This window comes from Thermus sp. FJN-A (assembly GCF_054655095.1).
In genome coordinates this window covers 1-54177 of the sequence record NZ_BAAHSC010000164.1, presented here as the reverse complement: position 1 = coordinate 54177, position 54177 = coordinate 1, and the positions used below count along the sequence as shown (strand labels likewise).

Sequence of the window (54177 nt, the reverse complement as noted above, 5' to 3'; positions counted from 1 at the left end):
TGGGGCGTTTCCAGCGGGCGCTCCTCAAGGACCTGGAGCCGGTTCAGATTTTGCGCAACCTCTTGGAGGTGGCCACCGAGGAGGGGGTGGAGCGGGCGGCCCTCTTCCTCTACCACGCGAAGACGCGGGAGCTGGTGGGCGAGGTGGCCTCGGGGCGGGGGCGGCACTACACGGTTTCCGCCATCGCCTTGCCCCTCTACGCCAAGGGGCCGGTGCAGGAGGCCTTTTTCGCCGAGGGGCCCTTGAAGCTCCAGGGGGAGTGGCTTCTGCCGGTGGTGGGGGAGGAGGCCTTCTTCTGCTGGGCCGACCCCGAGGGGCGGTGCACGGAGCGCCCCCGGGCCACCCGGGAAAGCCGCCCTTTGGTCTGCCCTTCCTGCCCCCGCTTCGCCGCCAAGGGGGTGTTGGCCTTGGAGGGGGTTCCCCCCTCCCTCCAACCCCTCCTTCCCCTTTTGGCCCAGCTCACCGCCTTGGCGCTAAAAAACGGGGAGCTCTTCGCGCAAAGGAACGAGGCCTTGGCCCGGCTTTCCCGGCACGTGGAGGCCCTGGCCCACGTGAGCACCCTCACCCGCGAGGTGGCCCGGGCCCTGGACCCCAACGCCGTGCTGGAGACCCTGGCCCGGGCGCTGGCCGAGCGCTTTGGCTTTTACCGCGTCACCGTGGCCTTGGTGCGGGGGGAGAGGCTTTTGGGCCACCTCACCGTGAAGGGGAAGGAGGTCTTCTGGACCGAAGGGAAAAGCGGGCTCCACCTGGCCTTGGCCTCCTCTCCCGACCCCATGGCCCGGGCGGCGCGGGAGCGGCAGAGCCTCCTGGTGCCCAGGGAGGCCCTTCCCCCCGGGGTAGCCCAGGGGATGGGGCCCAACGTGGCCTTCGTGCCCGTGGTGGCCGAGGAGACCGTCCTCGGGGTGCTGGCGGTGGACCACGGGCCCGGGGGAGGGCCGGTTTCCGAGGAGGAGGTGCGCTACCTGGAGCTTTTGGCGGGAGCGGCGGGGGTGGCCTTCCGCAACGCCGAGCTTTATCGGGAAAAGACCCGCCTTTCCCTGGCCTTGGCCGCCGAGAGAGCCCGGCTTTCCCAGGTCCTGGAGGAGCTTCCCGACGGGGTGGTGGTCCTCTTCGGGGAGCAGGGCTTCGCCAACGGCCGCGCCCGGGAGGCCTTGGGCCTAAGGGTAGAGGTGGCCTTGGAAGACCTTCCCGCCGCCTTGGCCCCCGCATTGGAAGGGGGAAGGCTGGAGCTCACCCTGGACGGGACCACCTACAGCGTGCGGGGGCGGCAGGTGGGGGAGGCCAGGATCCTGGTCCTCCACGACATCACCGAGCGCACCAGCATGGAAAGGGCCCTGCGGGACCAGGTGGCCTTCACCCAAGCCCTGGTGGACGTGGCCCAGGCGGCGCTCCGCCAGCGGGGCCTCCGCGCCTTGGGGCAGGCCATGGTGGAGCGGCTTGTGGCCCTCTTCGCCGCCCAAGAGGGGGTGCTCCTCGCGGAAAGCGGGGGGAGGGGGGAGGTGCTCCACAGCACCTGCGCCCTTCCTGGGGAGCTTCCCCGGCCCAACCTCCTGGAAAGGGCCCTGGAGGAGGAGGCCCCCTTGGGCGTGGAAGCCCTGACGCCTCGAGACTGCGCCCTGGCGGGGGCCTTGGGTTTGGAAAGCGCCCTGGTGGTGCCCTTCCGCGCCGAGGGGTTTAGGGGCGCCCTCCTCCTGGGTTACCGGAAGCGGCGGCGCTTCTCCCAGAGGCTTTTGGCCCGCCTGGGCCAGGTGGCCACCCTCCTGGCCTTGGTCTTGGAGAAGGGGCGGTTTTTGGCCCTTTTGGAGGCGGAGGAGGACCGCCTCAAGGCCCTCATGGAAAACTCCCAGGACGTGGTCTACGTGCTGGACCAGGAGGGAAGGATCCGCTTCGTCAGCTCCAGCGTCCGAAGCCTTCTGGGCTACAATCCCGAAGGGTACAAGGAGGCCCCGGTCCACGCCCTGGACTTCGTCCACCCGGAGGACCGGCCCAAGGCGGAGGCCTTGTTTAGAGAGCTCCTTTCCCAGCCGGGCCACACCCTCACCGGGGAGTTTAGGGTGCTCCACCAAGACGGCACCCCCATCCCCATGGAGGCCTGGGGGCGGAACCTCCTCCAGGACCCCAGGGTAGGGGGGGTGGTGGTGGACCTCCGGGACCTCAGGCCCAGGCTCGAGGCCGAGCGGGTCAAGGGGGAGTTCATCGCCGCCGTCTCCCACGAGCTCCGCACCCCCTTGGCGGTGATCATGGGCCTGGCGGAGCTCCTCAGGGAGGAGCCCCTCTCCCCCTCGGCCCAGGAGTCGGTGGACCTCATCTTGGAAAGCGCCTTCCGCCTGAAGACCATGGTGGACAACCTCCTGGACACGAGCCGCCTCGAGGCCGGCCGCTTTGAGGTGGCCCGCCGGCCGGTGAACCTCAGGCCCCTGCTCCTGGACCTGGCCCGGAGCTTCCAGGGGGTGGCGCGGCTTTCCGGGGTGGACTTCCGGGTGGAGGTGGAGGACCTGCCCCTCCTGGAGGCCGACCCCGACCGCCTGGCCCAGGTGGTGGGGAACCTCCTCAGCAACGCCTTCAAGTTCACCCCGCCCGGAGGGCTGGTGCGCCTGGCCGCCCGGCTTGCGGGGGAGAGGTTGGTGCTGGAGGTGGAGGACACGGGGTCCGGCATCCCCGAGGAGGAGCTTCCCACTCTCTTCCAGCGCTACGCCCGCACCCAGAACGCCCGGGCCCGGGGGGTCTCGGGGACGGGGCTTGGGCTTTACATCTCCAGGCACATCGTGGAGGCCCACGGGGGGCGGGTAGAGGTGGAGAGCCAGGTGGGCAAGGGAAGCCGCTTCCGGGTTATCCTACCCTTGTATGGCCCGCATCCTCCTGGTTGAGGACGAGCCCCTGGTGGCCCACATGGTGCGGCGCATGCTGGAGCGGGCGGGCCACCAGGTGGACTGGGCGCCCTCGGGCCAGGCGGCCTTGGAGCGGGTAGGGCAGGCCTACGACCTGGTGGTCTGCGACCTGGTGATGCCGGGGGTTTCGGGCCTCGAGGTGATCCGCAAGGTGCGGGAGCGGGGAACGACCCCGGTCCTGGCCCTCTCCGCCAGCGTCTCCGCTAAAAGTCAGGAGGAAGCCCTCCAGGCCGGGGCCCAGGCCTTCTTGGGCAAGCCCTTTGAGGGGCAGGCCCTCCTGGCCCAGGTGGAGCGGCTCCTTGGCTATACTGGGGGGGAAGGGGGAAACCTATGAAAAGGAGGAGCTTCCTCAAGCGGTTGGGCGTGGGCGTGGCGGCGAGCCTTTCCTATGGGGCCTTTGCCCAGGCGAGCCCCCAGGTGCGCTGGCGGCTCGTCTCCAGCTACCCGAGGAGCCTGGACACCCTTTACGGCGGGGCCGAGGACCTGGCCAAGAGGGTGGCGGAGCTCACGGGGGGGCGCTTCCAGATCCGCGCCTACCAGGCGGGGGAGATCGTCCCGGGCGGGCAGGTGCTGGACGCGGTGCAGCAGGGCACGGTGGAGGCGGGGCACACCTACGGCCCCTTCTACGTGGGCAAGAACCCGGCCCTGGCCTTTGACGGGGGGGTGCCCTTCGGCATGACCTACCGGCAGCACAACGCCTGGATGCTCTACGGCGGGGGGCTGGAACTCCTCCGGGAGGTCTATGCGGACTTCGGGGTGGTCCAGTTCCCCGGGGGCAACACCGGGGCCCAGATGGGGGGGTGGTTCCGCAAGGAGATCAAGGCCCTTGCCGACCTCCGGGGCCTGCGCATGCGCATCCCCGGCCTGGGGGGGCAGGTGATGGGCCGGCTCGGGGTGGTGCCCCAGACCCTGGCCGCCGGGGACATCTACCCCGCCCTGGAGCGGGGGACCATAGACGCCACGGAGTTCTCCGGCCCCTACGACGACGAGAAGCTGGGCTTCTACAAGGTGGCCAAGTACTACTACTACCCCTCCTTCTGGGAGCCCAGCGCCCAGCTCTCCTTCCTGGTTTCCCAGCGGGAGTGGGCCCGCCTGCCCAGGGAGTTCCAGGAGGCCTTCCAGGTGGCCGCGGCGGAGGTCAACCTCACCATGATGGCCAAGTACGACGCGCAAAACCCCCCTGCCCTCCAGCGCCTCCTCAAGGCGGGGGTGCGCCTCCGGCGCTGGCCCAACGAGATCCTGCGGAAGGCCCTGCAGGAGGCCCAGGCCCTCTACGAGGAGCAGGCGGCCAAGGACGCCACCTACAAGAAGGTCTACTCCGCCTACTGGGCCTTCCGGAACGAGCTCTACCGCTGGTTCGCCGTGGCCGAGCTGGGCTACGAGACCTTCGCCTTCCCCACCGTCTAAACACCCGCTTTGGGGCCCCGCCGAGGCGGAAGCCTCGGCGGGGCGCTTAGTCCACCTTCTCCAGGCGCACGGCGCTCACCTTGTACTCGGGGATGCGGCTTACGGGGTCCAGGGCGTCCAGGGTCAGGCGGTTGGCGGGGGCCTCCGCGAAGTGGAAGGGGGCGTAGACCACCCCCTCGGGGGTGCGCTCCGTGACCCAGGCCCTGGCCCTTATGCGCCCCCTCCGGCTCACCACGTACACAGGCTCCCCGTCGGAGAGGCCGAGCCGCCTGGCGTCTATGGGGTTCACCTCCACCTTGAGCTCGGGGTAGGCCTGGTTCAGCTGGCTGTTGCGGCTCAGGGTCCCCCCGTGCCAGTGGAAGAGGACCCTTCCCGTGGAGAGGGTGAGGGGGTAGTCCGGGGAGGGGGTCTCCGCGGGGGGGGTGTAGGGGGCGGGGAAGAAGCGGGCCTTGCCCGTGGGGGTGTTGAAGCCCTCCCGGAAGAGGACCGCCTCCCCGGGGTGCCCCTCCTCCGGGCAGGGCCAGCGCACCCCCTGGGCCTCGAGGCGGGCGTAGGAGATCCCGCCCATCATCTCGGGGACGGCCCGCCGCACCTCCTCCCAGATGGCCTCGGGACCGGGGTACGTGGCCCAGGGGCGGCCCAGGGCCTGGGCCAGGCGCTTCCCCAGCTCCTGGGTGATCCACCAGTCGGGTCGGGCCTCCCCCGGGGGGTCCAGGAGCTTCCGCACCCGCTGCACCCGGCGGTCGGTGTTGGTGAAGGTGCCCTCCTTTTCCAGGAAGCTCGCCGCGGGCAGGACCACGTGGGCGAAGGGGGTGGTCTCGTTTTCCAGGATGTCCTGGACCACCAGGAAGGGGAGGGCCAGGAGCTTCTCCTTCACGTGGTCCTGGTAGGGTTCGCTGGTGACGGGGTCCTCCCCGATGAGGTAGATGGCCTCCACCTCGGGGATGGCGGCGAAGACCTCGGTCATGCGCAGGCCCGGGGCCTCGGGGAGGGGCACGCCCCAGAGGGCCTCGTACCGGGCCCGGGCCTTGGGGTCGGCCACCTTGAGGTAGCCGGGGTAGACGTCGGGCAGGGCCCCCATGTCCCCGGCCCCCTGGACGTTGTTCTGGCCCCGCAAGGGGTTGAGCCCGGCCCCCTCCTTGCCCACCTTGCCCGTGAGCAGGGTCAGGTTGACCAGGGCCTGGGCGGTGGCCGTGCCCTTGGTGTGCTGGGTCACCCCCATGGCCCAGTAGGCCCCGGCCCGCTCCGTGGTGGCGTAGAGGCGGGCCGCCTCCGCGATCCGCTCCTGGGGCACCCCGGTGACCTCCTGGGCCGCCTCGAGGGTGTACCCCTCCAGGGAGGCCCGCCACTCCGCGAACCCCTCCGTGCGGGCCTCCACGTAGGCCCGGTCCCAAAGGCCCTCCTCCAGGAGGTAGCGGGCCATGGCGTTCAGGAGGAAGACGTCCGTGCCCGGGCGCACCCTGAGCCACAGGGTGGCGGCCTCGGCCATGCCCGTGTACCGGGGGTCCACCACGATCATCCTGGCCCCCTGGCGCACCCGCTTCTTGATCATGGCGGCGATGACCGGGTGGGTCTCGGTGGTGTTGGAGCCCACCACCAGGAAGAGGTCCGTCTTCCACACGTCCTCTATGGGGTTGGTCATGCTGGCCCCGCCCAGGGAGCGGCTCAGGGCGGCGGTGGAGGAGGAGTGGCAGAGCCTAGAGCAGTGGTCCACGTTGTGGGTGGAAAGGAGCGCCCGGGCCAGCTTCTGGGCCAGGTAGACCTCCTCGTTCGTGGTCTTGGCCGAGGGGAAGACGGCAAGGCCCCCCGGGCCCTTCCGCCTGAGGACCTCCAGGAGCCTTTCCGCGGCGAAGTCCAGGGCCTCCTCCCAGGTGGCCCGGCGCAAGGGGGCCCCCTTCCTTTCCCGCACCATGGGGAAGAGGAGCCGCTTCCCCGAGAAGGGGAAGTCCAGGCCGAAGCGGCCCTTCACGCAGAGCGCCCCGTGGTTGGGGGGCAGATCCGGGGCCAGGACCCGGACCACGCGGCCCTCCCTCACCTCGGGCTCCACCTGGCAGCCCACGCCGCAGTAAGGGCACGTGGTGCGCATCAGACCACCTCCAAGGCCAGGGGCCTCAAGGCCCCCGTGGGGCAGACCTGGACGCAGTTGCCGCAGAAGACGCAAGGGGTTTCGGGCAGGGGGAGGTCCAGGGGGGTGGTGGGGTGGGCCAGGAGGCCCCTTCCCTCCAGGGTCAGGGCGTAGACCCCCATGATCCCGTCCCCGCAGGCGTCCACGCAGCGGCGGCAGTTCACGCACTTGGCGTAGTCCCGCAGGAAGAAGGGGTTGTCGCGGATGGGGGGGCGTTCCCGCCGGTCCGGCACCTCCCCCCAGCGCCCGGGTTCGGCCCCGTAGGCCGCCATCAGGTCCAGGAGCCCTGGGGCCTGGGAGAGGTCGGTGGTGAGGGCAAGCCACTCCAGAAGGGTCCGGCGCAGGGCCCGTAGCTCCTCCGTGTCCGTGCGCACCTCCATCCCCTCCCGGGCCTCCGTGGCGCAGGCGGGGGCCAGGCGGCCGTTCGCCTCCACCAGGCAGAGGCGGCAAAGCCCCCGGGTCTCCGTGTGGGGGTGGTGGCAGAGAGTGGGCACCTGGGCCACCTCCAGGAGGAGTTCCCCCGGGGGCACCTCCACTTCAAGGCCGTTCACCTTAAGCCGCACCTTCCACCTCCAACAGGCTTTGGTAAGCCCAGAAGGCCGACTGGCCCAGGCCGCAGAGGCTTCCCCTTAGGGTGGCGGCCAGGTCCCGGAGGAGGGAGGGGTCCCGCTCCCGCCGCCTCACCATCCCCACCTGCACCGCGGTGCCCAGGGGGCAGGGGAAGCACTTGCCGCAGGACTCCTCCTGGAAGAAGTGGGCCAGCCCCTCCAGGACCTCCCAGAGGTCCACCCCCTTCCCGAAGGCCACGATGGCCCCGGCCCCCAGGGGGAGCCTGCCCCCGTAGGCCAGGGGGAAGGCGTAGTCCCGGGTGAAGACCCCGGCGGCCCCGCCCAGGAGCACCGCCTGCAGGGCCTCGGGCTCCCCCCCCGCCCGCCTCAGGGCCTCCCCCAGGGGCGTGCCCAGGGGAAGCTCGTAGAGGCCGGGCCGGGCCACGTCCCCGCTGATGGAGAAGAGCTTGGGCTCCTCCCGGCGCCAGGCCCCGGGGCCTTCCCAGAGGAGGAGGGGGAGGTTGGCCAGGGTCTCCACGTTCTGCACCAGGGTGGGCCTGCCCCAAAGCCCCCGCTCCACGGGAAAGGGGGGCTTCAGGCGGGGCTCGGCCCGCTTGCCCTCCATGGACTCCAAAAGGGCGGTCTCCTCCCCGCAGATGTAGAGGCCGCCGCTGCGGAAGACCTCCGTGGGAATAGGGAGGAGCCCCGCGCCTTCCAGCTCCCGGATGGCCCTTTCCAGGCCCAGGATGGCTGCCTCAAACTCCTCCCGCACGTAGAGGTAGACCCGGCTCGCCCCCACGGCCAGGGCGGCGAGGAGGGCCCCCTCCAGGACCAGGAAGGGGTGGTGCTCCAGGAGGAAGCGGTCCTTGAAGTTGCCGGGCTCGGACTCGTCCCCGTTCACCACCAGGTACCGGGGGGGTGCCCCCTGGGCCACGGCCCGCATCTTCACGTGGGTGGGGAAGGCGGCCCCGCCCCGCCCGCGGAGGCCCGCCTCCTCCACCGCCTTGAGCAGGGCCTCGGGGCTTAGGCGCCCCTGAAGGAGGGCCTCCAGGGCCTCCAGGCCCCCCAGGGCCCGGTACTGGGCGAGCTCCGCCACGGGCTCCGGGGGCAGGAGCCGCTTCCCCCGGCCCAGGGAAAAGGGGAGGCGGAACTCCTTGAAGGGCACCCACCGCCCCTCCCATTCCAGGAAGCGCCCCTCTCCCGTGAAGCGCAGGTAGACGGGGGAGAGGGCCTCGAGGCCCAAGGGGGGATAGGTGCCCTCCGCCTCCCCCCGGAGCCGGGCGAACCCCCGGGCCCGGGCCACGGGGTCGTCCACCAGGAGCCGGCCCTGGGGAAGGCCCCGGTAGCGGGGGTAGTAGGCCACCACGCCCCAGGCCTGGGCCAGGGGCACCCCGGCCAGGCGGGCCGCCTCCGCCACCTTGGCCGCATCCAGGGGCAGGCGCTCGTCCAGGAGGGGGAGGAGGCTTGGTTGTTCCATGGGCTTAGCCTACCTCATTTAGAGGAGTCTGAGCCCGGGGAAGCGGGCGCGGAGGGCCTCCTGGAAGGGCTGGAGCCCGGTTTCGGGGACCAGGGCCACCACCGCCCCCCCAAACCCCGCCCCCGTGAGCTTGGCCCCGTAGGCCCCCGCCCTTAGGGCCTCCTCCACCAGGAGGTCCAGCTCGGGGAGGCTCACCTCGTAGTCCTGGGCGAGGGAGCGGTGGCTCGCTGTCATGAGCTCCCCGAAGGCCCGGGCGTCCCCCCGCCTTAAGGCCTCCACCCCCCGGAGGACCCGCAGGTTCTCGCTCACGATGTGCCGGGCCCTCCGGTCCAGGGGCGGGGGCAGGCTTTCCACCAGGCAGAGGTCGCCCACGTCCCTGAGGGACCGCACCCCAAGCCGCCTTGCCGCTTCTTCCGCCTCTTCCCGCCGCGCGTTGTAGCCCGCCTCCGCCAGGCGGCGCCCGAGCCCCAGGTCCAGGACCACCACCCGGACCCCGGGGGGAAGGGGCAGGTTCTCGTGGGCCAGGGTGCGGGTGTCCAGGAAGAGGGCCTTCCCCACCTCCCCCAGGCTCGCCGCCATCTGGTCCATGATCCCGCACCGCACCCCCACGTACTCCACCTCGGCCCTTTGCGCCAGGCGGGCCACCTCCAGGTCGGAGAGGGGCAGGCGGTGGAGGGCGCGGAGGGCCTTGAGGGCGGCCACCTCCAAGGCGGCGGAGCTGGAAAGCCCGGCCCCCATGGGGAGGTCGCTCCGCACGTGGAAGCGGGCCCCCCTCACCTGGTGCCCCGCCTCCCGGAGGGCCCAGACCACCCCCAGGAGGTAGTCCAGGAAGTCCCCCTGGGGCGGGCTCCCCAGGGGCCTGGCCCGTAGCTCCTTTAAGGCCTCGCTGTAAGCCTCCACCCGCCCCTCGGCGGGGCCCACCTCCACCCGGGTGAAGTAGGGGACGGGGGTGGGGAGGACGTAGCCCTCCTGGTAGTCCGTGTGTTCCCCCAGGAGGTTCACCCGCCCCGGGGCCTGGGCGCTGGCCTCGGGTAGGGCGCCGAAGACCTCTTGAAAGCCCATGCCTCCATTATGGGCAAAGGGCCTTCAGGTTGTGGTCCAAGAGGGCCAGGTAGCTCCTCACCTTGGCGTCCAGGGTGTCGGTGTACATCACCACCACCCGGGCCCCGATGGCCTCGGCCAGGGCCTTTAGGGCCGTGCCCTGGAACTGGGGCTCCCCCAGGACGAGCCGCACCCCTTCCCGCTTGGCCTTGGCCACCAGGTCCAGGAAGCTCCGGCTCCCCACCTCCTGGGCCCCCCCGCGGCTCAAGACCCCCACCACCTCGAGGCCGTACCGCCGGGCGAAGTAGCGGAAGGCGTCGTGCTGGACCACCACCTTCACCCCCTGGAGGCGGCAGGCGCGGAAGGCCTGGTCCCGCCTTTCCACCTCCTTCCGGAAGCGCTCCAGGTTGGCCTGGTACTGGGCCTTGCCCCCGGGGTCCAGGGCGGAAAGCTCCCGGTAAATCCGCTCCGCGTAGCGCAGGGCGTAGGTGGGGTCCAGCCACAGGTGGGGGTCGCAGGGGCCGTGGTCATCGTGCTCCCCGTGCTCTTCCCCCTCGCAGATAAGGTTCGGCTGGCCCTCCCCCAGCTTCACCACCCGGGCCCCTCTAGGCAGGAGGGCCTGCAGCTTGGGGAGGAAGGGCTCGAGGCCCAGGCCGTTGGCGAAGAGGAGGCGGCTTTGGGTCAGGGCCTTGGCCGTGGCCGGGGTGGGCTCAAAGGTGTGGGGGTCGGCCCCGGGGGGGACCACCGCCGCCACCTCCACCCGGCCTCCCCCCACCTGGCGCACCAGGTCCGCCAGGATGGGGGTGGTGGCCGCCACCCGGACCTGGGCCAGGCTGAAGGAAGCAAGGGTGAGCAGGGCAAGGAGGCGTTTCATGGTGGTAATGATAGAGCATTGTCATCTTCTTGGCAAGGCGGGGGGTCCCGGCTCTTGGATAATGGGGCCATGAAGGTGCTCATCCTGACGGTGGGCAGCACCCGCGAACCCCTGGAGGTGGCCCTGGCGGAGCACGCCCCGCAAGGGGTGGTCTTCCTGGCGAGCCAGCAGAGCCACCCCGTGGCCGCTGAGCTGGTGCGGGACTACGGCGCTTCCTTGCGCCACCACACCCTCCTTCTGGCGGACGCGGAAAGCCTCCTCGAGGCCTACCAGGTGGCCCTGAAGGCCCTGAAGAAGGCCCTGGAGTGGGAGGCTGCCAGCATCGTGGCCGACCTCACCGGGGGCACCAAGCCCATGGCGGCGGGGCTTTAGCCGTGGTCCTGGCCGCCTTGGTCCTGGTCCTGGAGGGGGAAGGCCTCCCCGAGCCCGTGGGCCTGCGGGGCTTCTTCTATGGACTCCTCAAGGAGGTGGCCCCGGAGGTGCACGACCAGGGGGAAAACCCCTTCGCCCTGGGCTTCGGGGGGCGGGCGGGGGCGGCCTGGGCCCGGGTGAGCCTCCTCCGGGAGGAGCTTTACGCCAGGCTCGCCCCCCGGCTTTTCGCCCTGGAGGGGAAGGAGGTGCGGCTAGGGCTTCCCTTTCGCGTGCGGGCCGTGCTCCAGGAGGGGCACCCCTGGGCCGGGGTCGCCACCTACCCCCGCCTCTTCCAGGGGCCTCCTTCCCGGGACCTCCCCTTGCGCTTTCACACCCCCACCTTCTTCCGCAGGAAGGGGGCCCACTACCCTCTGCCCGAGCCCAGGCTTGTCCTGGAAAGCCTCCTCCGGCGCCTCGAGGCCTTTGGCCCCCTTAAGGCCTCGCCCGAACTCAGGGAGGCCCTGTTGGAGAGGACCACGGTGCGCTTCCTCTCGGGAAGCACCCAGAAGGCGGCCACCGAGGTGGACACCGTGGGCTTCGTGGGCCGGGTGGTCTACCACCTGCCCCGGGCCACGGAGGAGGAGGCCCTGTGGCTTTCCGCCCTGGGGCGGTTCGCCTTCTTCAGCGGCGTGGGGGCCAAGACGGCCCTGGGCTACGGGCGGGCCAGGGTGTTCGCCGGAGGGGGTTTCCAGGGGGGGTCCTGGCCCCCCTAAAGGGCCAGGGCCCCCCGGGGTAGGGGGGCCCGAGGGGGCTTGGGCCGCTACCTCGAGGCCACGCTCCGGTTGTACCGCTCCAGGGCCGCGTCGGCCTTGGCCTTGGCCTCCTTCAGGGCCGCCTCCGCGGCCTTGCCCTTCAGAACCTCCTCCCACGCCGCCTGCACGTACTGGCGGATCTCGGGGAAGGCCCCCATCACGCAGCCCGCGCTGGCGTTGTTGACCCGGCTGGTGGCCAGCTGCTGGATGGCGGTGGTGTAGTTGGGCTGCCGCACGTGGGCCTGGCGCACCTCGGGCAGGTCCGCCACCCCCTTGACCACGGGGAAGTAGCCGGTGGCCAGGTGCCACTTGGCCTGGGTCTTGGGCTCCAGGAGGAAGCGGACGAAGGCCCAGGCCCCCTGGGTTTCCGCCTCGGGGAAGCCCTTAAGGACGTAGAGGGCGGCCCCGCCGATGGCCACCCCGTTCCGCTCCTTCAGGAAGGGGTAGTAGGCGGTGCGCAGGGGAAAACGCCCCCCCACCTGGCGCAAGACCCCGGTGAGGCTCGCCGTGGAATAGGCGGCGATGGCCGCCTGCCCCTGGGCGAAGAGGCTCTGGGAGTCGGCCCAGGTGCGGCCCGTGTTGGCGGCCACCCCTTCCCGCACCAGGCGGGCGTACATGTCCAGGAAGGCCACGGCCGCGGGGTTGTCGAAGGCCACGGCGGTGGCCCGGGCCTTGCGGCCGTTCTCGTTGTTGCAGAAGTACTCCCCGGAGTTGTAGGAGATCTGCTCCACGAACCAGGAGTCTATGGGGATGGAGAGGCCGTAGCGCACCGTGCGCCCCTGGGCGTCCTTCTTGGTGAGCTTGCGGGCGGCCTCCTCCAGGTCCTTGAGGCTCCAGGTGGGCTTGAAGGGGATGCCTGCTTCCTGGAAGGCGGCCATGTTGAAGTAGAGGATGGGGTTGGAGGAGTTGAAGGGGAGGCCGTAGAGCTTGCCCTCGAGGGTGTAGTAGTTCCTGGGCTGGGGCAGGAAGCGGTCCAGGTCAAACCCCTCCTTGCGGGCCAGGTCCTCCAGGGGCACCACCGCCCCTGAGTCGCTTAGGATGCGCGCCCCGATGTCGTAGACCTGGACCACGTGGGGAAAGCCCCGGCCCGCCCTTAGGGCGGCGAGGAGCTTGTTGATGCCGTCGTCGTAGCTCCCCACGTAGAGGGACCGCACCTGGTAGCGGTTCTGGCTGGCGTTGAACTCCTTGACCAGGGCCTCGGTGGCCTCCCCCAGCACCCCGCCCATGGAGTGCCAGAACTCCACCGTGGTCCGCTGGGCCTGGGCCGTCCCCAGGAGGAGCGCCGCCAGAAGGCCTGCTTTCGCCAAGAAAAGCCCTCGCATTCCCATACCGAACCTCCTTACCCCTTCAGCCCGCCCAGGGCGATGCCCCGCACGAAGGCCCGCTGGGCGAGCAGGAAGGCGACCAGGGTGGGGAGAAGGACCAGGATGGCCCCGGCGGCCACCACGTTCCAGCGGGCCACCTCCTCGTTGAGGATGAGGTTCACCGCGATCTGGGCCGTCTGCATCTCCCGGCTCTTGGTGACCACCAGGGGCCAGAGGTACATGTTCCAGGTCCCGATGAAGGTGAGGGCGGCCAGGGCCCCCAGGGCGGGGGCGGAGAGGGGGAGGACCACGTGGCGGAGGACCTGCCCGTGGCCCGCCCCGTCTATGCGGGCCGCGTCGAAGTAGTCCTGGGGGATGGTCCTCAGGGCCTGGCGGAGGAGGAAGACCCCCAAGGGGCTCGCCAGGAAGGGGACCACCAGGGCCAGGTAGGTGTCCAGCCAGCCCAGGCGGTCCACCAGGAGGTAGAGGGGCAGGAAGGTCACCTCCCCGGGCACCAGGAGGAGGGCCACCGCCAGGCCGAAGAGGGCTTCCCGCCCGGGAAAGCGGAGCCGGGTTAAGGCGTAGGCGGCGAGAAGGCTCGTGAGGAGCACGCCCAAGGTGACGAGCCCCGAGACCAGGAGGCTGTTGAGGAGGAAGCGCATCAGGGGGAAGCGGGAAAGGGCCTCCCGGTAGGCTTCCAGGGTGGGGTGTGGGGGCAGGAGCCCCGGGGCGTAGAGGTCCCCTTCCGCGCGCAGGCTGGCGGAGAGGAGGGTGAGGAGAGGGAGGATGAGCACCAGGGCGTAGGCCCCCGCCAGCGCGTAGGTGAGGAGGAGTCTGCGTGCCCTGCGCCTACGCATAGTGCACCCTCCTGCCCAGGAGCCAGAACTGCAGGGCGGCCAGGACCAAAAGGGCCAGGAAGAGGAGGAGGGCCTGGGCGGCCGCCAGGGGCACCTGGAAGTTGAAGAAGGCGTCCTGGTAGACCCGGTAGATCCAGACCATGGAGCTTTCCGCGGGGCCTCCCCGGGTGAGGAGGTGGATCTGGCCGAAGGCGGTGAGGCTCTTGAGGACCACCAGGAGCCCCACCAGGAAGAGGGTGGGGGAGAGGAGGGGCAGGGTGATGCGGAAGAAGCGGGTGAAGGGCCCCGCCCCGTCCACCTGGGCCGCCTCCAGGACCTCCTCGGGGATGTTCTGCAGGCCCGCGGTGAGGAGGATGGCGGTGAACCCCACCCCGGCCCAGGCGGTGACCACGGCCAGGGTGGGGAGGGCGAGCTCCGGGGAGGTGAGCCAGGGCTGGGGCGGGAGGCCCAGGGCCCCTAGGGCCCGGTTGGCCCAGCCCCCCACCGGGTGGAGGAACCAGCCCCAGGCCACCGCGGCCACCGCGGTGGGCACGGCGGTGGTGAGGAAGAAGAGGGTGCGGAAGAAGCCTACCCCGGGGTAGGGGCGCCAGACCAAGAGGGCCGCCCCGAGCCCCAACAAGAGCTCCAGGGGGGCCACCATGAGGGCGAACTTGAGGGTGAGGAGGACGGTCCTATAGAACTCCGGCCTTGAGAGGACCTCCAGGTAGTTTGCCAGGCCCACCCACACCCGCTGCCGCCCGAAGAGGTCCTCCCGGTGGAGGGAAAGCCAAAGGGCCTCCAGCACGGGCAGGGCCATGAAGAGGAGGAAGAGGCCGTAGGCGGGGAGGAGGAAGGGGATGGCCTCGAGGGCCCAGCGGGCTTCCCTCCGGACCTTGGCCGCCTTGGCGAGCACCATACCGCCTTAGAGGGTAAAGGCGGCTTGTCAGCCCCGGGTCATGCCCTTTCTTCCGGCTGGGCGAGGGCCTCCTCCAGGCCGAGGAGGAGGCCGATGGAGGGCAGGGGGTTTCCCCTGACCTCCAGGACCAGGGGCCGCCCCAGGTGGGGGGGAAGCCAGCGGGGGTGGTCCAGCACCCCCGTGCCCAGGTTCCAGTGGCGGTCGTAGGTGCCGTCGGTGTCGTTCAGGTGCAGGTGCTTGGGGCCCAGGGCCAGCCAGGGCTCGGGGTCGGGGGTCTGGCTGAAGACCCGGGCGTGGGCGGCATCGAAGCAGAAGCCCAGGGCGGGCCCGTGGGCCTCCAGCACGGGGCGCAGGGCCTCCGGGGTGGGCTCGTGGGTGTTCTCCAGGAGGAGGGGAACCCCCAGGGTTTGGGCCCGGCGCACCACGGGGGCGAGGGCCTCCACCAGGCGCTCCGCCCGCTCCTGGGCCTCCTCGGGGGTGCGGCCGTGGGGGATCCCCGAGTGGAGGACCGCCCCGTCCGCCCCGAGCTCTGCCGCCCGGTCCAGGCCGAAGAGGAGGCGCCTCAGGGAGAGGCCCCGCACCTCGGGGTCGGGGGAGAGGAGGTCCAGGTTCCAGAAGGGGAGGTGGACGGAAGGGGCCCGCCCTAGGGCCCGGGAGAGGCGGGAGAAGAGGGCATCGTCCTCCAGGTGCTCGGGCTCCAGGTAGACCTCGAGGCCCAGTTCCAGCTCCTCCAGGTAGGGGAGCTTGGCCTCCACCTGGGAAAGGGCCAGGGAAAGGCGCAGGTCCACGACCCTAGGCTAGCCCCCCTGCGTCAGGTCCCGGTCAGGCCCCCCAGGGGCCCCACGCTGGCGCAAGCCAGCATGGGGTGGCCCTACCTCCCGCTTTGCGCGTCGTGCCGGCCGCCCCAGAGGGGGCGCTAGCTCCCGTCCGGGAGGAGGTGTCCCCGGACGGTTCCGATGAGGCCCGGCCCCTAAGCAAGGAGGGGCGGCGCCGCTTCCGCCGGGCGGTGCGGGGGTTGGGGCGGCTCGGGGTGCGGCTGGACCGGCTCTACCACAGCCCCCTGCTCCGGGCGGTGGAGACCGCGGACCTCCTCGTGGACCTGGTGGGAGGGGAACGGGCGGCCACCCCCCTCCTGGCCCAGCCCCCCGATGAGGCCTTGCTGGCCCTTTTAGAGGGCCCTGGCGAGGGGGAGCGGGTGGGTCTGGTTGGCCACGAGCCCTGGCTTTCCCAGCTTTGCGCCTGGCTGGCGGTGGGCAACCGCAAGAGGGCCTCGGGCTTTGTCCTGAAAAAGGGTGGGGTGGCCTGGCTGGAGGGGGAAGCCCGGCCGGGGAAGATGCGCCTGCGGGCCCTCCTGCCCCCGCGGGTGCTCAGGGCCCTATAGGGGCCTTCCCTGTCCTCGCTGGCTTCAAAAAAATCTACCCCCTAGGGCGTAATCCTGCCGCCCTAGGGGGTATGGGACCTACAGGTTCCGGGCCACCACGTAGAGGCCCAAGGCGAAGTAGAAGAGGAACCACCCCGCGAGGAGGCGCACGCTCAAGTTCCCGAAGCGCTCCACTCCAGGGGCGGGGTTTGGCCCTTCTGGCGGCTTCCGGAGGCGTAGAGCACCTGGGCCAGGTAGACGATGGCCGGAATGGCGGCCACCCCCGTGGCCACAAAGAAGAGGATGGAGCCCCAGTCCCAGACGAAGGGGTAGGCCAGGACGCTGTAGCCCAGCCGCCCCCACACCCCCATGCGCATGGCCTCCCGCACCACCTCCCCAGGAGGCTCGGTATGAGGGCCCCGGAAAAGGGGCCCGGTGCGGGATACCAGGGGCTGGCAGGGCAGACGCGGGGATGACCTTCTTCTGACCTTCCCCCCCTAGCCTGGGGGCGGAGGTGAAGGGATGAAGCGAAGGGATATCCTCAAAGGCGGTCTGGCGGCGGGGGCCTTGGCCCTCTTCCCTGGGGGCCGGGCCCAGGGGGCCCCGCAGAACCAGCCTTCCTTGGGGAGGCGCTACCGCAACCTGATCGTCTTCGTCTATGACGGCTTTTCCTGGGAGGACTACGCCATCGCCCACGCCTACGCCCGCAGGCGCCAGGGGCGGGTCCTGGCCCTGGAGCGGCTTCTCGCCCGCTACCCGAGCGGGCTCATCCACACCGCAAGCCTCACCAGCTACGTGACGGAGTCCAGCGCCGCCGGAAACGCCTTCTCCTGCGGGGTGAAGACGGTGAACGGGGGCCTTGCGGTCCACGCGGACGGCACCCCCTTGAAGCCCTTCTTCGCCGCCGCCAAGGAGGCGGGGAAGGCGGTGGGCCTGGTCACCACCACCACCGTCACCCACGCCACCCCGGCGAGCTTCGTCATATCCAACCCCGACCGGAACGCCGAGGAGCGGATCGCGGAGCAGTACCTGGACTTCGGGGCGGAGGTGTACCTGGGGGGCGGGGACCGCTTCTTCAACCCCGCAAGGCGCAAGGACGGGAAGGACCTCTACGCCGCCTACGCCGGGCGGGGGTACGGGGTGGTGCGGAACCTCGAGGAGCTCTCCCGGGCCAACGCCGGTAAGCTCTTGGGCGTCTTCTCCGACAGCCACGTGCCCTACGAGATCGACCGCCGCTTCCAAGGGGTGAAGGCCCCGAGCCTCAAGGAGATGGTCCAGGCGGCCCTGCCGCGCCTCTCTGCCCACCGCAACGGGTTTGTCCTCCAGGTGGAGGCGGGCCGCATTGACCACGCCAACCACCTGAACGACCCCGCCGCCACCCTTTGGGACGTCCTGGCCGCGGACGAGGCCCTGGAGCTCCTCACCGCCTTCGTGGACAAGAACCCCGACACCCTCCTCCTCCTGGTGTCCGACCACGCCACGGGGACGGGGGCCCTCTACGGGACCGGAAAGAGCTACCTGGAGAGCTCCCTGGGGATAGACCTCCTGGAGGGCCAGCGGGCCAGCTTTGAGCACATGCTCCGGGCCCTGGGCCAGGCTCCCGACGCCGCCCAGGTCAAGGAGGCCTTCCGGGCCATGAAAGGGGTAGCCCTCGCGGACGCGGAGGCGGAGATGGTGGTCCGGGCCATCCGCGAGAAGGCCTACTGGCCCGAGGGGGTGCGCCACGGCATCCAGCCCAGCAACACCCTGGCCTGGGCCATGGTGCAGAAGGACGCTAAGAAGCCCGACCGGCCCAACATCGGCTGGAACTCGGGCCAGCACACCGCAAGCCCCGTGATCCTCCTCCTCTACGGCCAGGGCCTGCGCCTCGTGAACCTGGGCCTCGTGGACAACACCCACGTGTTCCGCCTCATGGGCGAGGCCCTGGGCATCCGCTACCAGAACCCGGTGATGTCCGAGGAAGAGGCCTTGGAGGTCCTGAAGGCGCGGCCCCAGGGCATCCTCCACCCCCAGGACGTCTGGGCCTAGGCCGTAGAGGCTCCTCCTTCCAGACCCCCCTTCCGGGGGGTCAACGCCATTGTGGGTTTGGGGGCTACTCCCCTTAGGGGGGCCTGCGATTGTTTCCTTGTTGACATACCCATGACGGGTATAGGGTACATTCGTCCCTAGGGGAGTGGAAAGACTCCCCGTATGAGGAGGTGAGTGGACGGATGAAGCGCTTTGGCGGGTTCTTGCTCCTGGCCTTCGGCGGGGCCATGGCCCAGGGGCTGACCCTGGGGGAGCACCTGGTCCTCAGGGGGTATACGGGCCAGGCCTTCGGCAAGGTCATGGCGGAGGCCCTTGGCTTCCGGAGCCTCCACGTCCTCACCAACAACACCTCCATCTGCGCCGCCCTGGTAGGGGCCATGGGGGCGGGATACCTGGACGCCAAGGGAGAGCGCCGCATGACCACCACGGTGCTGGCCGGGCCCCAGGAAGTCCCTCCCCTGAGCCCGAAGGAGGAGGCGGTGGCCCTTGTCTTCGGGGGACAGGCCACCCCGGAGGTCAACTACGGCCTGACCCTGGAGGCCCTGCGGGCCCTGGCGGCCGCCAACTACCCCGGGGCCCTCTTTTTCCACCTGCGGGTGTGGGTGCCGGGCTTCGTGGCCAAGGCGGCCCAGGAGGACCCCCAGGTGGCCCGCTATCTGGCCAGCAAGGAAAACCTGTACACCGCCACCGCCGACCTCAACGCCAAGGTGGTCCGGCTCTGGCAGGTGCGGGTGGCGGACGGCAAGCAGACCACGGGGAAGGAGCTGGGCACCATCCCGCTCAACCCCACCTGGGAAGATCTTCTGCGCCGCTCCCTTTAGCCCTTCCTCTGCGGGCCCCGGGGCTTGCCCCCGGGGCTTTTTTTGACCCTCCCCTGACCGGAGGGGGCTAGGGTGGAGGCATGCGGATCCTGGTGACCAACGACGACGGCATCTACAGCCCCGGCCTCTGGGCCTTGGCCGAGGCCGCCAGCCAGTTCGGGGAGGTCTTCGTGGCCGCCCCCGACACGGAGCAAAGCGCCACGGGCCACGCCATCACCATCGCCCACCCCGTGCGGGCCTACCCCCACCCCACGCCCCTCCCGAGCCCCCACTTCCCCGCCTACCGGGTGCGGGGGACCCCCGCGGACTGCGTGGCCCTGGGCCTGCATATTTTTGGCCCCGTGGACCTGGTCCTCTCCGGGGTCAACCTGGGGAGCAACCTGGGGAACGAGATCTGGCACTCGGGGACGGTGGCCGCGGCCAAACAGGGGAGGCTTTTCGGCCTGTCCGCTGCCGCCTTCAGCGTGCCCCTGAACGGGGAGACCCCGGACTTCGCCCACCTCCGTCCCTGGCTCCTCAAGACCCTGGAAACCCTTCTCCGCCTGGAGCGGCCCTTTCTGGTGAACGTGAACCTGCCCCTTAGGCCCAAGGGGCTTCTCTGGACGCGGCAGTCGGTGCGGGCCTACGAGGGGGTGGTGGTGCCGGGGGAGGACCCCATGGGCCGGCCCCTTTACTGGTTTGCCGCGAAGCCCCTGAAGGAGGCCGAGGAGGGCACGGACCGCTGGGCGGTGGAGCGGGGCTTTGTGTCGGCTACCCCCTTGCGCCTGGACCTCACGGACGAGGGGAGGCTGCAGCCCACCTTGGCCCATGATTAGCGTGCTCATCCCCACCAAGGGGAGGCCCGGGTTCTTGCGGGAGGCCCTGGAGAGCCTGAGGCGGCAGACCTTTTCCCGCTTTGAAGCGGTGGTGGTGGAGGACGGGGAAGGGGAGGGGCTGGAGGTGGTGGCGGCCCTGGGGGACCCAAGGCTCCGGGGCTTCCGGAACCGGGGCCGGGGCCAGGTGGAGGCCCGGCAAACCGGTTTGGCGGAGGCCCGGGGGGAGGTGGTCCTCTTCCTGGACGACGACGACCTCCTCCTGGATGCCGCCTACCTGTACCGGGTCTGGCGGGGGCTTTCCCAGGAGGAGGCGGTGGTCTACGGGGAGGGGTGGCTCTTGCTGGAGGCGGAGGCGGTGCCCTTCTCCCCCGGGGAGGTGGGGGCGTGGCTCCTGCGGGACAACCGCCTCCTGGCCTCGGGGACGGCCTTGCGCCGGGCTACCCTCGAGGCCCTGGGGGGCCTGGACCCGGGGATGGGGGACTACTGGGACTGGGACCTGTGGCTGCGGGCCTATAAGGCGGGGCTCCCCTTCCGCTACCTGAAGGGGCGGGGCCTGGGGATCCGGGTCCACGGGGCCAACCAGAGCTACGGGGCGAGGCACAGGGAGCGGGCCTACTACCTGGAGCGGCTACGGCTCAAGCACAACCTTGGTCCCTTGGTCCTCAAAAACCACCTTTCCCTGGCCCTAGGGCAGGTGCCGGTAAGGACCTAAGCCTCCCAAAGCCTCCCCGTGAGGAGGCCGTTACATTAGCCCCCGGTTGTGGTCTGCTTGCCGTTTTTCCCCTCGCCAGCGAGTAGGGCTTCGAAGGGTTCGGGAGTTACCCCGATTTCCCCTAGGATCTTGCTGTACCGGTTATAGGCCCTCAGCGCCAGGTGGATCCGTCCTTCCAGGCCATAGCCCCTGAGAAGGATCCGATAGGCCTCTTCGGCCATGGGGTCCACCTCCAACAGCCGGTGGGCTATGGCGATGGCCTCCCCAGGCTGTTCCCAGCGGAGGAAGTGATCGGCTACCAGAACGACGGCCTCCACGAACTCCAAGAGCAGGCGCTCCCTTTCGGGAATCGCCCACTCGGCGTAGGGTAGGTCGGCGAGAAATTCCCCTTGGTAGAGGGCAAGGGCTTGGCGGAGTTGGCTTACTCCCTTCTGGGGGTCGGTTGGTAGGAGGCTTTTACCCTCCGCCAGGAGGGCTTCGAAAAGGTCCACGTCGGTGTTGACCCGTTCCCGGTTAAGCCAAAGGGTTTCCTTTTCCCGGAGGACGATTCGGGAGGGGAGGTTGCCCGGCTTTTCCGGATCCAGGGCCCGATCCAGCCAGAAGAGGAGGACCCTGAGGAGGGGAGAAGCCTCTTCGGGAGGTTTTCCGGGCCAAAGGGCCTCTAGAACGGCCTCTTTGGGGAGCGCGTGGTTCCGCTGGGCCACCAGGAGCTGCAGGAGCTGGAGCGCTTTGCTCCGGCCGAAGGCCTCCCTGGGGATCTCTTCCATCCCCCTCCAGATGCGGAACCGCCCCAGGGTCTGGATAAAGATCCGGCCGCGGTCGTGGGGAAGGACGGTCGGTGGAAGCAGGCCCACCAGGCAGGGGTGGAGCCTTAGGAGGCGTAGGACATAGGGAGAGGCTTCTTCAAGCCCGTTCCCAAGGGCCAGGCGCAGGAGGCGGAGCCGTCGCTCGGCACGCTTTAGGCCTAAGGAAGGGGCCTCCAGCAGAAGGCACTCCAGGTCTCGCAGAGCCTTGAGGCGTTGCAAAAAGGCACGAATGGATTCGAGAAAAGCCCGATGGTCCCCTCTTTCCTGCGCCAGCCAGGCGAGCCACAAGTTGGCGGCGGCGGAGAGGTAGTGCTCGCCGCAGCTTTCTCCCCCGCAGATGGCCCGGGTGAAGGCTTCCTCTGCTTGTTGGTGGAGGCCGTTTTCGGCCAGGGCGATGCCCCGGGCTAGGGTGAGGAGCGCTTGCATGTACTCGTCCCCCGCCTCCTGAAGGATGGCCAGGGCCTTCCCGAAATGCCCCTCCGCCCTATCCATCCTCCCCGCATACCCCTCAAGCAGGCCCAAGCCCAGATGGGCCTCCACGGCGAACCGGGGTACGGCGATGGCTTGGCTCAGGGTCAGGGACTGCTCGTAGGCCTCACGGGCCCGGGCGGGGTTGGGGTGTTCCCCCGTAAGCCAGGCGTGGCCTAGCCTGGCCCAGGCCACGCACTCCATGATGGGGGAGCGAAGGTCTTGGGCCAACCTTAGCCCGGTGTGTGCGTAGCGGAGGGCCTCCTCCTGGTCTCCGGAAAGGGCTGCGGCCCAGGCCAGGACCAGGGCAGGCTCGCGGTGGACCCCCGGCGTCCGGGGACTAGGGAACCTTTCCCAACCCTCCAGCAGGGACCTGGTTTCGGAAAACCGGCCCTGGCGCAGTCGGAGCCTGGGATCAGGCGGCAGGCCAAGGACCCGGTAAAGGCGTTCTGCCCGGCGGAGCCGGCCGCGGTTGACCTCGTTTTCCGCCAGCATGCGCAAAAACAGGGTCCGAAGGGGGCGCAGCCGAGGGTGGCTGCGGCAGTACCGCAGGGCCTCCTGCAGAAAAGCCTCCGCTTGAGAGGGTTGGACCGTATCTAAATAGATCTGGGCAAGAGCCCTGGCCGCCCATAGGGCTTCCTCGCCCTGGGCCTGGCTGCGGGCCATGTGGCACCACTGCAAGGCGGCCCTGAAATCGGAAAGGAGCCTGGCAGCCTCGCCGCGAAGGCGTAGCAGGCGAGGGTTTTCCCAGAGGAGGGGCGGCGGCAAGGCATCGCACCAGGAGGCGACCTCTGGGTACAGGCCCTGGGCGTTGAGGTTCTCCCCATGGACCTCCAAGAGGCTCTGCACCTCGGGGAACCGCCCTGCCGCCAGCAGGTGGGGGATGGCCTCGGCCACCCTTCCCTGGGCCAGATAGGCGGAGGCCGCCTGGGCGTGCAGGGCGGAAAGATCCCCGAGGCGGGCCGAGGCTTGGGTGCGGAGGAAGCGCTGAAAAAGGGTGTGGAAGCGATAACTGCCCTCCGGGTGAGGGGTGAGGAACAGGGATCGTCCCTCAAGCTCCCGGAGTAGCGCCTGGGCGTCCACCCCCGGCACCAGGGCTTGGCAAACGGGGGGCTCGAGGCGCTCCAGGATCGCGGTGTGCAGAAGGAAGGTCCGCACCTCCTCTGCCTCCTTGGCCAGCACCTCCACCGCCAGGTAGGTGAAAAGGTCCTCGAGGGAGTCCTGGCCCCTTCGCAAAAGCTCGGCAACGGGCCAGCCATCCTTCGCCTTTTCGGCGATCAGCCGCAACGCCGCAGGCCACCCCTCTGTCTCCTGGGCAAGGAGGGCCGCTTCCTCCGGCCGCAGGCGGATGCCCTCGCGGAGGAAAAGCGCCTCCACCTCCTCGGCGGTGAAGGCCAGGTCTTGGCGGGTGACCTCGCGCCACTCCCCGTAGACCCGGAGCCGAGGGCGGTTGGGGAGGCTTGGCGCCCCCCGGCTTATCAGGACCAGGTGGAGGTTGGGGGGAAGGCTTTCGGCCAACCGGGCAAGGGCCAGGGAGGCGGAAGGGGAGGTAACGGTGTGGACGTCGTCCAAAACGAAGAGGAATGTCCCTTCCAGGTGGAGCAGGGCCTCGAGGAGGCTCTCCAGGCTCTCCTCCGGGGCAGAAACGGGGAGGAGGAGGCGTAGGCCACGACGGATCTCCTGCTCCAGCACCACCTCCTCGCCTGTCCGGGTGGACAGGCTGAGCCAGGCGGTTGGGTATCCCCGTGCCCTAACCCAGGCGGCCACGGCCAGGGTTTTGCCGTAACCGGCCTCCGCCCGGACCACCAGCACGGGGGCTCCAAGGCCCCGGTCCAAAAGGGTGTCTACCCGCGGGCGGGGAAGGTAACCCGGAGGCACGGCCGGGACAGCCCAGTCCCGGGGAGGCATGCCCAGCATTTTACCCCGGGGAGCGATGGAGGGCCAAGAGAAACGTTCGGGAAACGCCGGGGAAATGCCCTGCCCCTATGGTGGATCCGGGATGGTGGACTTCTTGCAGGCGGCCTTGGGTGGCTTGGGGGCAGGTAGCCTTTACGCCTTAATGGCCCTGGGCTTGGTGCTTATCTACCGGGCCACCCACGTGGTGAACTTTGGCCAAGCGGATCTGGTCACCATGGTGGCCTTTGTGGCCTTTCTGCTTGCCCAGCTGCTTCCCTTGGGCCTGGCCCTGGCTTTGGCCATCCTGCTTGGGGGATTTCTGGGTATAGCCGTAGACCGGGCGGTGATGGCCCCCGCCCGGCGGCGGGGGGCGAGCCCCCTGGCCCTCCTGGTAGCTTCCCTGGGCGTGGGCATCCTGGTGAACGGGCTAAACGGCCTTTTCTTCGGTCACAGCCCTCGTAGCCTGCCCTCTCCCTGGCCCTCAGGCGCTTGGCTTCTGGGGGCGGTGGTGGTTTCCTGGGATGTGGTCCTCAACGTCCTCACCGCGGCCTTGCTTGCCGCTGCCCTGTTCCTGTGGTTCCGGTATAGCCTTTTGGGCTTAGGGGTAAGGGCGGTGCTGGAGAACCCCTGGCAAGCCCGGTTATGCGGGGTTCCCGCCCCCAGGGTCTACGGGGTCTCCTGGGCCTTGGGCGTGGGGTTGGGAGGGGTGGCCGGGCTTTTGGCAGCCCCCCTCGTCTACCTGGAGCCCAACGCCCTGGTGGAGCTTTTGGTGAAGGGGTTTGCTGCCGCGGTTCTCGGCGGCCTCACGAGCTTACCCGGGGCCGTGGTGGGGGGGCTGGGGCTCGGCCTTGTGGAGAACTGGGTCGCCCTCTACCTGGGGCCTGAGCTCAAGTCAACCGTGGCCTTTCTCGTGATCGTGGGGGTGCTGGCCCTTCGGCCCGCAGGCCTTCTAGGAGAAGCTCCGAGAATCAGGGTGTAAGCCATGCGCCGAAAGATCTGGCCCTTCCTCCCCCTGGCGGCCCTGCTCGGCCTCCTCCCCACGGTGCCCGGCTACGCCCAGTACCTTCTGGCCCTGGCGGGAATCATGGCGGTGGCGGCCCTGGGGCTAAACCTCCTCCTGGGCTATGGGGGGATGGTGTCCATCGGCCATGGGGCCTTCATGGCCCTAGGGGCTTACGTGTTCGCCCTCTTGCGGATCGAGGGGGTCCCGTGGTGGCTCGCCCTTCCCCTGGCCGGTCTTGCCGCCTCCTTGCCCGGCTTTCTCCTAGGGTTCCCGGCCCTTCGCCTCGCCGGTCCTTACTTGGCCATAGCCACCCTGGGCTTCCAGGTTGCGGTCAACCAGCTCGCCCTCCGCCTGCAGGGAATCACGGGGGGCTACCAGGGTTTGCGGGTTCCCGAGGCTTGGTCGGGGGCAGAGGGCCTGTACGCTGTATTGGGTACCCTGGCCTTGTTGCTCCTGTGGAAGCGCCGCCTGGTCCAGAGCCTGGTGGGGAAGGCCCTGGTGGCCGTTAGGGACAACGAGGCCGCGGCGGTGTCCGTGGGCATTCCCCCCGCTTGGGCCAAGACCGGGGTCTTCGCCCTCTCGGCCTTCTACGCGGCGGTGGCAGGGGGCCTCCAGGCCCAGCTGGTGGGCCTGGTCACCCCCTTTGACTTCGGCCTGGCCACCTCCATCCTTCTGCTGGCCATGGTTGTGATCGGGGGCGCGGGGACCCTCTGGGGTCCCCTCCTGGGGGCGGCCATCCTCTTCTGGGGTTTCCAGGCCCTAAGCGGGATCCCGGATCTGAGAAATCTCGTGTTCGGCGCCCTCCTCGTCGTCTTCCCCCTCTTTTGGCCGCGGGGCGTGGCGGGTTTCCTCGGGAGGTTGGGATGAGCTTGAGCCTCGTGGGCGTTTCCGTCCGCTTCGGAGGGCTTCGGGCCCTGGAGGGCGTCTCTCTCAGCGTGGGCAGGGAAGAGGTGGTGGGGCTGGTGGGGCCCAACGGGGCGGGTAAGACCACCCTCCTCAACCTCATCAGCCGCTTTCTGGATCCCAGCGAAGGGGAGATCTGGTGGGAAGGGGAAAACCTCCTGCGAAAGCCTCCGGAAGCTCTGGCCGCTTTGGGGATCGGCAGGACTTTCCAGATCCCGCAGCTCTTTTCTGGGCTCACCGTGCTGGAGCACCTGGCCTTGGGGGCCTATGCCCGCCTAGGCGGGGGCTTTGTGGCCGCCTCCTTGGGACTCCCACGGCTTAGGGCTCGGGAGAGGGACCTGTTGGTCCAGGCGGAAGAGGTGCTGGAGCTACTGGGCCTTTCCGAGGTGGCCCAAACGCCTGCGGCCGCCCTCCCCTACGGCATGAAGAAGCGCGTGGAAATGGGGCGGGCCCTGCTCAGCCGCCCCCGGCTCCTCCTCCTGGACGAGCCGGGGGCGGGGCTCAGCCAGCAGGAGAAGTCCAGTTTTCTCTCCCTTATCGCGCGGATACGCACCCGTTACCGCACGGCCATCCTCCTGGTAGAGCACGATATGGAACTGGTACAGGCGATATGCGAGCGGGTCCTGGTCCTTAACTTCGGACGCGTCCTTGCCCAGGGACGCCCCGAAGAGGTGTTGGCCCTCCCCGAGGTGGTGGAGGCGTACTTGGGAGAACCCTTAGGAGGCAGGGATGGCGCTTCTAGAGGTTAAGGAAGCCGTGACCGGGTACGGCCAGATTCCCGTGCTCCGGGGGATCAGCCTGGCCGTGGAGGCCGGTGAGGCGGTGGGCGTCCTGGGGCCCAACGGTTCCGGGAAGAGTACCCTCCTCCGCCTGATTTCCGGCCTGCTTCCCCTCTGGCGCGGGGATCTACGCCTGTCTGGGCGCCCGCTAAGGGGGCTGGCCCCGGAAGCGGTGGCCCGGAAGGGGGTGGTGCATGTGCCCGAGGGCTCAGGGGTGTTCGCGAGCCTGTCCGTGGCCGAAAACCTCCGCCTGAGCCTCTATGCCCGGCCTAGCCCCGAGGGCTTTGCGGAGGATTTGGACTGGGTCTTGGACCTCTTCCCCCGGCTTAGGGAACGGTACGGCCAGAAGGCAGGGACGCTTTCCGGGGGGGAGCAACGAATGCTGGCCATCGCCAGGGCCCTTTTGGTCCGCCCCCGGCTTCTGCTCCTTGACGAGCCTTCCCTGGGCCTCGCCCCGGCCGTGGCCCGCCAGGTGTTCCAGACCCTGGCGGGTCTGTGCCAGCGCAGGCTGTTTGCCCTCGTTCTGGTGGAGCAGAACGTTAACCTGGCGCTGGGGTTGGTGCGGCGCGCTTACGTCCTCCGGGGGGGAGAGGTGGCCCTGGAGGGCGAGGCGGAAACCTTGTGGCATGACCCCGAGGTGCGGCGGCTCTACCTCGGGGTGACTTGAGGAGGTGGGTGTGGATGAAGCGGCTTATGGGCATTTTCGGGGTCTTCCTTCTGGTTCTCCCCTGGGCCATGGCCCAGGAGCGGGGGGTAGGTCCGGACACCATCCGCCTGGGCATGATCGCGGCCATGACCGGGCCGGTAGCCACCATCGGCGTGCCCCTCTTCCGGGGGATGGACGCCTACTTCCGCTGGCTGAACGCCCAGGGGGGCATCCATGGCAGGCGGGTGGAGCTCCTCATTGAGGACGACCAGTACCTGCCGGCCAACACGGTGGCTGTGGCCCGGAAGTTGGTGGAGCGGGATCAGGTGTTCGCCTTGGTGCGTACCCTGGGCACACCCACCACCGCCGCCATCATGGACTACGTCACCCAGCAGCGGGTGCCCCTTGTGGGCATCGCCTCCGGCGCTTCCCTTTGGCTACGCCCCTTCCGTGAGTACATCTTCGGAATCCAGCCCACCTACACCACGGAGGGAAAGCTCATGGCCCGCTATGCCGTGGAGGAGCTCGGGGCACGGCGGATAGCCGTCTTCTACCAAAACGATGCCTTCGGCAAGGAGGGGATGGAGGCCTTTACCAGGGTTCTTAGGGAACGGTACCGGCTCGAGCCGGTGGCCCTTGTGCCCTACGAAGCCGCGGACCGGGACTTCAGCGCCCATGCCCTGGCCCTGCGGAGGGCTAACCCCGACCTGGTCTTCGTGTACGCCATCGTGGTTCCCGCCAGCTCCCTTCTCCGGGAGGCGCAACGCATCGGGCTGAGGCCCAAGTGGCTCATGACCTACGTCCTTGCTGACCCTGTGTTGCTCCAGCTGGCGGGGCCCGCGGCCGAGGGGATTTACGCCGGAGCCTGGCTGGTGGATCCGGCTACGGCCCCCGAGGCGGAAACGTATCGTCAGGCCTTGCGCCGCTACTACCCGGGGGAGGAGCCCGGAGGGTATTCCCTTTCTTCCTGGGCCACGGGGGAGGTGGTGGCGGAGGCCTTGCGGCGGGCCGGCCGGAACCTTCAGCGGCGCGGTTTCCTCCTCGCCTTGGAAACCCTAAAGGGGTTTACCACGGGCCTTACCCCAGCGCTAGAGTATTCGCCCACCGACCACGAGGGGATCAAGCAGATCGCCATCGTTCGGGCGGAGCGGGGGCGTTGGGTTACGGTAAAGCCCTTCTTCGGAGAGGGGAGGTGAGGCGGAATGCCTTTTGTGGAACTTTCCACGGGGATCAGGATGCATTACAGGGATTGTGGCAAGGGTAGGCCCATCCTCTTTGTCCCGGGTTACAGCGCCACCGTGGATACCTGGAATTACCAGGTCCTGGCGTTGGCCGACCGGTTTCGTTGCGTGGCCGTGGACCTGCGTGGCCACGGGGACTCGGACAAGCCCCTCTCGGCCTACACCTACGAGGAGATGTGCCAGGACCTTAAGGCCTTCGTGGAGGCCCTGGATTTGCGGGACGTGGTGTTCGTGGGGTGGTCCATGGGTAGCGGCGTGGGCCTTAAGTATGTGGCGGAGTTCAACGGGGACAAGCGGGTGGCCAAGCTGGTCATGGTCGCCCCGGCCACGCCGCGGTTTTTGGCCACGGACACCGAGCCCTACGGGATGACCCTCGAGGAGGCCCAGGCGGCCTTGGAGGGCATACGGGTGGCCCTGCCCGAGGTGATGGCCGCCTTCGCCGGGAGAAACTTTAAGCGCCAGGACATGGAGGCCACCAAGACCTGGATGCTCTATGGGCACTGGCTTCGCATGCCCGCCTACGTGGGTTACCGCTACTTCCGCACCCTCATCACCGAGGATTTAAGGGACCTGCTCCCCAAGGTGGACCTTCCCGTCCTCATTTGCCACAGCCGCGAGGACCAGGTCTGCCACTACGGCTGGGTGGAGTACATGGCGGCCCGCTTGAAGGACTGCCGGGTGGTTTGGTTCGAAGGGAGCGGCCATGCGCTGATGCTGGAGGAGCCGGACCGATTCTCCCAGGTCCTGGCGGAATTTGCGGGGGGATGAGGGCACCCCTGGCCCGGGCCAGGGGAGGCCCGTACCGGGCCTAGGTCTGGGCGGAGGAAACGGGCATGGTGAAGGCTGATTTTGCCCTGGTTCGCGCACGCATCTACACCCTGGACCCCAGGATGCCGAGGGCGGAGGGGTTGGCCGCCTGGCGCGGGAGGATCCTGGCTCTCGGCTCCGAGGACCAGCTCAAAGACCTCATCGGGCCGGGGACGGAGGTATTGGAGGCCGGAGGAAGGCCGGTCTTCCCCGGTTTCCACGATGCCCATTGCCATATCCTGCTCTTTGGCCTCAGCCTTTTGGAGGTGAACCTCAAGGGTGTGGTCTCCCTCGAACAGGTGCGGGCGGCCGTGGCCGACCGGGCCCGGTCCCTGCCTGCAGGCCGGTGGATTAGGGGGGGAGGGTACAACGAAAACCTTTTGGCGGAGCGTCGGCATCCGACCCGGTGGGAGCTAGACGCGGCCGCCCCCGAGCACCCGGTGTGGCTGAGCCACGTCTCCGGCCACATGGGGGTGGCCAACTCCCACGCCTTGGCCCTGGCCGGCATTGGGCGGGATACCCCCGATCCTCCCGGGGGGAGGATCGTGCGGGACGAGCTCGGGGAGCCCACGGGGCTCCTGTTGGAAACGGCCCAGGAGCTCATCAAGCGCGTTCTGCCCCCCTATTCCCCGCAAGAGCTGAAGGAGGCGCTTAGCCTGGCCGGCAGCCGCATGGCGGCTGAGGGGATCACCGCCGCACAGGACGCCTGGGCTGGTTGGATCGCACCCCAGGAGTTCCGGGCCTACCAGGAGGCGGTGGAGGAGGGTGGGCTGCCCCAGCGCGTGTGGTTGCTGGTGGACGCCCGGAGCCTCCAAGGCGATTACCGGGGGGCCTTTTTTGGGTTGCGCACCCGCTTCGGCGGGGAGCGGCTCCGGCTCGGGGCGGTGAAGTTCTTTGCGGACGGTTCCCTCATCGGCAGGACGGCGGCCCTGTCCCAGCCCTACGCCGACCCACCGGGGGCTCTGGGGCTTCTCACCTACGAGCCTGCGGTTCTGAAGGAGGAGGTGCGAAAGGCCCACGAGGCGGGTTGGCAGGTGGCGGTGCACGCCATCGGGGACCGGGCTATCGAGATCACCCTGGAGGCCTTTGCCGAGGCCCTGGGCCCTCAAGCCCCCCGGTACCGGCCTCGAGTGGAGCACGCGGGGCTTTTGCGGCCCGACCTCATGGAGAAGGTCCGGCGGGTGGGGGCGGTGGTGGTTACGCAGCCCCGCTTCGTCTACGAGTTGGGCGATGGCTTCAGGGAGGCGCTGGGGGAGGAACGGCTCCGATGGGTATATCCGCTGCGTAGCCTGGAGGGAGTCGCCCTTGCCTTTAGCTCGGACCGGCCCGTGGTAGAGGGGGCCCCGCTCTTGGGCCTGGAGGCGGCCCTCAACCGGAGAACGGCCCTAGGGATCCCTTTGGCCCCGGAGGAGGCCATGGGCTTGGAGCCGGCCTTGCAGGCCTACACCCTTGGGGGGGCCTATGCGGCCTTCAGCGAGGGGGAGCTGGGTAGCCTCACGGTGGGCAAGTGGTGCGATTTCGTGGTCCTCGAGGAGGATCCCTTTCTCGTATCCCCTGCCGAAATCGGCGGCATCGGGGTGTGGGCGACGGTGGTGGGTGGAAGGACGGTCTTCGGCCCCCGGGATCTTGGGTCTTGACACCCGCTTGTCGCGCTATAAGAGGTGCAGAAGGAAGGAGAAGGGAGGTTAAGGTTAAGGTTATGGCACGGCTAAGCTTGCTCCTTTTTTCGTGGCTCTTCTTCGTCTTCGCCTTGGCCCAGAGGCCCTCGGAGATCAAGGTGGGAATCGTCACCTTCCTCTCGGGTCCGGCCTCGGTTTTCGGTATCCCCGCCAAAAACGCCGCGGACCTCCTGATCGACCAGTGGAACCGGGCGGGCGGCATCGCGGGCGTGCGCGTCCGCCCTGTGGTGGTGGACGAGGCCGGGGGGGCGGAGAAGCAGGTGGCGGAGCTGCGCCGGCTGGTGCTGGAGGAGCGGGTGGACCTGGTGATCGGGTACATCTCCAGCGCGGACTGCCTGGCGGTGGCTCCCGTGGCGGAGGAACTGAAGGTTCCCCTCATCCTCTTTGACTGTGGGACGCCCCAGATCTTTGAGGAGCGGCGCTATGCCTATGTGTTCCGCACCGCCGCCCACGCCGCCTTGGACAGCGTGGCCGCCGCCCTTTACGTCCTCAAGACCAACCCGAACCTGCGCACGATCGCCGGGATAAATCAGGACTACGCCTGGGGGCGGGACTCTTGGGAGCTTTTCAAGGGGACCATCCTGGCCTTGAAGCCGGACGTCCGGGTGGTGGCGGAGCTTTGGCCTAGGCTTTACGCGGGCGAGTACTCCACGGAGATTTCCCGCCTTCTTTCCTTGCGTCCCGAGGTGATCCACTCCAGCTTCTGGGGCGGTGACCTGGTGAGCTTTGTCCGGCAGGGCCTGGGCCGCGGGCTCTTCGGGCGGAGCCGCGTGGTCCTGACCGCGGGCGAACACATGCTCCAGGAATTGGGGCGCAGCTTGCCCAGCGGGGTTATCATCGGGGCCAGGGGAGACCACTGGTTCCTGCACCCCACGGCCAAGGACGATCCCGCCCATAGGGCCTTTGTGGAGGAGTACTGGCGCCGCTTTAACCGCTACCCGGTGTACCCCTCCTACCACATGACGCAGGCCTTGCTCGCCATGCGGGCCGGTTATGAGCGGGCCTTGCGGGGCACGGGAGGGCGCTGGCCCACGCGGGAAGAGTTCGCCCAGGCCCTGGTGGGGCTGGAGGTCAAGACCTTCACGGGGAGCATCCGCATCCGGGAGGACCACCAGGCGGTGGAGGACGCCCTCTACGGGGTCACCGCGCACACGCCCCAGTATCCCTTTGCCGTCCTGGAGAGGATGATTCTCTTCCCCAAGGAGCTGGTGAACCCTCCCGTGGGGCTTAGGTCGGCAGACTGGGTCAAGACCCTGCGGCCCGAGGTCCTCCGCCAGGTTCCGGATCCGCGATGATCCTCCTTGGCCTTTTGGACGGGCTGGTCTACGGGAGCCTCCTCTTCCTCGTGGCCGTGGGGCTCACCTTGGTCTTCGGGGTCTTGCGCATCCTCAACATCGCCCACGGGAGCTTTTATGCTCTGGGAGCCTATTTGGCCGTGGTCTTAGGGCTTTGGGCGGGGCAAGGGAACCCGTGGTGGAGCTACCCTGCCCTTTTCCTGGCCGCCGTGGTGGTGGGGGGGGTACTGGGGCCCTTGGTGGAACGCTTCCTTCTGCGCTGGGCATACCCGCGCCCAGAGGTTCTCCAGCTCCTCATCACCTTCTCCCTCTTCCTCATTCTAGAGGACTTGCAGAAGCTTGCCTTTGGGGTCCAGCCCTACTTCCTGGACAGCCCCTTGCAGCTCTTGGGGACGTTGGAGGTGGGGGGGGTTCCCTACGCCCGGTACCAGCTCCTCTTGATCCTCCTGGCGGTAGGGGTCTTCCTGGGCCTGCGCTTCCTCCTGCGGGGAACCCCCTTGGGCAAGCTCCTCCTGGCGGTGGTGGCCGACCGGGAGATGGCCCAGGCCCTGGGGGTGGACGTGAGCCGGGTGTACCTCTTGGCCTTCAGCCTGGGTACCGGTCTGGCCGCCTTGGGCGGAGCCCTGGCCTCCCCCACGGTCACCATCGCCCCGGGGCTGGGGGCGGAGGTCATCGTGCTCTCCTTCGCCGTGGTGGCCGTGGGGGGGCTGGGGCAGGTGGAGGGGGCGGCCTTAGGGGCCTTGCTCATCGGCTTGGGGCGTTCCCTGGCGGTCTACGTTCTGCCCGAGCTGGACGTGGTGGTGCCCTACCTGGTGATGGTCCTCGTCCTCCTCTTCCGACCGGTAGGGCTTTTTGGCGCGGTGGAGGTGCGGCGCCTATGAGGCGGACGGTGCTGGTGGGTGGGCTTTTGGGGGTAGCCCTCCTCCCCCTTCTTTTTCCCTGGCTGGGTTTTGTCCTCACCTTGGCCTTGGCCAAGGGGCTGGCCGCCTTGGGCATTGCCCTCTTGCTCCGCGCCGGCCTGGTCTCCTTCGGCCACGGGCTCTTCTACGGGGCGGGGGCGTATGCGGTCGCCTTTGCCACAAGGGGAGGGCTTGGGGAGGGGTTGGTCCTCCTCCTCGTGGCCTTGGGAATCGGCCTGGCTTTGGGTCTGCTGGTGGGCCTCTTCGTGAGCCGCTACCGCGGGATCTTCTTCGCCATGCTGAACCTAGCCCTCTCCATGGTGTTCTATGCCCTGCTGGCCAAGTTCTACCACCTCACCGGGGGCACGGACGGCCTCCGGGTGCCCACCCCTGCCCTGGGGGGCCTGGCCCTGGAGCGCGCCCTCTTCGGGGAAGCCCTCTTTTACCTGGCCCTGGGCCTCGCCCTGGCCCTGGGAATGGCCGTGGACCGCTTCCTGCGCACCCCCATGGGGGAAGCCCTGGCCGCGGTCCGCACCAACGAGGTACGCCTGGAGTACCTGGGCATCTCCGTGCAGCGGGTCCTCCTCCTGGCCTATGTCCTTTCGGCGGGTCTGGCGGGGCTGGGGGGTGGCCTGGCGGCCTTGGCCGTGGGGCACGTGGTTCCCGAACTCGCCTACTGGGTGGCCTCAGGAGAGTTCGTGTACATCGCCATCCTGGGGGGAATAGGGGGGGTTCCGGGCCCGTTCCTGGGGGCCACGGCCTATGAGCTCATCCGCACCTTCGCCTTCAAGTACCTGACCTTTACCTGGCAGCTCCTCCTGGGGGGGACCATGCTCCTGGTGATCTTCTTCCTGCCCGGGGGGCTTTGGGCCTTGCTGGGGGAAAGGAGGCGCCGTGTCCCCGTTGCTTGAGGCCGTGGACCTCCACATCCGCTTCGGAGGGGTGGTGGCGGCGGCGGGCATCCACCTGCGGGTCTTCCCGGGGGAGCTCTTGGCCATCATCGGCCCCAACGGGGCGGGCAAGACCACCTTCCTCAACCTGTGCACCGGCTACCTGCGGCCGCAAAGGGGGAAGGTCTACCTGGAGGGCCGGGAGATCACGGGCCTGCCTCCCCGGGCCATCGCCCGCCTGGGGGTGGCCCGGGCCTTCCAGGTGCCCCAGCTCTTCGCCGCCCACACGGTGGAGGAAAACCTCCTCCTGGCCCTCGCGGCGCGGGAGGGCTTCTGGAGCTGGGCCCCCTTGCGGCTTCGCCATCGGTTGGAGGAGGGGCAAAGGCTCCTGCGGCTTCTGGAGCTAGCGGCCTTGGGGGGGGTGCCCGTGGAAGAGGCTCCGGAAGGGGTGCGGAAGCTGCTGGACGTGGCCATGGCCTTGGCCCTAAGGCCCCGGCTTTTGCTCCTGGACGAGCCCACGAGCGGGGTTTCCAGCGAGGAGAAGTTCCGGGTCATGGACACCCTGGTCCAGGCCCTGCGGGCCCAGGGCGTCACCGCCGTGTTCGTGGAGCACGACATGGAGGTGGTCCGGCGCTATGCCGACCGGGTGGCGGTGTGGGCGGAGGGGCGGATCCTGGCGGAGGGGGCTCCCGGGCAGGTGCTGCGGGACCCTGAGGTCCTGGCCAGCGTGGTGGGGGTGGAGGAATGAGCCTTCGGGCCGAAGGCCTGCGGGTGGTCCTCCAGGGGTTCGAGGTCCTTAGGGGTGTGAGCCTGACGGTGGGGCCCCGGGAGGCCGTGGCCCTGGTGGGCCGGAACGGGGCGGGCAAGACCACCACCCTGCGTAGCCTGATGGGCCTTTTGCCCCTAAAGGAGGGCCGGATTCTCCTGGATGGCCTACACCTGGAGTCCCTTCCCCCGCACCGCCGGGCCGCCCTTGGGCTGGGGTACGCTCCTGAAGACCGGAGGTTGGTGGGCCACTTGAGCGTGGAGGACAACCTGCTCTTGCCCGCCTGGGCCCTGCGCCTGCCCCCTGCCGAGGCCGGGGCGAGGCTGGAGGAGGTCTATGCGCTGTTGCCCGAGCTGCGCCGCCTGCGGGGCCGTGCTGCGGGGGCGCTTTCCGGGGGCGAAGGGAAGATGGTGGCCCTGGGCCGGGCCCTCATGGTGGGCAGAAGGGTGGTCCTCCTGGACGAGCCCTTCCAGGGCTTGGCACCGGCCCTGGCCCAGCGGTATGCGGAGACCTTGGCGAGGGTTCGGAAGGAGAAGGGGGAGGTGGCCTTTCTCATCACGGAGTCCAACCCCCGGCTCCTGAGGGGGGTGGCCGACCGGTTCTACGGGATCGAGCGGGGTAGCGTGGTGGAGGTGGAAGGATGAAGGTCAAGGCGGCGGTTCTTTCGGAGATGGGGAAGCCCAGGCCCTACCGGGCCTCCCGGCCCCTGGAGGTCTTGGAGGTGGAGCTGGAGGGGCCGGGTCCTGGGGAGGTCCTGGTGGAGATTAGGGCCGCGGGGCTCTGCCACTCGGACCTTTCCGCCATAGACGGCACGCGGCCCTGGCCCCTGCCCATGGTCTTGGGCCACGAGGCGGCCGGGGTCGTGCGGGCCCTGGGGCCTGGGGTAAGGGGGTTGGCGGAAGGGGACCACGTGGTCTTTTCCTTCGTGCCCATGTGCGGCACCTGCCGTTACTGCGCCTCGGGCAGGCCCCACCTGTGCGAGCGGGGGGTCCAGGCCAACCGGGAGGGGCGCCTCCTCACGGGAGCCCGCCGGTTTTACCTGGAGGGGAAACCTCTGCACCACCACCTGGGCGTGGCCGCCTTCAGCCAGTACACGGTGGCCGCCCAGGAATCCCTGGTGCCGATTCCCCCGGATGTGCCCTTGGAAAGGGCGGCCCTTTTCGGCTGCGCCATCGCCACCGGGGTGGGGGCGGTGGTGAACACGGCCAAGGTGGAGGAGGGTTCCAGCGTGGTCGTCTTCGGCCTAGGGGGCGTGGGGCTGGCGGCGGTGATGGGGGCTGTCCTGGCGGGAGCCTATCCCATCGTGGCCGTGGACCTTCTGCCCGCCAAGGTGGAGCTGGCCCAGGCCTTGGGGGCGACCCACGGGGTGGTGGCGGGGGAAGGCGATGCGGCGGAGGCCGTGCGGGAACTCACCGGGGGTGGGGCCGACTACGCCTTTGAGACGGCGGGGTCCGTGGAGGCCATGCTTCTCGCTTACCGGGCCACCCGGCGGGGTGGGGTGACGGTGACGGTGGGCCTGCCCCATCCGGAGAAGGTTCTCAGCCTTCCCGCCGTGAGCCTCACCGCCGAGGAGCGAACCCTCAAGGGCAGCTATATGGGCTCTTCCAACCCACGGCGGGACCTTCCCCGTTTTTTGGCCTTGCACCGGGCAGGGCGTCTTCCGGTGGAGCGGTTGCTGACGGGGACCCTGCCCCTAGAGGCCATCAACGAGGGGTTTGACCGCTTGGCCCAGGGGGAGGCGGTGCGCCAGATCGTGATCCCCTAAGGGGCGGCCAGGGCCGCGCGGGGGTAGCCTGAGAAGGCAGGAGGTGGCCATGGCGGAGGTGCTGGGGATGGCGGTGCCCACGGAGGCCCTGATCGGGGGGGTGTGGCGGCGCCTGGAGCGGAGGTTTCCCGTGGTCTCCCCGGCCACGGGGGAGGTGGTGGCGGAGGTCGCGGACTGCGGGGAGGAGGAGGCGCGGGAGGCTTTGGAGGAGGCGGTCTCGGCCTTCCCCGCCTGGAGCCGGGCCACGGCCTACGAGAGGGCCCAGGTTCTGAGGCGCTGGTACGAGCGCATCCTGGAGCACAAGGAGCCCCTCGCCCGGCTCATGGCCCTGGAGATGGGGAAGCCCCTCAAGGAGGGAAGGGGAGAGGTGGCCTACGCCGCGGGGTTTGTGGAGTGGTACGCGGAGGAGGCCAAGCGCATCTACGGGGAAATGGTGCCCTCCCAGTTCCCTCACAAGCGGATCCTGGTGCGCTACGAGCCCGTGGGGCCGGTCTACGGCATCACCCCCTGGAACTTTCCCGCGGCCATGGTGACGCGCAAGGTGGCCCCGGCCTTGGCGGCGGGGTGCACCTTCGTTCTGAAGCCCGCGGAGGAAAGCCCGCTTACGGCCCTCTACCTGGCCAAGCTCTTCCTGGAGGCGGGGGGGCCTCCTGGGGTCTTCCAGGTGCTGCCCACCTCCAGGCCCGCCGAGGTCTCCCGGCCCTTCCTGGAGGACGAGAGGATCCGCAAGCTCACCTTCACCGGGAGCACCGAGGTGGGGGTGAGGCTCTACGAGCAGGCGGCCAAGACCTTGAAGCGGGTTTCCCTGGAGCTTGGGGGCGGGGCCCCCGTTTTGGTCTTCGCCGACGCGGATTTGGAGCGGGTGGTGGAGGAGACCTTAAGGGCCAAGTTCCGCAACGCCGGGGAGTCCTGCGTGGCGGCGAACCGCATCTTCGTGGAGGCCCCCATCGCGGAGGCCTTCGCCGAGGCCTATGCCCGGAGGGTCCAGACCCTCAAGGTGGGGGACCCCCTTTCCGAGGAGACGGACATCGGCCCCCTGGTGAACGAGGCGGCCCTTGGGAAGGTGCGGGCCCACGTGGAGGACGCCCTGGGCCGCGGGGCCAGGCTCGTGGCGGGCGGGGCGGCCAAGGGGCTTTACTTCGCTCCCACGGTGCTTTTGGACGTGAGGCCGGAAAGCCTCCTTTTCCGGGAGGAGACCTTTGGGCCAGTGGCCCCCCTCACCGTCTTCCGGGAGGAGGCGGAGGCGGTGCGGTGGGCGAACGGCTTCCCGGTGGGGCTTGCCGCCTACGTGTTTACCCGGGACCTCTCCCGGGCCTTCCGGGTGGCGGAGGCCTTGGCGTACGGAATCGTGGGGGTGAACGACGGGGTGCCCTCCACCCCCCAGGCCCCCTTCGGGGGGGTGAAGCGGTCAGGCCTGGGCCGGGAGGGGGGGAAGTGGGGGCTACGGGAGTACCTGGAGGTAAAGTACGTGTCCCTAGGCCTTTAGGGCGAGGTAAAGGGCGGCCGTCCAGGAGAAACCCCGGCCCCCCAGCCCTTCCCCGGTGAGGGGATCGTAGTACTCCCGGAACCCCTGCCCTTCCACCAGCTCCAGGAGATGGCTCTCCAGGAGATGGGCTTCCCTCTCCAGCCCGTGGCGCCTGAACCCCTGGGCCAGGAGGTAGTTCACGGGGGCCCAAACGGGGCCCCGCCAGTAGCGGCGGGCCTCGAAGGCGGGGTCACGGGGGGGTACGGTGGGCAGGAGGTGGCGTGCTCCCTGGGTGAAGTGCGCCATCTTCTGGTGGAGCCTGACCACACGCGCCTGGGGAAGGGGTAGGAGAAGGGGTAGGAGCCCCGAGGCGGTATCCTGGGCGATGGCTTCCCCTCGGCGCAGATCCCAGGATCGGTAGAGGCCGGCCCCCTCGTCCCACAGGCTTTCCAAAGCTTTCAGGCCCCGTTCCAACCAGGCTCCGGGCTCCTGGGGATCCTCTCCCAGAGCCTGGGCCAAGCGCATTAGGGCTTCGTCCCCGTAGAGGAGGAGGGCGTTGAACCCCACGTCCGCCACCAGGAAGGGGGCCTCCCTGTAGGAGGCTTCCGGGTCGTACCCTAGCTTGCGGTAGTGGAGGAGCAGGTACAGGTAACGGCGGTAATCCTCCGCCCGGGGGCGCTCACTGGGCGGTACGTGCTCCAAGTCCCGGCGGCGGAAGGGGGGGAGGGGGCCTTGGGGGACCTGGGCCAGGGCCAGGTCCCAGGCGGGGCTGTTGTCCATCCCCGTTTCCCAGGGGTGGAGCACGGCCACGAGCCCGGTCCCTTGGGGGTCACGGTGGTGGTGGAGGAAGCGGTGGAAGGCGAGGAGTTTGGGGTAAAGCCCTCGAGCCTCTTCCAGGGCTCGAGGCCTGTCGGGGTCCGCGGCCAGGAGGTGGAGGACCACGGGAGCGAGGAAGGGAGGCTGGGTCAGGCCGGAGGTTTGCGGCCTGCGGTCCACCCCCCAGACCTCCGGCCCGGGGAAGTAGCTCGGGGCCTCCCGATGGAACACGATGTGGGGCAGGAAGCCGTTTTCCCACTGGCCGAGGAAAAGGGTCTTGAGCTCCAGCCAGGCCCGCTCCGGAGCAAAGGTGGCCCAGCCCAGGGCGGTAAAGCCGCTATCCCAAAGCCACTGGAAGGGATAGAGCCCCTCGGCCGGGATGGTGTATCCCCCGCGGTCGTTCTGGCGAAGGAGGGTGCGCGCGGCCTCAAGCATGGGGGACCTCCTTGAGGGCCCTGCCGGTGGCGGGATCAAAGAAGCGGAGACGCTCCGGGTGGGCCCGGAGCCAGACTTCCTCACCCGGTTGCCACGCGGGCTCGGGGGGCAGGGTGGCCTTCAGGGGGTTTCCGAAGGCCTCCAGGGTGACCAGTTGGTGGGGCCCCAAGGGCTCCACCACCTGCACCACGGCAGGGAAGGCCTCGGGGTGGCCTGGGGGGAGGACCTCGAGGTCCTCGGGCCTTATGCCCACGAGGACCTCCCCCACGGGGGGAAGGGGCCGCCCGCCGAGGCGGATCCCCTCCCCTTCTACCCGGAGGCGGAGGAGGTTCATGGGGGGGTGGCCCAGGAAGCTGGCCACAAAGACGTGGGCGGGATTGCGGTAAACCTCCAGGGGAGGCCCCTGCTGGAGGATCTCCCCGCCCTGCATCACGGCGATGCGGTCGGCGAGGCCCATGGCCTCCACCTGGTCGTGGGTCACGTAGAGGGTCGTCATGCCGAGCCGCTTGACCAAGGCCTTGAGTTCGGCCCGGAGCTCCAAGCGGAGCAGGGCGTCCAGGTTGGAAAGGGGCTCGTCCATGAGGAGGACCTGGGGCTCCACCGCCAGGGCCCGGGCCACGGCTACCCGTTGCCGCTGGCCCCCGGAGAGCTGGGCCGGGTATCGGGGAAGAAGCTCTTGGATCCTGAGAAGGGCCGCCACCTGCTCCACCCGCCTTCTCACCTCCTCCTGGGGAACCTTGCGCATCCTGAGGCCGAAGGCCACGTTCTCGTATACGGTGAGGTGGGGGAAGACGGCGTAGTTTTGGAAGACCATGGCCAGGCCTCGAGCCCGGGGGGGCAGGTGGGTTACCTCCTTGTCCCCCAGGAAGACCTGGCCCCGGTCCGGCCACTCCAGGCCGGCGATCACCCGGAGGAGGGTGGTTTTCCCGCAACCGGAGGGGCCGAGGAGGACCAGCACCTCCCCCTCGGCCACCTCCAGGTCCACACCCTTGAGGACCTGGGTGGCCCCGAAGCGCTTCTCAATGGCTCGCACCCGGATTCCAGCCATGATGCCTCCTCAGCGGTTCATCACGCCCCATAGGGCGAGGAGCCTGCGCCGCACCAGGAAGATGAAGACCAGGGCGGGGATCACCAGGAAAAACCCCCCGGCGAAGCGGAAGTAAAGGGGGGACTCGTGCAACAGGGTGAGCAGCAGGGCGGTGAGGGTCCTCTCCCTTAGGGTCAGCAGGGTGGCCGCGAAGACCTCGTTCCAGGAGACGATGAAGGCGAAGATCCCCGTGGCGGCCAGGCCCGGAAGGGCCAAGGGAAGGACCACCTTCAAGAAGGCCTGGGTCTTGGTGCACCCCAAGGTCCAGGCGGCCTCCTCCAGCTCCTTGGGTATGGCGGTGAAGAGGCTGTAGGTCACCAGCACCGCAAAGGGGAGGGCCAGGGCGGTGTGGACCAGGGCCACCCCCAGGGGGGTGTCGTAGAGGCCCCAGCGGATGAAGCGTACCGCCAGGGGAATGGCGAGGATGGCCAAGGGGAAGGCCCGGGTTAGGAGGACGAGGAGGCGGAAGGCGTCGGCGCCCGGGAAGCGGTACCGGGCCAGGGCGTACCCCGCGGGCGCTCCCAGGAGGAGGGCGAGAAGCATGGTGATCAGGGCCACCAAGAAGCTGTTGAGGAAGGCCCTGCTAACCCCGGGCACCTCCAGAAAGCGGCGGAGGATTTCCAAGGTAGGGGGGTCGGGGTACAGGGGCTTGGGGTAGGCGAAGACCGCGCTGCGCTCGGAAAGGGCCAAGACCGCCAGCAGGTAGAGGGGGAGGAGCACCCAGAGGGCGAGGAGGGAGGCGAGCAGGTAAAGGGGTAAGCGGAAGGGCCTCATGCCACCTCCCCGGGGCGTACCCGCAGAAGGCGCAAGTAACCCAGGGTGGCCAGGAAGGAGATCCCCAGGATGAGGACCGCATAGGCCGAGGCCACGTGGGGGTTCTGGTAGGCGGTGTACCAGTAGTAGGCCTCCCCCGCGAGCACCGGGAGGTTCCTCCCCCCCAGGGCGAAGACCACGGCGAAGACCTCAAAGGCCAGGATGGTCCGCAGGATGAGGGCGGTTTGCAGGCTGGGCTTGAGAAGGGGAAGGGTGACCTTGACGAAGCGGCGCCAAGGGGTGGCCCCGAAGACCTCGGCCGCCTCCCCGTACTCCCTGGGGACGAGCTGGAGCCCGGCCACCAGGATCACGAAGACCAAGGGGGTCGCCCGCCACACCTCGGCCACCACCACCGCCAGGAAAAGGCTCAAGGGGGTCTCGTAGCTCAGCCACAGGCGGGGGCCTTCCAGCAGGCCGAGGGACTGGAGAAAGCTGTTGAGGTAGCCGCGGTCCGTGAAAATGGCCAGCCAGAGGATCCCCGCCGCCAGGTCGGAGATGCCCAGGGGGATGGTCCAGAGGTAGAGGAAGAGGTCCTTGCCGCGGGATAGCCCTTGCAGAAGAAGGGCCATGGCCAGGGCCAGGGCGGTCTGGAGGGGAACGATGACGGCGGTGAGGAGAAGGGTGTTCCTGAGGGCATCGCGAAAGTACAGGTCCTGGGCCATGCGCCGGTAGGCCTCGAGGCTCCAGCCCCCTCCCCCTTGGAGGGAGAGGACCAGGGCCTCGAGGACGGGCAGGAGGAAGAGAACGGCGAGGAAGAGGGTGGCGGGCAGGATCAGCAGGTAGGGGGTGAGGGCCTCCCGGCGCACGGTTTACTCCACGGGGCAAGGGCCTGCGCTCGGGGGGTCCGGGGCCCAGCAAGGGGCGCCCGTCTCCTGGAGGATGCGCCTCAGGTTGCCCGCCTCCTGGTCCAGGACGCGGCGGATGTCCTCGCCCCGGAGGACGATGCGGTTGAAGGTGTCCAGGTAAACCTTGTTGAACTCCCCGCCCTTGGCTCCAAGCCCCACGGGGAGGAGGCTGGGGAGGGCGGCGCTTCCCGAGGCTTGGCGCTGGATGGCCTCGGCCACCAGGCGGATTCCTTGGGGGAGGTCCTGGGGCAGGGACACCTCCACCACCGGGAAGAAGCCCACCTCCCGGAGGGTGGTGATCTGCACCGCCGGCCGGGTGAGGTACTCTATGAGGGCGGAAGCCCCTTCCCGGTTGGGAGCCCCTTTGGGCACGGCCAGCCCCGCCAGCACCGGCATGAACCCTCTGCCCTTGGGGCCGATGGGGGCGGGGAAGGCCACGAAGTCCTGGGGTCTTTGTCGCAAGGCGTCCAGAAGCCTGGCGGTGTGGTCCCAGGCGATCCACACCTCGCCGGCCAGGAGGGGCTCCTGCATGAAGTCGTAGGCGGTGGACTGGGGAGCCACGAAGCGCCAGAGCTCCCGGAATTCCCGCCACATCCCTTCGGCCTCCGGGCTACGGTACCGGGTTACCGCGCTTCCCGTGAACGAGGGGTACAGGTAACCCTGGAAGAAGCGGTGGAGCAACCCACGGGGGCCCGCGGGGAAGCCGAGGAGACGCCGGCCCGTGGCCCGTTGCACGTTAGCGGCCCATTCCTGAAGCTGGGAGTAGGTGAGGGTGTTTAAGTCGGCCCTGGGGGGCAGGTAGCGCAGGGCTTCCCGGTGGGCCACCATGATGTAGGTGGCCTGCATCCAGGGGACGTAGTAGGTTTGGTTGGTCCCCAGCTTGGCCAGCTCGAGGAACGTCCTGGGGAAGCGCCGCCCCTGGAGCCTGCCCAGCACGTCGTCCACGGGGTCCAGGGCTTGAGCCTTCAGGAGGGGCGGGAAGTCGCCGTGAAGCCCTCCCAAAAGGCTTACCGTGACCCTTCCCGCTCGGGTTTCGGCCAGGACCCGGTCCGTGAAGATCGCCGTTTCCTCCGGCAGGAACTCCACCCGACCCGGGAAGTCCTTTAGGATGACCTGGCGCATCTTCTGCGCCTCCTCCAGGGGCCTGAGCTGGGTGGAAAGGAAGAGGACGCTTCCTTGCCCCAAGGCCAGACCATGGAGGGCGAGCACCGCCAAAAACCACCGCATACGGCCTCCTTTCGCCGGGTCTGCCCCCCCGGCTTGGGGGTCAGCAAGGGGCCGGTCCGTCCGTGCCCCTCAAGACCAACTCCGGCACCCAGATCTCCTGCAAAGAGGCTAGGGGCTTGCCCTGGAGGCGGTGCAGAAGCAACTCCACCAGCCTGCGCCCTTCTTCCCGGAAGGGCTGGCGGAGGGTGGAAAGAGGCGGATCGGTGTGGCGGCTAAAGGGTAGGTCGTCGTAGCCGATCACCGAGACGTCCACCCCGGGGCGCAGGCCCCGTTTCTTGAGGGCGTGGAGAACCCCCCAGGCCATGCGGTCCGTGGCGGCCAGGATTGCCGTAGGGGGGAGAGGAAGGGATAGGAGGGCCTGGGCCGCCCGGAAGCCCCCCTCTTCCGTGAGATCCCCCTGCTGGATGTAGCCCGCCAAGGGTTCCAGGCCCACCTCCCGGAGGGCCCAGAGATACCCCTCTAGCCGGTGGCGGGAGAAGTTGTACTCCATGGGAGCCGCCACGAAGGCCACCCGTTTGTGCCCCATCTCGAGGAGGTGCTGGGTGGCCCGGAAGAACCCCAGGGTGCCGTCTAGGTCAAGGAAGGGGAAGGCGTTGCCGATTCCGTCGCTTCGCCCATGCGCCACAAAGGGGAAATCCTTTTCCAAAAGGTAGAGTATTCTTTCGTCGTGGAAGTAGGTGCGGGCCACGATCAGGGCGTCTACTCGCCTCTCTTCCACCAGGCGGCGGTACGTGGCCAACTCTTCCGGCCCTGGGGGGCTGGTGGCCACGAGAAGCTCGAGGCCAGCCTGGGCCAAGCCCTCCCCGAGGCCCGTTAGGAGCTCCAGGAAGAAGGGGTCTGCCAGTTGCCCTCGCGGGGCCGGGATGACCACCCCCACCGCTTCCGTGACCCCCTTGCGGAGCCGCCGGGCTATGGGAGAAGGCCGGTACCCCAGTTCCTTGGCCGCCAACTGGACCCGGCGCCGTGTCTCCGGGTTCACGTCGGGGTACCCTGCCAGGGCGCGGGAAACGGTGGTGGGGGAGAGGCCTAGGTGCTTGGCCAAGTCCTTAAGCTTCATCACGCCTCCCAAAACGATTTGGAACCTACCGCTATCATAGCCATCCCCCTTTGGGGTGTCAAGGACCTCAGGGCTTGCCTAAAAAATAGCCTTGTGCCCGGGAGGAGGGAGAGAAGGACCCGAAGGCCGTAGGCGATGAGCTCCAACTGAAGGGCTGGAATCGGCAGGTCTGAGGGGAGTATTCTCCTTCCAGCATGCGCGTACCCCTATCTCAGCTCTTCATGGCCTTCTTGTATATCGGCATTACCGCTTTCGGCGGCGGAGGGACTGCCCACATCTACGAGCTCATGGTGGTGCGGCGGGGCTGGCTAAGCGAGCGGGAGTTCCTGGAAACCACCGCCGTGTGCCGCGTGCTGCCAGGGCCCGTCTTTGCCAACCTGGCGGCCCACCTGGGGGCGCGGCTGGGCGGGGTGGTGGGCGGGTGGGTGGCTCTGGCGGGGGTGTTGTTGCCGGGCGCGAGCCTGATGCTGCTGCTCGGCCTGGCCTACTTTCGCTTCGGGGCCCAACCGGGCTCGGGCGCCGAAGGGGCTTTGAGCGGGGTGGCGGCGGTGGCCATCGGCCTGGTCTTGGCGACCCTACTGCGCCAGGTCAGGGTGGGGCTGGACTCGCTTAAGGCTATCCTGCTGGCGTTAGCGGTGTTCGTGACCTATGGCCTGCTGCACTGGTCATTGCCCTTGGTGTTGCTCCTGACCATGCCGGTGGGGGTGGCCCTGTACTGGCAGGAGGCCGAGTGAGCAAAGAGATTGAGGTTTTCTTCACCTTCCTGCGCCTGGGGCTCGTGAGCTTTGGCGGGGGCATGGCCAACCTGCCCGAGATGGCCCGGGTCCTCATCGCCAAGGGCTGGGTCTCGCCCCAGCAATTCGCCGACGGCTTCGCGATGGGCCAGTTCGTGCCGGGGCCGAACATGCTGGCGGTGGTGTTCTACGGTCTCAGCGCGTGCGGGCCGGTTGGAGCCGTGGCTGCCGCGCTGGGGATGTTCCTGCCGGGGGCCACGGGAGCCATCCTGCTGGTGCGCGGCTGGGAGTGGATGGCCCGTGCCCGCTGGAGTCGGGCTCTGCGCAAGGCGCTGGTTCCGGTGGGCGTGGGCCTCTCGGCCAGCACGCTGCTGGTGCTCATTGAGCTGGGGCTTGAGAGCCTGTGGGGCTTGGCGCTTATGGGGCTGGCAACGCTGCTACTTTACCGAGGCGCCAACATCCTCGCGATCATGCTGGCGGGAGGTGTCCTTGGCCTGGTGTTTACCTGGTCGCGCTGAGGCTGGACGATCGGTGGGGGACGGAAACAATCGCGTGAAAAGGGACCCTTATGCCCCACCCCAGGATCAGGTGCCGGCACTCCGACCAAAGCATCGGGGCGCCTGAACAAGAGGTTCGGTGGCCACCAGAGCCTCGAGGGCCGCGATATCTCCCTCACCCGAATTGCCGGTGGGCGTGCCCCTATCCATCACGCCAAGGCAATTCAGGACCGCAGCCACCCGATGAAATCGGTTGCCGCAGGTTGCCCGCCCGACTGCCGAACGAGAAGCGCTATCTGCCCGCGATGATATGCCCCATGGCCGAACAGGTGCGTGATGATCTCTTCAAGCGTGTTGTCGTACCAAGCCCCAGAAGTCGTCTGGTAGTGCACCGTCCCTTCCAGCTCCTCGGGATTCAACTGCGCAAGGAGGCGTTCCCATCGGTCAAGGACCTCGCCAAGGCGATGATCCACTTCTTCGAGGGACAGGTCGGCTGGGTGCAACTCAACCAGAGCCTGTCTCTCTTCCACCCGCGCAAGCCAGACCTCGAGGGCGGCGGCTATGTGCCCCAACAAGGTGATGGCCCGCTGATACGAGGGCTCCAGCTTGCGGCTTTCCGGCACGCTCCGCAGGGCCTCCACGACTACCCTGGCGCAATAGCGCTCGTAGGCCAGCCAGCGAGAGCAACGGTCCTTAAGCATTCCTCACCTACGGTTGAGGGTAATCCCACGCCTCGCCTGTTAAGTGTAACCCAAGTTGCTACCCAGCCATCTTCTGGGCCAGGAGGTTGAGGTTGTGGGCCAGGACAAAGGTGAGGACCTTGATGACGAAGCCCCAAGGTAGCCCCTTCGGGGCTGACGCCGGGTCACGACGTGGATGCGCCTGGGGAAGGGGCTATGTGTCAGCCCCGTAGGGGCTATCTTGTGCATCCCCCCCACCGTTTCCACCACCCGACGCCCCACGATGGCCAGGTACTGCATCCAAGGGAGATACCGCCGGCTGTTCCTCCTGCGGATGACCATGGGAACGATCCCCTGCGCCTCCCTGAGCAAGTCCTCATACAGATGGCTCTCGTACCCCCGATCCAGGTAGAGCTCCGCCCCCTCGGGAAGGTCCAGGGGCAGGAGGAGAAGGGAAGCGAGGTCGTGCAAGCTCCCCGGGGTCAGGTTCACCTCGTGGACGAACTTCCCGTCGTCCACCAGGAGGTGGAGCTTGAGGCCGTGGAAGTAGACCCGCTTGCTGGGGATGAAGCCCCGGTAGGCCTTGCCCGGGAAGAGCCTGGAGCGGGGGGCGCGGATGTTCTCGCAGGCGGGGAGGGGGAAGGTGTCTAGGGCATACGCCTGGGCCTGGTGGAGGTGCTTCCAGACCTGAGCCAGGAGGTGGAGGAGGGGCAAAAGAAGGGGATGGAGGGCATGGAGCCTGCGGTTGAAGCGGCTTGGGGAGGGGACGTGGCTGAAGAGCCCGAGGTCTTTGGCGAGGGCCAGGGCCTTGTTGTGCTTGCCGCCGAACTCCAGGGCGGCGGGGACGGCCAGGGTGTTGCTTTCCCGTCAGGGAAACATCTTGTGGATGGCGGATGCGGGCGTTTTGGCTTGGGGGTCATCCTTGTGGCCCAGGGCTTGGAGAGCATCGTCTACAATGCAAGTCACGCCCGAAGGGCGTAGCTTGCAGGCCGCTATGACACGCGACAGCATAGCGGCCACTATTTTTTCAGCTCCTGGGGTAGGTGGCAATTTGGGTTATACTTCGGTTGGTGGATAAACCCGTCAAGAACAGCGTGGAATGCTGGATAATCCGCCGCATGGTGGATGCGGAGGATGCCGTGCTCCTCTTGCACGTGGCGGCGAGCCCTGACATTCCAACCGGTTTCTGGCAGCCCATTACGGGCGGAATAGAGGAAGGCGAGACCTCGCGGGAGGCTTGCGTCCGGGAGATTTATGAAGAGACGTCCCTGAGGGTCCGGGCTGAGGATGTCCGCCAGATTCCTGGCCACTGGGAGTTTGAGCTCCCGCACCAGGTCATTCGCAAGAATCTGTATTGGGTGGAGACTCCTGAAGCCACCATTCGGATCGCCCCGGAGGAGCACGACGGCTGGAGGTGGGTGCCCATCTCCGCGGTGGAGGCGGAGCTGTACTGGGAATCCAACCGGCGCACGTGGGCGGCAGTGCGCGACCACTTACGGCTCTGAACCCGGGGGTGGAACTGAAGTGCTGCCCCGAATTTGGACCACCCCAAGAGAGAGGCTAGGGGTGTAGTCTGAAGGGGAAACAAGATGCGCGGGCGGTCGGCAAAGGAAAAGAGGATCGTGCTGGAGGTCTTGTCGGGTCAAAGGACCGTGGCCGAAGCCTGCCGGGCTCACGGGGTGGAGTCCCTCCTCAAAGCGTTTCCTTGACGGGGAAGCAACGGGGTGGGGGAGGAGCGGGTTCACCCCCTGGTGGGAAGGAGGGGCTTGCTCCCTCCCCGCAAGCGGCTCTCCCCCAGACCCACCTTCTCGGGAGGCCTTCCCCCGGGGGGGTGGTTCTGGTCCTTTTGCTTTCCTGACGGGAAAGCAACCCTACTTTCCCAAGCTTCAACCTGTGAAGGCGGGCAAGTCATGCTTCGCGTGACGTGGCCTTGGGTGGACACGGTGGTGGTCAACGGGGGGTGGGCTCGGAGAGGGAGCTTTGGGGGAAGGTGGAGGCCCGTTGCGCCTAGCCGCAGGCCCAGCCGGGCCTAGTTCGGGCTACGCCGTGATTCACCACACCTCCGCGGGCCAGAAGGGCCAGGGGACTAATCCAGCTGATAGGCCCTCGAGGGCCTTCCCGTTCCCCCGTAGCGGAGTTCGGCCCGCACCCGTCCTTCCTGGCGAAGCGCCTCCAGATAGCGCCAGGCGGTGACCCGGGAAAGGCCCAGCGCCTGAGCCACATCCTCTGCAGAAAAGGTTCCCCCTTGCTCCAGGAGGCGGAGGATGCGGTCCAGGGTTAAGGGATCCAGGCCCTTGGGAGCTAAGCGGCGCCCGAGGAGGCGGTCTACGTCCGCTTGGGAGACCTCCCCTTTGGCCTTCAGGCTCCGGAAGGCCCGGAACCGGGCCAGGGCCTCTCGGAACCGGGTGCGGCCGAAGGGCTTCACCAGATAGTCCATGGCTCCGCCCAGAAGGGCGCGTTCCACCGTGGGCACGTCCTTGGCGGCGGTGATGACGATGGTATAGACCCCCTCCAGGGCGGGGAGGAGGTCCAGGCCGTGGCCATCGGGGAGGTAGAGGTCCAAAAGCACCAAGTCGAAGCCCTCCTCTACCCCTTCCCCTTTCGGTGGAGCGGCCAAGGCGGCCCAGGCTTCCCGGAGGCTCCTTGCTACCTCCAGCACCAGGAGGCCCTCGGCCTCCAAAAAAGCCCGGTGGAGGACCGCCACCCGGCGGTCGTCCTCTACGATGAGCGCCCGGGGAGGCGTAGCCAGAAGACCGTCCATCCTTCCTTCCTATGGTAGCCCACCTCGCCTCCCAAGGCCCGCACCTGGGCCCGGGCCAGGGCGAGGCCGTACCCCCGCCCCGCGCCGCGGCCGCTGGCCCCAGGGAGGAAGAGGGCCTCCATCCCCTCGGCGAGGCCCGGGCCATCGTCCCAAACTTCCACCCTTAGCCCCTCCTCCCCCTCGGCGAAGCGGAGGCGCACCTCACGCTGGGCCGCCTCCAGCGCGTTTTCTAGGAGATGGCCCAGGGCGCTGGCCAGGCTCTCCCGTAAGGGAGCGTAGCGGGCGGGAAGCCTCCCTTCCAGGCGGAAGGCCAGTCCTAGCTCTTGGGCCCGGCGGAGCTTTCCCAAAAGCAAAGCGGCCACCAGGGGGACCTCCACCCCCTGGAGGAGGGTTTCCAGCTCCTTTTCGGCGGCAAGCTCCCCCTGTACCAGCCTCAGGGCCTCCTCCACCTGCCCCAGCTCCAAAAGCCCTCCTACCGCGTGGAGAAGATTCTGGAACTCATGGGCCTGGGCCCGGAGAACCTCCAGGTGGCGGCGGCTCTGGGTCAGCTCCTCCGCCAGGCGCAGGAGTTCTGCTTGCTCCTGGAGGACGACCGTGCGGTAGGCCCCCCTTCCCCAGAGGCGGACCCGGGCAGGGCGTCCCGTGGGAAGGGGAAGGTAGGGCTCACCCCCTTCCGGGTGGCCCGCGAGCGCCGGCCAGACCCGCTTTAGGGGAAGGGGAGGCAAGGCCCCTGAGGGGAGGCCCAGGAGGGCCAAGGCCTTGGGGTTCCAAAGGACCACGTCTTCGCCCTTCAGCACCATGACCCCCTCCTCTAGGGCCGTAAAAGCCGCCGTCAGAGCCTCGAGGCGTTCCTTCCCCTCTCCAAAAGGTGCGCCGAGGGCCCGGCGGAGGGCCCCCTCCGCGCGGGCTTGGGCCCAAAACCAGGTCCCCAGAGCGAGAAGGAGGGGCCATAGCAGGGAAGGGAAGAAGAAGGGATAGACCCGCACCGCCTCCAAGGCCCCCCCGGGCCAGGGGCGCGCCGCCCAAGCCGAAAACCCCGTGGGCCCTACCACCACCCTTGCCTCCGCCTCCCCGAAAAGGGGGGCCGCCGCCCGGGGTTTTGGCGTGGAGCGCACCCCCAGGACGGCGATGGCCTGGGGGTCGGGGAGCCGTGCCGCCATTTCCACCCGGGCCCTAACCTCCTCCAGGGCCAGGGCCATGAGGTGGCGGTTGGCCTCGAGGGCATGTCCCGCCCAAAGCCCAAGGGCCAGAAACGCCAAGGGCAGGAAAAGCGCCCGCGCCACAAGCCGCATTATGCGGCCTTAAGCGGGGTAAGCGAGGGCGGCCTCGAGGTCCACGGCGAGCTGCAGGCGCGCCTCCCGGACCGGGACCGAGCTTAGGAAGCGCAGGAGGGCCTCTCCCACCCGCACCCAGTGCTCGTAGTGCCCCCCCAGGTAGAGGCTGTGGGCGACCTCCCCTTCCACCACGTTCACCTCCCCGGGCCCCGCGGGCCGCAAGGTTTCGGGGCGGAGAACCAGCTTGGCCAGCCGCCCGGGGCTCAGGGCTCCCATGGCCCGGGCCCTCAGGGGGTAGCCCGCGAGCTCCAAGTGGGCCAGCTCCCCTTCCAGGGCCACCACCAGGGCCTCTACCACATTCGGGTTACCGAGGAAGTCGGCCACGAAGAGGGTCCTGGGGTTTCGGTAGAGTTCCTCGGGGGTGCCCACCTGTTCCATCCGCCCCTCGTTCAGGAGGGCGATGCGGTCGGCCATGGCCATGGCCTCGGCCTGGTCGTGGGTCACGAAAAGGGCCGCCTTGCCCGTGGCCTTCAGGGTTTCCCTAAGCCAGACCCGGGCCTGGTCCCGGAGCTTGGCGTCCAGATTGGAAAGGGGCTCGTCCAAAAGGAGGAGCTTGGGGTCGTAGGCCAAAGCCCGGGCCAGGGAAACCCGTTGCTGCTGGCCCCCGGAAAGGGCCCCGGGGTAGCGCCGCTCCAACCCCGTAAGCCCCAGGCGGTCCAGAAGCCCAAGCACCCGTTCCCTCACCTCCCTTTCCGGCACCCGCCGAAGCCTTAGGCCGTAGGCCACGTTCTCGTAAACGGTGCGGTGGGGCCAAAGGGCGTAGGACTGAAACACCAAGCCTAGACTCCGCCGCTCCGGGGGCAGGAACGCCCCTTTGTCCCCGTCGAAAAACACCTCCCTGCCCAAGCGGATTCGGCCCCCGGTGGGCCGCACAAGCCCGGCGACCGCCCGAAGCAGGGTGGTCTTTCCCGAGCCCGAGGGCCCCAAGAGGGCCACGATCTCCCCCGGGAACACCTCCAAATCCACGCCCTTCAGCACCGGGTTCTCGCCCAGGCGCACCTCGAGGGCCTCCACCAGCAACGCTTCCACCTGGGCCTTTTCCATGGCTTCTTCCCTGCTAGGCGTTGGGTAGGTCCAACCCCACACGCTCCCTCCCTAAAGCCCCTGGGGCCGCACCCCAAGCCGGTTGGCTAAGAGGAAGACCCCGCTTACGATGACGACTTGGAGCGTGGCCAAGGCGGCGATCACGTCCACCGCCCCCGTGCCCCATAGGGCCACGATCTGAGCCCCCAAGACCTCCGTGCCCGCCGTGAGGAGGTAGACGCCGGTGGAGTACTCCCGGACAAACTGGATGAAAAGCAAGAACCAGGCGGTGAGGATCCCTCCCCGCAAGAGGGGCAAGGCGCCGTGCAGGAAGGCCTTCACCGGCGAGGCCCCCGCGATGCGGGCCGCTTCCTCCACTTCCCGACCTACCTGAACTAGGGCCGCCGTGAGGAGCCTAACCCCGTAGGGCATCCAGACCACGGTGTAAGCCAGGACCAGGGCGAGGAGGGTGTTGCGCCAGGGGGTGATGGGTTTGAAGAAGAGAAAGATCCAGAGGAAGGCAAGCCCCATGATGAGGCCGGGCACCGCCCGGGGCAGGCCTGTGAGGTAGTCCAAGACCCGGCCAAAACCCCCGCCGCGCTGAATCCCCAGGGCGATGAGGAGGTAAAAGGCCAGGGCCACAGCCCCGCCGAAGGTGGCCACCAACAGGGTGTTGGTCACCGCCCGGCTCAGGTTGGGGAGCTTGAAGACCTCCGCGTAGTGCCCTAGGGTCAAGACCTCCCGGAGCTCCACCCCGGGCCCCCAGCTGGTGACCAGGCTGCGGAAGACCACCCCCAAGACTGGCAGGATCACGGCCACGAGGAGGTAAGCCGCCAGGACCAAGGCCCACACGTACCGGAGCCGCCCCAGGGGAAGCCTTTCCGTGCGGTATCCCCGGGCTCCAATGGCCACGTATCGCCCCTCCATCCGCCCCACCAGGTAGCGCTGGAGAAGGACCAAGGTGAAGGCGATGACCACGATGTGGACGCTTACCGCCGCCATCAGGTGGTAGGCGGAGGTTCCGGTGATGGCGGTGAGGCGGTAGAGATAGGTGGTGACCACCATGATCCCCTTGGCGTCCCCTAGGACCAGGGGGAGGCCGAAGAGCTCAAAACCCAAGAGGAGCATGAGGGCGGCGCTGTATACCAAAGCCGGGCGCACCAGGGGCAGGGTTACGGAAAGGGCCACCTGGTAGGGCCTCGCCCCCGCCACCCGGGCGGCCTCCTCCAGGGAGGCGTCCACGTTTTGAATGGTGCTGGCCACGTAGAGGTAGACATAGGGCACGTGGGTGAGGCCGGCGATGACGGCGATGGCGGGAAGCGTATAGATGGTCCAGGGAACCCGGCCAAGCAGGGACTCCACCCACCCGGAGACCACCCCCGAGGGCCCGAAGGCCACGATGAAGCCAACGCCCAGGATAATGGCGGAGATGAAGATGGGGGCGAGGAGCAAGAGCTCGAAGAGCCGGGCGAAGGGGAGATCCGTTTTGGTAACGAGAAAAGCGAAGAGGCTTCCCAAGGGCACGGCGATGAGGACCATGCCCACACCGATCAGGAAGGAGTTCTTTAAGGCTTCAAAGAAGTAAGGGTCGTGGAGGACGTAGCCGTAGGCCTCGAGGGCAAGCCGCTTGACGGGCGCGAAGAAAGGAGCCGTGAGCAGGCTCTGATAGATCAAAATCCCGATGGGGGCGAGGACCAAAAGCCCCACCGCCCCGGCGAGGAGGGCGAGGGGCCCAAGCGCCGAAGGAGTGGCCGAGGTCCGGCGGACCATCCCGCTCCCCTACTGCCCCCGGACGGCCTGGCGCCAGAAGGTAAGGAAGCGCATCCGCTCCGCCGGGTCCAGGTTCTTGAGGATCTCCGGGGACACCGGGAGCGCGTGCACCTTATCCTTTCCGCCCACGGCCTTGTAAAGCGCCTGCGGCGTGGCCTCCCCCACCACCGTTTCCCTGCGGGCGAAAATGAGCGCCGTGTAGGCCATGAGGTTCTGCCCGCGGAGGGAGAGGAGGTAATCCAGGAAGAGCTTGGCCGCGTTGGGATGGGTAGCCCGCTTGTTGATAAAGGCCACGCGCTGAATGGCCACGGTGCCGTCGGTGAGGTAGACGATCCCCAGGTCCTTCACCGTGCGCTGTCGGAGGAGGGCATAGGAGCCGAAGAAGCCGTAGGCCAGGTAGTGCTCCCCCGAGATCACCTTCTCGAAAGCGGCCCCGGTGGAGGAGTAGAGGGCTGCCTGGGCGCGGCCGAAGGCCCGGGCTAGGTCTTGGAAGGCGGGGAAGCGGTCGTATTCCGCCTTGAGGAAGGTGAAGCCCACGGCGCTTCGCTCCGGATCCCAGGTGGCCACCCTCCCCCGCATCCTGGGCTCCTGGAGGAGCCGCACAAGGCCTTCCCGGGTGGTGGGGACCTCCTCGGGCTTGAGGAAGCGCTTGTTGTAGACCACCACCGCGGGCTCCAGCGTGGTGCCGTAGGCCAGGTTCTCCAGCCGGCCGTTGGCGGGCCAATTCTTGGCCTCGGGGGAGTCGTAGGGCAAGGCGTAGCCCTCGCTCGCCAACTTCACCTGGAGCTCCATGGCGCTGGACCAAAGGAGGTCTGCACTCCGGGCACCGGCTGCGCTCTCGCTCACGAAACGATCGTAGATGGCCTGCGTGCCCAAATCATTGTATTCAATCTGAATAAAAGGGTAGAGCTTCCGGAAGTCGTCCAAGAGGGCCTGGGCGCTCGATTGGTCCGTGGAGGAGTAGATGATGAGGCGCCCTTCCCGGCGCGCCGCCTCCACCACCTGCGGGTCCGAGGCGGGCCGGGACTGCTGGGCCAGGCCTAAAGCCGCCACCAAAGCCATAAACCAAAGGATTCCGTGCCGCATGGTCTCCAACCTCCCCTGTCGGGCAAGGAAGAGTTTAAGGGCAGGCTTTCCCTGCCGGCAAGGTTATCTTCGTTTTTTTCTCTCTCGTGACGGTGGAAACCAACCTGCTCCGCCTGGGGAAGCCCGGTAAAAGGACGCCCTTAGACCCACCCACGTGCGGGCATGGTGCTAGTGGTGGAGCACCCGTTGCAGGAAGCTCCGGGTGCGCTCCTCCTTGGGGGCGGTGAAGATCTCCCCCGGCCTCCCCTCCTCCACGATCTGCCCCCCGTCCATGAAGATCACCCGGTCCGCCACCTCCCGGGCAAACCCCATCTCGTGGGTCACCACCAGCATGGTCATGCCCCCACGCGCCAGGTCCCGCATCACGTCCAACACCTCCCCCACCATCT

Annotated in this window: 49 protein-coding genes and 3 pseudogenes (1 of these 52 only partly in view); 27 read left to right on the top strand and 25 right to left on the bottom strand. The window is 68.6% G+C overall.

What is annotated here, in order from left to right:
* The 3 genes in view from ACYQ0J_RS01820 to ACYQ0J_RS01810 are tightly spaced (each overlapping or abutting the next) and all read left to right on the top strand, a layout consistent with a single transcriptional unit that may run on beyond the window.
* Window positions 1-2867: the 3' portion of an ATP-binding protein gene (locus ACYQ0J_RS01820; protein ID WP_460170484.1), read on the top strand. 28 nt of this gene lie to the left of the window's left edge; 2867 of the gene's 2895 nt are visible here — the last part of the coding sequence; the start codon falls outside the window, past its left edge; its stop codon occupies window positions 2865-2867.
* Window positions 2845-3222, top strand: coding sequence for a response regulator transcription factor (locus ACYQ0J_RS01815; RefSeq protein ID WP_460170483.1), 378 nt, complete (start codon window positions 2845-2847; stop codon window positions 3220-3222). The genes ACYQ0J_RS01820 and ACYQ0J_RS01815 overlap by 23 nt, the downstream gene beginning before the upstream one ends.
* On the top strand, window positions 3219-4295 hold the full coding sequence (locus ACYQ0J_RS01810) for a TRAP transporter substrate-binding protein (RefSeq protein WP_460170482.1): 1077 nt from the start codon (window positions 3219-3221) through the stop codon (window positions 4293-4295). The genes ACYQ0J_RS01815 and ACYQ0J_RS01810 overlap by 4 nt, the downstream gene beginning before the upstream one ends.
* A 46-nt stretch (window positions 4296-4341) precedes the next feature.
* Here ACYQ0J_RS01810 and fdhF read toward each other — a convergent pair whose 3' ends face one another.
* The 5 genes from fdhF to ACYQ0J_RS01785 are packed head-to-tail and all read right to left on the bottom strand — an operon-like array spanning window position 4342 to window position 10360.
* Window positions 4342-6381, bottom strand: a complete 2040-nt coding sequence (fdhF, locus tag ACYQ0J_RS01805; RefSeq protein WP_460170481.1) for a formate dehydrogenase subunit alpha — start codon at window positions 6379-6381, stop codon at window positions 4342-4344.
* Complete coding sequence (locus ACYQ0J_RS01800; protein ID WP_460170480.1) at window positions 6381-6971, bottom strand: 2Fe-2S iron-sulfur cluster-binding protein; 591 nt, start codon at window positions 6969-6971, stop codon at window positions 6381-6383. Before ACYQ0J_RS01800 ends, fdhF begins: the two co-directional genes overlap by 1 nt.
* Window position 6972: 1 nt before the next feature.
* Complete coding sequence (locus ACYQ0J_RS01795; RefSeq protein WP_460170479.1) at window positions 6973-8445, bottom strand: NADH-ubiquinone oxidoreductase-F iron-sulfur binding region domain-containing protein; 1473 nt, start codon at window positions 8443-8445, stop codon at window positions 6973-6975.
* A gap of 18 nt (window positions 8446-8463) precedes the next feature.
* A complete protein-coding gene (gene galK / locus ACYQ0J_RS01790; RefSeq protein WP_460170478.1) occupies window positions 8464-9507 on the bottom strand; it encodes a galactokinase in 1044 nt (347 codons plus the stop codon).
* A 7-nt stretch (window positions 9508-9514) separates the two neighbouring features.
* On the bottom strand, window positions 9515-10360 hold the full coding sequence (locus ACYQ0J_RS01785) for a metal ABC transporter substrate-binding protein (RefSeq protein WP_460170477.1): 846 nt from the start codon (window positions 10358-10360) through the stop codon (window positions 9515-9517).
* Between the two features lie 69 nt (window positions 10361-10429).
* On the opposite strand from ACYQ0J_RS01785, the pseudogene ACYQ0J_RS01780 reads away from it, so the two are divergent.
* Window positions 10430-10729 (top strand): annotated as a pseudogene (locus tag ACYQ0J_RS01780) (TIGR02710 family CRISPR-associated CARF protein); the annotation flags it as partial.
* Window positions 10730-10734: 5 nt separating this feature from the next.
* Window positions 10735-11484, top strand: a complete 750-nt coding sequence (cas6, locus tag ACYQ0J_RS01775) for a CRISPR-associated endoribonuclease Cas6 (protein WP_460170476.1) — start codon at window positions 10735-10737, stop codon at window positions 11482-11484.
* A gap of 47 nt (window positions 11485-11531) precedes the next feature.
* On the opposite strand, the gene ACYQ0J_RS01770 is transcribed toward cas6, so the two are convergent.
* Genes ACYQ0J_RS01770 through ACYQ0J_RS01755 form a run of 4 tightly spaced genes read right to left on the bottom strand, consistent with a single transcriptional unit; the run spans window position 11532 to window position 15367 of the window.
* Window positions 11532-12845, bottom strand: a complete 1314-nt coding sequence (locus tag ACYQ0J_RS01770) for an ABC transporter substrate-binding protein (RefSeq protein WP_460170475.1) — start codon at window positions 12843-12845, stop codon at window positions 11532-11534.
* Window positions 12846-12862: 17 nt separating this feature from the next.
* On the bottom strand, window positions 12863-13684 hold the full coding sequence (locus ACYQ0J_RS01765) for a carbohydrate ABC transporter permease (RefSeq protein WP_460170474.1): 822 nt from the start codon (window positions 13682-13684) through the stop codon (window positions 12863-12865).
* Window positions 13677-14579 carry a carbohydrate ABC transporter permease gene (locus tag ACYQ0J_RS01760; protein WP_460170473.1) on the bottom strand — a complete coding sequence of 301 codons (903 nt, stop codon included), beginning with the start codon at window positions 14577-14579 and terminating at the stop codon, window positions 13677-13679. Before ACYQ0J_RS01760 ends, ACYQ0J_RS01765 begins: the two co-directional genes overlap by 8 nt.
* Window positions 14580-14617: 38 nt before the next feature.
* Window positions 14618-15367 (bottom strand): sugar phosphate isomerase/epimerase family protein, encoded by a 750-nt coding sequence (locus tag ACYQ0J_RS01755; RefSeq protein WP_460170472.1) that lies wholly within the window; start codon window positions 15365-15367, stop codon window positions 14618-14620.
* Window positions 15368-15471: 104 nt separating this feature from the next.
* Between ACYQ0J_RS01755 and ACYQ0J_RS01750 the strand changes: the two genes are divergently transcribed.
* Window positions 15472-15960, top strand: coding sequence for a SixA phosphatase family protein (locus tag ACYQ0J_RS01750; protein ID WP_460170686.1), 489 nt, complete (start codon window positions 15472-15474; stop codon window positions 15958-15960).
* A gap of 152 nt (window positions 15961-16112) precedes the next feature.
* Here the strand turns inward: ACYQ0J_RS01750 and ACYQ0J_RS01745 are convergent, their stop codons facing one another.
* Complete coding sequence (locus ACYQ0J_RS01745; RefSeq protein ID WP_460170471.1) at window positions 16113-16331, bottom strand: hypothetical protein; 219 nt, start codon at window positions 16329-16331, stop codon at window positions 16113-16115.
* Between the two features lie 130 nt (window positions 16332-16461).
* Here ACYQ0J_RS01745 and ACYQ0J_RS01740 point away from each other — a divergent pair, with 130 nt between their 5' ends.
* The 4 genes from ACYQ0J_RS01740 to ACYQ0J_RS01725 all read left to right on the top strand — a co-directional run bounded on the left by ACYQ0J_RS01740 (window position 16462) and on the right by ACYQ0J_RS01725 (window position 20315).
* On the top strand, window positions 16462-17967 hold the full coding sequence (locus ACYQ0J_RS01740; RefSeq protein WP_460170470.1) for an alkaline phosphatase: 1506 nt from the start codon (window positions 16462-16464) through the stop codon (window positions 17965-17967).
* A gap of 182 nt (window positions 17968-18149) precedes the next feature.
* Window positions 18150-18788: a hypothetical protein gene (locus ACYQ0J_RS01735; protein WP_460170469.1), complete on the top strand. Its 639-nt coding sequence runs from the start codon at window positions 18150-18152 to the stop codon at window positions 18786-18788.
* A gap of 80 nt (window positions 18789-18868) precedes the next feature.
* Complete coding sequence (gene surE, locus ACYQ0J_RS01730) at window positions 18869-19603, top strand: 5'/3'-nucleotidase SurE (protein ID WP_460170468.1); 735 nt, start codon at window positions 18869-18871, stop codon at window positions 19601-19603.
* On the top strand, window positions 19596-20315 hold the full coding sequence (locus tag ACYQ0J_RS01725; protein ID WP_460170467.1) for a glycosyltransferase family 2 protein: 720 nt from the start codon (window positions 19596-19598) through the stop codon (window positions 20313-20315). Before surE ends, ACYQ0J_RS01725 begins: the two co-directional genes overlap by 8 nt.
* 35 nt (window positions 20316-20350) lie before the next feature.
* On the opposite strand, the gene ACYQ0J_RS01720 is transcribed toward ACYQ0J_RS01725, so the two are convergent.
* Entirely contained in the window at window positions 20351-23497 is a 3147-nt protein-coding gene (locus ACYQ0J_RS01720) for a BTAD domain-containing putative transcriptional regulator (protein WP_460170466.1), read from the bottom strand.
* Between the two features lie 91 nt (window positions 23498-23588).
* On the opposite strand from ACYQ0J_RS01720, the gene ACYQ0J_RS01715 reads away from it, so the two are divergent.
* From ACYQ0J_RS01715 to ACYQ0J_RS01650, 14 genes are all read left to right on the top strand, one after another.
* Entirely contained in the window at window positions 23589-24464 is an 876-nt protein-coding gene (locus tag ACYQ0J_RS01715) for a branched-chain amino acid ABC transporter permease (protein WP_460170465.1), read from the top strand.
* 3 nt (window positions 24465-24467) lie between these two features.
* Window positions 24468-25355 carry a branched-chain amino acid ABC transporter permease gene (locus tag ACYQ0J_RS01710; RefSeq protein WP_460170464.1) on the top strand — a complete coding sequence of 296 codons (888 nt, stop codon included), beginning with the start codon at window positions 24468-24470 and terminating at the stop codon, window positions 25353-25355.
* Window positions 25352-26140, top strand: a complete 789-nt coding sequence (locus ACYQ0J_RS01705) for an ABC transporter ATP-binding protein (protein ID WP_460170463.1) — start codon at window positions 25352-25354, stop codon at window positions 26138-26140. The genes ACYQ0J_RS01710 and ACYQ0J_RS01705 overlap by 4 nt, the downstream gene beginning before the upstream one ends.
* Window positions 26121-26837, top strand: coding sequence for an ABC transporter ATP-binding protein (locus ACYQ0J_RS01700; RefSeq protein WP_460170462.1), 717 nt, complete (start codon window positions 26121-26123; stop codon window positions 26835-26837). The genes ACYQ0J_RS01705 and ACYQ0J_RS01700 overlap by 20 nt, the downstream gene beginning before the upstream one ends.
* Window positions 26838-26851: 14 nt before the next feature.
* Window positions 26852-28012: an ABC transporter substrate-binding protein gene (locus tag ACYQ0J_RS01695; RefSeq protein ID WP_460170461.1), complete on the top strand. Its 1161-nt coding sequence runs from the start codon at window positions 26852-26854 to the stop codon at window positions 28010-28012.
* A gap of 6 nt (window positions 28013-28018) precedes the next feature.
* Window positions 28019-28825 carry an alpha/beta fold hydrolase gene (locus ACYQ0J_RS01690; RefSeq protein ID WP_460170460.1) on the top strand — a complete coding sequence of 269 codons (807 nt, stop codon included), beginning with the start codon at window positions 28019-28021 and terminating at the stop codon, window positions 28823-28825.
* Window positions 28826-28890: 65 nt separating this feature from the next.
* Entirely contained in the window at window positions 28891-30501 is a 1611-nt protein-coding gene (locus ACYQ0J_RS01685) for an amidohydrolase (RefSeq protein ID WP_460170459.1), read from the top strand.
* A 62-nt stretch (window positions 30502-30563) separates the two neighbouring features.
* Window positions 30564-31838, top strand: coding sequence for an ABC transporter substrate-binding protein (locus tag ACYQ0J_RS01680; protein WP_460170458.1), 1275 nt, complete (start codon window positions 30564-30566; stop codon window positions 31836-31838).
* Window positions 31835-32719, top strand: coding sequence for a branched-chain amino acid ABC transporter permease (locus ACYQ0J_RS01675; RefSeq protein WP_460170457.1), 885 nt, complete (start codon window positions 31835-31837; stop codon window positions 32717-32719). The genes ACYQ0J_RS01680 and ACYQ0J_RS01675 overlap by 4 nt, the downstream gene beginning before the upstream one ends.
* The gene (locus tag ACYQ0J_RS01670) at window positions 32716-33648 is read left to right on the top strand and encodes a branched-chain amino acid ABC transporter permease (protein WP_460170456.1); all 933 of its coding nucleotides are present in this window, start codon (window positions 32716-32718) and stop codon (window positions 33646-33648) included. Before ACYQ0J_RS01675 ends, ACYQ0J_RS01670 begins: the two co-directional genes overlap by 4 nt.
* The gene (locus ACYQ0J_RS01665) at window positions 33632-34375 is read left to right on the top strand and encodes an ABC transporter ATP-binding protein (RefSeq protein ID WP_460170455.1); all 744 of its coding nucleotides are present in this window, start codon (window positions 33632-33634) and stop codon (window positions 34373-34375) included. Before ACYQ0J_RS01670 ends, ACYQ0J_RS01665 begins: the two co-directional genes overlap by 17 nt.
* Window positions 34372-35037 (top strand): ABC transporter ATP-binding protein, encoded by a 666-nt coding sequence (locus ACYQ0J_RS01660; protein ID WP_460170454.1) that lies wholly within the window; start codon window positions 34372-34374, stop codon window positions 35035-35037. The genes ACYQ0J_RS01665 and ACYQ0J_RS01660 overlap by 4 nt, the downstream gene beginning before the upstream one ends.
* Window positions 35034-36158 carry a zinc-dependent alcohol dehydrogenase family protein gene (locus ACYQ0J_RS01655; protein ID WP_460170453.1) on the top strand — a complete coding sequence of 375 codons (1125 nt, stop codon included), beginning with the start codon at window positions 35034-35036 and terminating at the stop codon, window positions 36156-36158. Before ACYQ0J_RS01660 ends, ACYQ0J_RS01655 begins: the two co-directional genes overlap by 4 nt.
* A gap of 49 nt (window positions 36159-36207) precedes the next feature.
* A complete protein-coding gene (locus ACYQ0J_RS01650) occupies window positions 36208-37644 on the top strand; it encodes an NAD-dependent succinate-semialdehyde dehydrogenase (RefSeq protein ID WP_460170452.1) in 1437 nt (478 codons plus the stop codon).
* Here the strand turns inward: ACYQ0J_RS01650 and ACYQ0J_RS01645 are convergent.
* Genes ACYQ0J_RS01645 through ACYQ0J_RS01620 form a run of 6 tightly spaced genes read right to left on the bottom strand, consistent with a single transcriptional unit; the run spans window position 37633 to window position 43903 of the window.
* On the bottom strand, window positions 37633-38874 hold the full coding sequence (locus ACYQ0J_RS01645; protein WP_460170451.1) for an MGH1-like glycoside hydrolase domain-containing protein: 1242 nt from the start codon (window positions 38872-38874) through the stop codon (window positions 37633-37635). The two genes, ACYQ0J_RS01650 and ACYQ0J_RS01645, sit on opposite strands and share 12 nt — an antisense overlap.
* On the bottom strand, window positions 38867-39922 hold the full coding sequence (locus ACYQ0J_RS01640; RefSeq protein ID WP_460170450.1) for an ABC transporter ATP-binding protein: 1056 nt from the start codon (window positions 39920-39922) through the stop codon (window positions 38867-38869). The genes ACYQ0J_RS01645 and ACYQ0J_RS01640 overlap by 8 nt, the downstream gene beginning before the upstream one ends.
* Before the next feature lie 9 nt (window positions 39923-39931).
* Window positions 39932-40735, bottom strand: a complete 804-nt coding sequence (locus tag ACYQ0J_RS01635) for a carbohydrate ABC transporter permease (RefSeq protein ID WP_460170449.1) — start codon at window positions 40733-40735, stop codon at window positions 39932-39934.
* Entirely contained in the window at window positions 40732-41580 is an 849-nt protein-coding gene (locus ACYQ0J_RS01630) for a carbohydrate ABC transporter permease (RefSeq protein WP_460170448.1), read from the bottom strand. The genes ACYQ0J_RS01635 and ACYQ0J_RS01630 overlap by 4 nt, the downstream gene beginning before the upstream one ends.
* A gap of 3 nt (window positions 41581-41583) precedes the next feature.
* Window positions 41584-42846, bottom strand: coding sequence for an ABC transporter substrate-binding protein (locus tag ACYQ0J_RS01625; protein WP_460170447.1), 1263 nt, complete (start codon window positions 42844-42846; stop codon window positions 41584-41586).
* A gap of 40 nt (window positions 42847-42886) precedes the next feature.
* A complete protein-coding gene (locus tag ACYQ0J_RS01620) occupies window positions 42887-43903 on the bottom strand; it encodes a LacI family DNA-binding transcriptional regulator (RefSeq protein WP_460170446.1) in 1017 nt (338 codons plus the stop codon).
* Between the two features lie 194 nt (window positions 43904-44097).
* On the opposite strand from ACYQ0J_RS01620, the gene ACYQ0J_RS01615 reads away from it, so the two are divergent.
* Window positions 44098-44637 carry a chromate transporter gene (locus ACYQ0J_RS01615; protein WP_460170445.1) on the top strand — a complete coding sequence of 180 codons (540 nt, stop codon included), beginning with the start codon at window positions 44098-44100 and terminating at the stop codon, window positions 44635-44637.
* Complete coding sequence (locus ACYQ0J_RS01610; protein ID WP_460170444.1) at window positions 44634-45155, top strand: chromate transporter; 522 nt, start codon at window positions 44634-44636, stop codon at window positions 45153-45155. The genes ACYQ0J_RS01615 and ACYQ0J_RS01610 overlap by 4 nt, the downstream gene beginning before the upstream one ends.
* 203 nt (window positions 45156-45358) lie before the next feature.
* On the opposite strand, the gene ACYQ0J_RS01605 is transcribed toward ACYQ0J_RS01610, so the two are convergent.
* On the bottom strand, window positions 45359-45835 hold the full coding sequence (locus tag ACYQ0J_RS01605) for a DinB family protein (protein WP_460170443.1): 477 nt from the start codon (window positions 45833-45835) through the stop codon (window positions 45359-45361).
* Between the two features lie 58 nt (window positions 45836-45893).
* A pseudogene (locus ACYQ0J_RS01600) lies at window positions 45894-46825 on the bottom strand (transposase).
* Between the two features lie 59 nt (window positions 46826-46884).
* Here ACYQ0J_RS01600 and ACYQ0J_RS01595 point away from each other — a divergent pair.
* Window positions 46885-47319: an NUDIX hydrolase gene (locus tag ACYQ0J_RS01595; protein ID WP_460170442.1), complete on the top strand. Its 435-nt coding sequence runs from the start codon at window positions 46885-46887 to the stop codon at window positions 47317-47319.
* 581 nt (window positions 47320-47900) lie between these two features.
* Here the strand turns inward: ACYQ0J_RS01595 and ACYQ0J_RS01590 are convergent.
* The 6 genes and pseudogenes from ACYQ0J_RS01590 to ACYQ0J_RS01565 form a co-directional block, all read right to left on the bottom strand.
* Window positions 47901-48575 carry a response regulator gene (locus tag ACYQ0J_RS01590; protein ID WP_460170441.1) on the bottom strand — a complete coding sequence of 225 codons (675 nt, stop codon included), beginning with the start codon at window positions 48573-48575 and terminating at the stop codon, window positions 47901-47903.
* Window positions 48533-49867 carry a sensor histidine kinase gene (locus ACYQ0J_RS01585; RefSeq protein ID WP_460170440.1) on the bottom strand — a complete coding sequence of 445 codons (1335 nt, stop codon included), beginning with the start codon at window positions 49865-49867 and terminating at the stop codon, window positions 48533-48535. The genes ACYQ0J_RS01590 and ACYQ0J_RS01585 overlap by 43 nt, the downstream gene beginning before the upstream one ends.
* Before the next feature lie 9 nt (window positions 49868-49876).
* Window positions 49877-50953, bottom strand: a complete 1077-nt coding sequence (locus ACYQ0J_RS01580; RefSeq protein ID WP_460170439.1) for an ABC transporter ATP-binding protein — start codon at window positions 50951-50953, stop codon at window positions 49877-49879.
* Window positions 50954-51004: 51 nt separating this feature from the next.
* Complete coding sequence (locus ACYQ0J_RS01575; RefSeq protein ID WP_460170438.1) at window positions 51005-52702, bottom strand: ABC transporter permease; 1698 nt, start codon at window positions 52700-52702, stop codon at window positions 51005-51007.
* A 9-nt stretch (window positions 52703-52711) separates the two neighbouring features.
* Entirely contained in the window at window positions 52712-53764 is a 1053-nt protein-coding gene (locus tag ACYQ0J_RS01570; protein WP_460170437.1) for an ABC transporter substrate-binding protein, read from the bottom strand.
* 192 nt (window positions 53765-53956) lie between these two features.
* A pseudogene (locus ACYQ0J_RS01565) lies at window positions 53957-54177 on the bottom strand (peptide ABC transporter ATP-binding protein); the annotation flags it as partial.

Excerpts from the sequence above, each read along its gene's own strand:
- ACYQ0J_RS01605 (WP_460170443.1), bottom strand. The coding sequence starts at position 45,835 with ATGCTTAAGGACCGTTGCTCTCGCTGGCTGGCCTACGAGCGCTATTGC.
- ACYQ0J_RS01640 (WP_460170450.1), bottom strand. The coding sequence starts at position 39,922 with ATGGCTGGAATCCGGGTGCGAGCCATTGAGAAGCGCTTCGGGGCCACC.
- ACYQ0J_RS01725 (WP_460170467.1), top strand. The coding sequence starts at position 19,596 with ATGATTAGCGTGCTCATCCCCACCAAGGGGAGGCCCGGGTTCTTGCGG.
- ACYQ0J_RS01695 (WP_460170461.1), top strand. The coding sequence starts at position 26,852 with ATGAAGCGGCTTATGGGCATTTTCGGGGTCTTCCTTCTGGTTCTCCCC.
- ACYQ0J_RS01580 (WP_460170439.1), bottom strand. The coding sequence starts at position 50,953 with ATGGAAAAGGCCCAGGTGGAAGCGTTGCTGGTGGAGGCCCTCGAGGTG.
- ACYQ0J_RS01680 (WP_460170458.1), top strand. The coding sequence starts at position 30,564 with ATGGCACGGCTAAGCTTGCTCCTTTTTTCGTGGCTCTTCTTCGTCTTC.
- ACYQ0J_RS01585 (WP_460170440.1), bottom strand. The coding sequence starts at position 49,867 with ATGCGGCTTGTGGCGCGGGCGCTTTTCCTGCCCTTGGCGTTTCTGGCC.
- ACYQ0J_RS01795 (WP_460170479.1), bottom strand. The coding sequence starts at position 8,445 with ATGGAACAACCAAGCCTCCTCCCCCTCCTGGACGAGCGCCTGCCCCTG.
- galK (WP_460170478.1), bottom strand. The coding sequence starts at position 9,507 with ATGGGCTTTCAAGAGGTCTTCGGCGCCCTACCCGAGGCCAGCGCCCAG.
- ACYQ0J_RS01815 (WP_460170483.1), top strand. The coding sequence starts at position 2,845 with ATGGCCCGCATCCTCCTGGTTGAGGACGAGCCCCTGGTGGCCCACATG.
- ACYQ0J_RS01570 (WP_460170437.1), bottom strand. The coding sequence starts at position 53,764 with ATGGCTTTGGTGGCGGCTTTAGGCCTGGCCCAGCAGTCCCGGCCCGCC.
- ACYQ0J_RS01590 (WP_460170441.1), bottom strand. The coding sequence starts at position 48,575 with ATGGACGGTCTTCTGGCTACGCCTCCCCGGGCGCTCATCGTAGAGGAC.
- ACYQ0J_RS01735 (WP_460170469.1), top strand. The coding sequence starts at position 18,150 with ATGAAGCGCTTTGGCGGGTTCTTGCTCCTGGCCTTCGGCGGGGCCATG.
- ACYQ0J_RS01675 (WP_460170457.1), top strand. The coding sequence starts at position 31,835 with ATGATCCTCCTTGGCCTTTTGGACGGGCTGGTCTACGGGAGCCTCCTC.
- ACYQ0J_RS01740 (WP_460170470.1), top strand. The coding sequence starts at position 16,462 with ATGAAGCGAAGGGATATCCTCAAAGGCGGTCTGGCGGCGGGGGCCTTG.
- ACYQ0J_RS01710 (WP_460170464.1), top strand. The coding sequence starts at position 24,468 with ATGCGCCGAAAGATCTGGCCCTTCCTCCCCCTGGCGGCCCTGCTCGGC.
- ACYQ0J_RS01635 (WP_460170449.1), bottom strand. The coding sequence starts at position 40,735 with ATGAGGCCCTTCCGCTTACCCCTTTACCTGCTCGCCTCCCTCCTCGCC.
- ACYQ0J_RS01625 (WP_460170447.1), bottom strand. The coding sequence starts at position 42,846 with ATGCGGTGGTTTTTGGCGGTGCTCGCCCTCCATGGTCTGGCCTTGGGG.
- ACYQ0J_RS01685 (WP_460170459.1), top strand. The coding sequence starts at position 28,891 with ATGGTGAAGGCTGATTTTGCCCTGGTTCGCGCACGCATCTACACCCTG.
- ACYQ0J_RS01770 (WP_460170475.1), bottom strand. The coding sequence starts at position 12,845 with ATGCGAGGGCTTTTCTTGGCGAAAGCAGGCCTTCTGGCGGCGCTCCTC.
- ACYQ0J_RS01785 (WP_460170477.1), bottom strand. The coding sequence starts at position 10,360 with ATGAAACGCCTCCTTGCCCTGCTCACCCTTGCTTCCTTCAGCCTGGCC.
- ACYQ0J_RS01700 (WP_460170462.1), top strand. The coding sequence starts at position 26,121 with ATGGCGCTTCTAGAGGTTAAGGAAGCCGTGACCGGGTACGGCCAGATT.
- surE (WP_460170468.1), top strand. The coding sequence starts at position 18,869 with ATGCGGATCCTGGTGACCAACGACGACGGCATCTACAGCCCCGGCCTC.
- ACYQ0J_RS01660 (WP_460170454.1), top strand. The coding sequence starts at position 34,372 with ATGAGCCTTCGGGCCGAAGGCCTGCGGGTGGTCCTCCAGGGGTTCGAG.
- ACYQ0J_RS01670 (WP_460170456.1), top strand. The coding sequence starts at position 32,716 with ATGAGGCGGACGGTGCTGGTGGGTGGGCTTTTGGGGGTAGCCCTCCTC.
- ACYQ0J_RS01760 (WP_460170473.1), bottom strand. The coding sequence starts at position 14,579 with ATGGTGCTCGCCAAGGCGGCCAAGGTCCGGAGGGAAGCCCGCTGGGCC.
- ACYQ0J_RS01650 (WP_460170452.1), top strand. The coding sequence starts at position 36,208 with ATGGCGGAGGTGCTGGGGATGGCGGTGCCCACGGAGGCCCTGATCGGG.
- ACYQ0J_RS01620 (WP_460170446.1), bottom strand. The coding sequence starts at position 43,903 with ATGAAGCTTAAGGACTTGGCCAAGCACCTAGGCCTCTCCCCCACCACC.
- fdhF (WP_460170481.1), bottom strand. The coding sequence starts at position 6,381 with ATGCGCACCACGTGCCCTTACTGCGGCGTGGGCTGCCAGGTGGAGCCC.
- ACYQ0J_RS01720 (WP_460170466.1), bottom strand. The coding sequence starts at position 23,497 with ATGCCTCCCCGGGACTGGGCTGTCCCGGCCGTGCCTCCGGGTTACCTT.
- ACYQ0J_RS01645 (WP_460170451.1), bottom strand. The coding sequence starts at position 38,874 with ATGCTTGAGGCCGCGCGCACCCTCCTTCGCCAGAACGACCGCGGGGGA.
- ACYQ0J_RS01655 (WP_460170453.1), top strand. The coding sequence starts at position 35,034 with ATGAAGGTCAAGGCGGCGGTTCTTTCGGAGATGGGGAAGCCCAGGCCC.
- ACYQ0J_RS01615 (WP_460170445.1), top strand. The coding sequence starts at position 44,098 with ATGCGCGTACCCCTATCTCAGCTCTTCATGGCCTTCTTGTATATCGGC.
- ACYQ0J_RS01715 (WP_460170465.1), top strand. The coding sequence starts at position 23,589 with ATGGTGGACTTCTTGCAGGCGGCCTTGGGTGGCTTGGGGGCAGGTAGC.
- ACYQ0J_RS01765 (WP_460170474.1), bottom strand. The coding sequence starts at position 13,684 with ATGCGTAGGCGCAGGGCACGCAGACTCCTCCTCACCTACGCGCTGGCG.
- ACYQ0J_RS01810 (WP_460170482.1), top strand. The coding sequence starts at position 3,219 with ATGAAAAGGAGGAGCTTCCTCAAGCGGTTGGGCGTGGGCGTGGCGGCG.
- ACYQ0J_RS01705 (WP_460170463.1), top strand. The coding sequence starts at position 25,352 with ATGAGCTTGAGCCTCGTGGGCGTTTCCGTCCGCTTCGGAGGGCTTCGG.
- ACYQ0J_RS01690 (WP_460170460.1), top strand. The coding sequence starts at position 28,019 with ATGCCTTTTGTGGAACTTTCCACGGGGATCAGGATGCATTACAGGGAT.
- ACYQ0J_RS01575 (WP_460170438.1), bottom strand. The coding sequence starts at position 52,702 with ATGGTCCGCCGGACCTCGGCCACTCCTTCGGCGCTTGGGCCCCTCGCC.